49 protein-coding genes, 5 tRNA genes and 2 pseudogenes (1 of these 56 running past the window's edge) are annotated in these 57671 nt (G+C 58.6%); 25 read left to right on the top strand and 31 right to left on the bottom strand.

Going from position 1 to position 57671, the window contains the following annotated elements:
* A protein-coding gene (locus ACQRD3_RS04570; RefSeq protein ID WP_427780111.1) for a bifunctional metallophosphatase/5'-nucleotidase crosses the window boundary here: on the bottom strand, positions 1-1496 show its 5' portion. Its footprint begins 679 nt before the window's first position; 1496 of the gene's 2175 nt are visible here — the first part of the coding sequence; its start codon is at positions 1494-1496; the stop codon falls past the left edge of the window.
* Positions 1497-1630: 134 nt separating this feature from the next.
* Positions 1631-4183 carry a selenium-dependent xanthine dehydrogenase gene (xdh, locus tag ACQRD3_RS04565; RefSeq protein ID WP_427780109.1) on the bottom strand — a complete coding sequence of 851 codons (2553 nt, stop codon included), beginning with the start codon at positions 4181-4183 and terminating at the stop codon, positions 1631-1633.
* A gap of 209 nt (positions 4184-4392) precedes the next feature.
* Between xdh and dpaL the strand changes: the two genes are divergently transcribed.
* The 4 genes from dpaL (at position 4393) to arcC (ending at position 9432) form a co-directional block, all read left to right on the top strand.
* Positions 4393-5604: a diaminopropionate ammonia-lyase gene (dpaL, locus tag ACQRD3_RS04560; RefSeq protein WP_427780107.1), complete on the top strand. Its 1212-nt coding sequence runs from the start codon at positions 4393-4395 to the stop codon at positions 5602-5604.
* A gap of 56 nt (positions 5605-5660) precedes the next feature.
* Entirely contained in the window at positions 5661-7043 is a 1383-nt protein-coding gene (locus ACQRD3_RS04555; RefSeq protein WP_080906354.1) for a YgeY family selenium metabolism-linked hydrolase, read from the top strand.
* Positions 7044-7180: 137 nt separating this feature from the next.
* Positions 7181-8380 (top strand): knotted carbamoyltransferase YgeW, encoded by a 1200-nt coding sequence (ygeW, locus tag ACQRD3_RS04550; RefSeq protein ID WP_427780105.1) that lies wholly within the window; start codon positions 7181-7183, stop codon positions 8378-8380.
* Positions 8381-8490: 110 nt separating this feature from the next.
* On the top strand, positions 8491-9432 hold the full coding sequence (arcC, locus tag ACQRD3_RS04545) for a carbamate kinase (protein WP_080906352.1): 942 nt from the start codon (positions 8491-8493) through the stop codon (positions 9430-9432).
* 81 nt (positions 9433-9513) lie between these two features.
* Here the strand turns inward: arcC and ACQRD3_RS04540 are convergent, their stop codons facing one another.
* The 5 genes from ACQRD3_RS04540 to ACQRD3_RS04520 form a co-directional block, all read right to left on the bottom strand.
* Positions 9514-10059 (bottom strand): peroxiredoxin-like family protein, encoded by a 546-nt coding sequence (locus ACQRD3_RS04540; RefSeq protein ID WP_080906452.1) that lies wholly within the window; start codon positions 10057-10059, stop codon positions 9514-9516.
* Between the two features lie 109 nt (positions 10060-10168).
* Entirely contained in the window at positions 10169-11368 is a 1200-nt protein-coding gene (locus ACQRD3_RS04535) for an aminotransferase class I/II-fold pyridoxal phosphate-dependent enzyme (RefSeq protein ID WP_080906453.1), read from the bottom strand.
* A 102-nt stretch (positions 11369-11470) separates the two neighbouring features.
* Entirely contained in the window at positions 11471-12688 is a 1218-nt protein-coding gene (locus tag ACQRD3_RS04530) for a DUF401 family protein (protein WP_080906454.1), read from the bottom strand.
* 174 nt (positions 12689-12862) lie between these two features.
* Entirely contained in the window at positions 12863-14197 is a 1335-nt protein-coding gene (locus ACQRD3_RS04525) for an APC family permease (RefSeq protein ID WP_427780102.1), read from the bottom strand.
* 329 nt (positions 14198-14526) lie between these two features.
* Entirely contained in the window at positions 14527-15027 is a 501-nt protein-coding gene (locus tag ACQRD3_RS04520) for a MarR family transcriptional regulator (protein WP_080906456.1), read from the bottom strand.
* Positions 15028-15171: 144 nt separating this feature from the next.
* Between ACQRD3_RS04520 and ACQRD3_RS04515 the strand changes: the two genes are divergently transcribed.
* The 12 genes and pseudogenes from ACQRD3_RS04515 (at position 15172) to ACQRD3_RS04460 (ending at position 26348) form a co-directional block, all read left to right on the top strand.
* Positions 15172-15975 carry an RsiV family protein gene (locus tag ACQRD3_RS04515; RefSeq protein WP_080906457.1) on the top strand — a complete coding sequence of 268 codons (804 nt, stop codon included), beginning with the start codon at positions 15172-15174 and terminating at the stop codon, positions 15973-15975.
* Positions 15966-17345 (top strand): 23S rRNA (uracil(1939)-C(5))-methyltransferase RlmD, encoded by a 1380-nt coding sequence (gene rlmD / locus ACQRD3_RS04510; protein WP_427780099.1) that lies wholly within the window; start codon positions 15966-15968, stop codon positions 17343-17345. The genes ACQRD3_RS04515 and rlmD overlap by 10 nt, the downstream gene beginning before the upstream one ends.
* Positions 17346-17579, top strand: a complete 234-nt coding sequence (locus ACQRD3_RS04505; protein ID WP_198933189.1) for a hypothetical protein — start codon at positions 17346-17348, stop codon at positions 17577-17579.
* A gap of 415 nt (positions 17580-17994) precedes the next feature.
* Positions 17995-19161, top strand: coding sequence for an ABC transporter substrate-binding protein (locus ACQRD3_RS04500; protein WP_080906458.1), 1167 nt, complete (start codon positions 17995-17997; stop codon positions 19159-19161).
* Positions 19162-19165: 4 nt separating this feature from the next.
* On the top strand, positions 19166-20254 hold the full coding sequence (locus tag ACQRD3_RS04495; RefSeq protein ID WP_427780143.1) for a FecCD family ABC transporter permease: 1089 nt from the start codon (positions 19166-19168) through the stop codon (positions 20252-20254).
* Positions 20242-20991 (top strand): ABC transporter ATP-binding protein, encoded by a 750-nt coding sequence (locus tag ACQRD3_RS04490; RefSeq protein WP_080906460.1) that lies wholly within the window; start codon positions 20242-20244, stop codon positions 20989-20991. Before ACQRD3_RS04495 ends, ACQRD3_RS04490 begins: the two co-directional genes overlap by 13 nt.
* 15 nt (positions 20992-21006) lie before the next feature.
* Complete coding sequence (locus ACQRD3_RS04485; protein WP_427780097.1) at positions 21007-21537, top strand: FmdE family protein; 531 nt, start codon at positions 21007-21009, stop codon at positions 21535-21537.
* A gap of 234 nt (positions 21538-21771) precedes the next feature.
* Positions 21772-22521, top strand: a complete 750-nt coding sequence (gene larE / locus ACQRD3_RS04480; RefSeq protein ID WP_080906462.1) for an ATP-dependent sacrificial sulfur transferase LarE — start codon at positions 21772-21774, stop codon at positions 22519-22521.
* Positions 22514-23275, top strand: a complete 762-nt coding sequence (gene larB, locus ACQRD3_RS04475) for a nickel pincer cofactor biosynthesis protein LarB (protein WP_427780096.1) — start codon at positions 22514-22516, stop codon at positions 23273-23275. The genes larE and larB overlap by 8 nt, the downstream gene beginning before the upstream one ends.
* Before the next feature lie 3 nt (positions 23276-23278).
* Entirely contained in the window at positions 23279-24493 is a 1215-nt protein-coding gene (gene larC, locus ACQRD3_RS04470) for a nickel pincer cofactor biosynthesis protein LarC (protein WP_080906464.1), read from the top strand.
* 262 nt (positions 24494-24755) lie between these two features.
* Positions 24756-25416 (top strand): annotated as a pseudogene (tsaA, locus tag ACQRD3_RS04465) (tRNA (N6-threonylcarbamoyladenosine(37)-N6)-methyltransferase TrmO).
* Positions 25417-25643: 227 nt separating this feature from the next.
* Positions 25644-26348 (top strand): GntR family transcriptional regulator, encoded by a 705-nt coding sequence (locus tag ACQRD3_RS04460; RefSeq protein ID WP_158082900.1) that lies wholly within the window; start codon positions 25644-25646, stop codon positions 26346-26348.
* Positions 26349-26439: 91 nt separating this feature from the next.
* Here ACQRD3_RS04460 and ACQRD3_RS04455 read toward each other — a convergent pair whose 3' ends face one another.
* The 5 genes from ACQRD3_RS04455 to ACQRD3_RS04435 form a co-directional block, all read right to left on the bottom strand.
* The gene (locus tag ACQRD3_RS04455) at positions 26440-27897 is read right to left on the bottom strand and encodes a GntP family permease (protein ID WP_080906466.1); all 1458 of its coding nucleotides are present in this window, start codon (positions 27895-27897) and stop codon (positions 26440-26442) included.
* Between the two features lie 98 nt (positions 27898-27995).
* Positions 27996-29159, bottom strand: a complete 1164-nt coding sequence (locus ACQRD3_RS04450) for a UxaA family hydrolase (protein ID WP_080906467.1) — start codon at positions 29157-29159, stop codon at positions 27996-27998.
* 15 nt (positions 29160-29174) lie between these two features.
* Positions 29175-29477, bottom strand: a complete 303-nt coding sequence (locus tag ACQRD3_RS04445) for a UxaA family hydrolase (RefSeq protein ID WP_080906468.1) — start codon at positions 29475-29477, stop codon at positions 29175-29177.
* A gap of 32 nt (positions 29478-29509) precedes the next feature.
* The gene (larA, locus tag ACQRD3_RS04440) at positions 29510-30787 is read right to left on the bottom strand and encodes a nickel-dependent lactate racemase (RefSeq protein WP_080906469.1); all 1278 of its coding nucleotides are present in this window, start codon (positions 30785-30787) and stop codon (positions 29510-29512) included.
* A 383-nt stretch (positions 30788-31170) separates the two neighbouring features.
* Positions 31171-32406: a glycerate kinase type-2 family protein gene (locus tag ACQRD3_RS04435; RefSeq protein WP_080906470.1), complete on the bottom strand. Its 1236-nt coding sequence runs from the start codon at positions 32404-32406 to the stop codon at positions 31171-31173.
* Between the two features lie 278 nt (positions 32407-32684).
* Between ACQRD3_RS04435 and ACQRD3_RS04430 the strand changes: the two are divergent.
* The 6 genes and pseudogenes from ACQRD3_RS04430 to obgE form a co-directional block, all read left to right on the top strand.
* A pseudogene (locus tag ACQRD3_RS04430) lies at positions 32685-33101 on the top strand (CorA family divalent cation transporter); the annotation flags it as partial.
* Positions 32986-33531, top strand: a complete 546-nt coding sequence (locus ACQRD3_RS04425) for a CorA family divalent cation transporter (protein ID WP_427780141.1) — start codon at positions 32986-32988, stop codon at positions 33529-33531. The pseudogene ACQRD3_RS04430 and the gene ACQRD3_RS04425, both read left to right, overlap by 116 nt.
* Before the next feature lie 109 nt (positions 33532-33640).
* Complete coding sequence (rplU, locus tag ACQRD3_RS04420; RefSeq protein ID WP_080906472.1) at positions 33641-33952, top strand: 50S ribosomal protein L21; 312 nt, start codon at positions 33641-33643, stop codon at positions 33950-33952.
* Complete coding sequence (locus ACQRD3_RS04415; protein ID WP_080906473.1) at positions 33952-34281, top strand: ribosomal-processing cysteine protease Prp; 330 nt, start codon at positions 33952-33954, stop codon at positions 34279-34281. The genes rplU and ACQRD3_RS04415 overlap by 1 nt, the downstream gene beginning before the upstream one ends.
* 4 nt (positions 34282-34285) lie before the next feature.
* Positions 34286-34570 (top strand): 50S ribosomal protein L27, encoded by a 285-nt coding sequence (gene rpmA, locus ACQRD3_RS04410; RefSeq protein ID WP_080906474.1) that lies wholly within the window; start codon positions 34286-34288, stop codon positions 34568-34570.
* 78 nt (positions 34571-34648) lie between these two features.
* Complete coding sequence (gene obgE / locus ACQRD3_RS04405) at positions 34649-35932, top strand: GTPase ObgE (protein ID WP_080906475.1); 1284 nt, start codon at positions 34649-34651, stop codon at positions 35930-35932.
* 186 nt (positions 35933-36118) lie between these two features.
* On the opposite strand, the gene ACQRD3_RS04400 is transcribed toward obgE, so the two are convergent.
* From ACQRD3_RS04400 to ACQRD3_RS04350, 11 genes are all read right to left on the bottom strand, one after another.
* The gene (locus ACQRD3_RS04400; RefSeq protein ID WP_080906476.1) at positions 36119-36574 is read right to left on the bottom strand and encodes a DUF4358 domain-containing protein; all 456 of its coding nucleotides are present in this window, start codon (positions 36572-36574) and stop codon (positions 36119-36121) included.
* Between the two features lie 19 nt (positions 36575-36593).
* Positions 36594-37445 carry a GDSL-type esterase/lipase family protein gene (locus ACQRD3_RS04395; RefSeq protein ID WP_427780090.1) on the bottom strand — a complete coding sequence of 284 codons (852 nt, stop codon included), beginning with the start codon at positions 37443-37445 and terminating at the stop codon, positions 36594-36596.
* 80 nt (positions 37446-37525) lie between these two features.
* On the bottom strand, positions 37526-38218 hold the full coding sequence (locus tag ACQRD3_RS04390; protein ID WP_427780088.1) for a YjjG family noncanonical pyrimidine nucleotidase: 693 nt from the start codon (positions 38216-38218) through the stop codon (positions 37526-37528).
* The gene (locus tag ACQRD3_RS04385) at positions 38215-38694 is read right to left on the bottom strand and encodes a threonine/serine exporter family protein (protein ID WP_080906479.1); all 480 of its coding nucleotides are present in this window, start codon (positions 38692-38694) and stop codon (positions 38215-38217) included. The genes ACQRD3_RS04390 and ACQRD3_RS04385 overlap by 4 nt, the downstream gene beginning before the upstream one ends.
* A gap of 5 nt (positions 38695-38699) precedes the next feature.
* The gene (locus tag ACQRD3_RS04380) at positions 38700-39467 is read right to left on the bottom strand and encodes a threonine/serine exporter family protein (RefSeq protein WP_080906480.1); all 768 of its coding nucleotides are present in this window, start codon (positions 39465-39467) and stop codon (positions 38700-38702) included.
* A gap of 81 nt (positions 39468-39548) precedes the next feature.
* Positions 39549-39926, bottom strand: a complete 378-nt coding sequence (locus ACQRD3_RS04375; protein ID WP_080906481.1) for a DUF3783 domain-containing protein — start codon at positions 39924-39926, stop codon at positions 39549-39551.
* A gap of 111 nt (positions 39927-40037) precedes the next feature.
* The gene (locus tag ACQRD3_RS04370; protein ID WP_427780087.1) at positions 40038-41219 is read right to left on the bottom strand and encodes an iron-containing alcohol dehydrogenase; all 1182 of its coding nucleotides are present in this window, start codon (positions 41217-41219) and stop codon (positions 40038-40040) included.
* 145 nt (positions 41220-41364) lie between these two features.
* On the bottom strand, positions 41365-42489 hold the full coding sequence (locus ACQRD3_RS04365; RefSeq protein WP_427780086.1) for a metallophosphoesterase: 1125 nt from the start codon (positions 42487-42489) through the stop codon (positions 41365-41367).
* Between the two features lie 4 nt (positions 42490-42493).
* On the bottom strand, positions 42494-43453 hold the full coding sequence (gene prmA, locus ACQRD3_RS04360; RefSeq protein WP_427780084.1) for a 50S ribosomal protein L11 methyltransferase: 960 nt from the start codon (positions 43451-43453) through the stop codon (positions 42494-42496).
* Between the two features lie 147 nt (positions 43454-43600).
* A complete protein-coding gene (locus ACQRD3_RS04355; protein ID WP_080906485.1) occupies positions 43601-44476 on the bottom strand; it encodes a DegV family protein in 876 nt (291 codons plus the stop codon).
* Complete coding sequence (locus ACQRD3_RS04350; RefSeq protein ID WP_080906486.1) at positions 44469-45020, bottom strand: DUF1836 domain-containing protein; 552 nt, start codon at positions 45018-45020, stop codon at positions 44469-44471. The genes ACQRD3_RS04355 and ACQRD3_RS04350 overlap by 8 nt, the downstream gene beginning before the upstream one ends.
* A 976-nt stretch (positions 45021-45996) precedes the next feature.
* On the opposite strand from ACQRD3_RS04350, the gene ACQRD3_RS04345 reads away from it, so the two are divergent.
* From ACQRD3_RS04345 to ACQRD3_RS04335, 3 genes are all read left to right on the top strand, one after another.
* Positions 45997-46443, top strand: a complete 447-nt coding sequence (locus ACQRD3_RS04345) for a MarR family transcriptional regulator (protein ID WP_080906487.1) — start codon at positions 45997-45999, stop codon at positions 46441-46443.
* Complete coding sequence (locus tag ACQRD3_RS04340) at positions 46430-47494, top strand: FUSC family protein (protein WP_427780082.1); 1065 nt, start codon at positions 46430-46432, stop codon at positions 47492-47494. Before ACQRD3_RS04345 ends, ACQRD3_RS04340 begins: the two co-directional genes overlap by 14 nt.
* Before the next feature lie 654 nt (positions 47495-48148).
* Positions 48149-52708 (top strand): glycerophosphodiester phosphodiesterase family protein, encoded by a 4560-nt coding sequence (locus tag ACQRD3_RS04335; RefSeq protein WP_427780080.1) that lies wholly within the window; start codon positions 48149-48151, stop codon positions 52706-52708.
* A gap of 370 nt (positions 52709-53078) precedes the next feature.
* Here the strand turns inward: ACQRD3_RS04335 and ppdK are convergent, their stop codons facing one another.
* The 8 genes from ppdK to ACQRD3_RS04295 all read right to left on the bottom strand — a co-directional run bounded on the left by ppdK (position 53079) and on the right by ACQRD3_RS04295 (position 57625).
* Entirely contained in the window at positions 53079-55712 is a 2634-nt protein-coding gene (ppdK, locus tag ACQRD3_RS04330) for a pyruvate, phosphate dikinase (RefSeq protein ID WP_427780078.1), read from the bottom strand.
* Positions 55713-56095: 383 nt separating this feature from the next.
* On the bottom strand, positions 56096-56344 hold the full coding sequence (locus tag ACQRD3_RS04325; RefSeq protein ID WP_427780076.1) for a nitroreductase family protein: 249 nt from the start codon (positions 56342-56344) through the stop codon (positions 56096-56098).
* A complete protein-coding gene (tsaA, locus tag ACQRD3_RS04320; protein WP_427780075.1) occupies positions 56341-57030 on the bottom strand; it encodes a tRNA (N6-threonylcarbamoyladenosine(37)-N6)-methyltransferase TrmO in 690 nt (229 codons plus the stop codon). The genes ACQRD3_RS04325 and tsaA (ACQRD3_RS04320) overlap by 4 nt, the downstream gene beginning before the upstream one ends.
* Positions 57031-57101: 71 nt before the next feature.
* Positions 57102-57177 (bottom strand) — tRNA-Thr (locus tag ACQRD3_RS04315).
* A 27-nt stretch (positions 57178-57204) separates the two neighbouring features.
* Positions 57205-57281: transfer RNA gene (locus ACQRD3_RS04310), tRNA-Asp, on the bottom strand.
* Between the two features lie 38 nt (positions 57282-57319).
* A tRNA-Trp gene (locus ACQRD3_RS04305) sits at positions 57320-57395 on the bottom strand.
* A gap of 3 nt (positions 57396-57398) precedes the next feature.
* A tRNA-Ile gene (locus tag ACQRD3_RS04300) sits at positions 57399-57475 on the bottom strand.
* Between the two features lie 74 nt (positions 57476-57549).
* Positions 57550-57625: transfer RNA gene (locus ACQRD3_RS04295), tRNA-Asn, on the bottom strand.
* Between the last annotated feature and the right edge of the window lie 46 nt (positions 57626-57671).

The following is a 57671-nucleotide window of genomic DNA, read 5'->3' as shown; positions in this document are numbered from 1 at the left end:
GCCAGCGTGAGAATCTGGTCATCGGTGAGGGCCTTGCCCTTGAACATGACGTTCTCAATGCGCTCGCCCTTGGGTTTGGAGAGGTTGATCTCATAGTCCACACCGGCAAACATGTCGTAGAGGTAGTCTGGGTACTCAGGATCCAGGCTGATGTTGATGTCCCCCTCCACCCACTGGTTGTAGCACTCGGCGGACCACTCCATGTAGGCCTTGAGCTCCTTGCCGGTGACGGTGACCCGGTAGAGGGTGTTGTCAAACTTGTAGATGTCGAAGATGTTGCCGTAGTTGATGCTGCCCGCGGGCAGGTCGCTGGTGTCCTTGAAAAGGGCGGCGGCGGAGACGTCGGCGCCGGAGGCCTCCAGCTGGATCTTGTTGATGAGATCCATGACGGCAGTGTCCTGGATCTTGCCCTGGGGCAGACCGGCGAACTCATTCTCCGGCTGGAACTTGGCGGTGGTGGTGCCCAGCGCCTTCCCCTGCTCGCCGTCGGTGCCGGTGCCGCCCTTGATGAAGTCGATGGTCTTCTGCTGGGCCTCCTTCACCAGGGGGATGTCCCGGATCTCCTGGCTGGGGGCGGTGTCCTTCATGTCCACGATCTCCACCTTGGAGTCGACGACCTTGTTGTCCTTGTCCAGGGTCAGGTCGAAGCGGGCGATGTCCCGGCCGGAATTGCGCACACCGCCGATGACCACGCCGCCCTGCTTTTCGTTGACCACCACGTGGTTGTGGGCCACCTGGAGCACGTCGATCTCGGGGTTGTCGTCCAGGATCTTCTGGGCGGAGTCGGAGCCGTTGTCCTCGTCGAACTCGGCGTACAGGCCCATGTGGGCGGAGACCACGATGAGGTCGGCCTGATTGCCGATCTCGGCGATGGCGCTCTTCACGGCCGTGTTGGCTGCCTCAAAGGTGCAGCTTTCGATGCCGTCCTTACCGCCGTCCCAGATGGGCACGTCGGGGGTGACCACGCCGATGACGGCCACCTTCACGCCGCCCTTGTCCACGATGGTCCAGCCCGCCCCGGTGACGTACTTGCCGTCGGTGCCCTTCACGTTGGCCGCCAGAACGGGGAACTCAGCCTGCCCGGTGATCTTCTGCATGGTCTCGATGCCCCAGTTGAACTCGTGGTTGCCCAGGGTCATGGCGTCATAGCCCATGTAGTTCATGGCGGCGATGACGGGGTGGGCCTCGTCGGGAGTCTTGTTGTAGAGGTCGTCGGTCATGATGGTGCCCTGGATGTCATCACCGGCGTCAATCAGGATGGCGTTCGGGTTCTCGGCCCGGACCTGCTGGATATAGGTGTAAAGACGGGACATGCCGTTGTTGGCGGATTCCTTGTTATCCTCATAGGAATAACCCCAGATATTCCCGTGCATATCTGAAGTACCCAGGATGGTCACATGCTTCTCTCCTTCGGCAGCGAAGGCGGCCGGGATGGTTCCGGCCAGCATGGTCGCGGCCAGCGCGCCGGCCAGCAGCTTGCGGAGACGGATGTTCATACGGATGTTCGCTCCTTTCATTTTCCCCTTTCCTTGCGGGTCTTTGCATTTAGTGTACTCCTTTTTCCATAAAAAAGCAATTCCAAGCATCGTAAATTTTAGGAAAAGTGTTTGCGCAAAGCGGCCGTATTCTGTCACTTTCGGCTGTATGGAGTCTCCTCCAGAGGCAGCGAGGTGCGGAACTTTCCGTCCCGGTTGTAATAGGCGTTCTGCACGGCGGGAGCGGTCGGGATAGAGCAGATCTCCCCGATGCCCTTGGCCCCGCAGGCGAGCTCCTCCCGGCTCTTTTCCACGATGACCGAGACCACGTCGGGCGTCTGGTCGGCCCGGAAAAGCCCAAGCGAGGCATACATCCCCTTGGGGGCCCCGTCCACCATAGGCAGCTTTTCCGTGAGGGCGTAGCCCAGGCTCATCACCACGCCGCCCTCGATCTGTCCTTCCACATTGACCGGGTTGACCGCCTTCCCCACATCGTGGGCGGCGATGACCCGGCTGACCCGGCCGTCTTCCCCCAGCTCCACCAGATGGGTGGCATAGCCGTAGGCGATGTGGCTGACGGGATTCTCCCGCTCAGAGCCCAGCTTGTCGGTGATGCCGGTGTACTCCTGGTGAAAATCCACCCCTTCCACCGCATCCAGCGTGCGGCCCTCCAGCGCCCACCTGAGCTCGGTGGCCGCCCTGCGGGCGGCCTCGCCGGTGAACAGGGTCTGGCGGGAGGCCGTGGTATTGCCCGAGTTGGGGGCAACTGAGGTGTCCGGCGCGTCCCAGACCACCTGATCGGGGGTGAGTCCGGCCGTCTGGCAGACGATCTGGCAGAGGATGGTGCCCAGCCCCTGGCCGATGCAGGCCGCAGAGGTCCGGATGTGGACGATCCCTCCCTCGATGTGCAGCGTCACCCGCCCGGTGTCGGGGATGCCCACCCCAAGTCCGGCGTTTTTCATGGCGCAGGCGATACCCGCCTTGGGATTGGCCTCATAATAGGGCCGCACGGCGTCCAGCGTCTCCACCAGGGCGGTGTCCGCCCCGGCGATCTGTCCGTTGGGCAGCACCTGCCCCGGGCGGATGGCGTTGCGGTAGCGGATCTCAAAGGCGGAGATCCCCACCTTTTCCGCCAGCAGATCCAGGTTGCACTCGGCGGCAAAGCAGCTCTGGGTGACGCCGAAGCCCCGGAAGGCCCCGCAGGGCGGGTTGTTGGTGTAATAGGCCTTGCCGTCGATATCGATGTCCTGGAAGTTGTAGGGCCCGGCGGCGTGGGTGCAGGCCCGCTGGAGCACCGGCCCGCCCAGGGAGGCGAAAGCTCCGGAATCCGAGACCAGCGTGGCCCGGAAGGCGGTGAGATAGCCGTTTTCGTCACAGCCGGTGGTGACCTCCATGGAGAAGGGGTGGCGCTTGGGGTGGCAGAGCATGGACTCGGCCCGGGACATGGCCACCTTGACCGGAGCCTGGGTCAGCAGCGCCAGAATGGCGGCGTGGTGCTGGACCGACATGTCCTCCTTGCCGCCGAAGCCGCCGCCCACGCACTTGGCCACCACCCGCACCAGCGCCTGGTCCAGGCCGGTGGCGTCGGCGCACTCCCGGCGGGTCTGATAGATGCCCTGGTCGGAGGACCAGATCACCACGCCGCTCCCCTCGGGGGCGGCCACGGCGCACTCGGGCTCCAGGAAGGCGTGCTCGGTGACCGGGGTCTCATACCGGGTGGTCACCACATATTTGCTGGCGGCCAGCTTGGCCGCCGCATCTCCCCGGACCAGGTGCTCGTGGGAGAGGAGATTTCCCCCCTCCTGGAGCTGGGGCGCGCCGGGGGCGGCCGCCTCCTCCGCCGAGAGAACGGGCTTTAGCACGTCGTACTCCACCTTCACCATCGTCTTGGCCTGGGCCAGGATCTCCGGCGTCTCCGCGGCGATGAGGACGATGGGATCTCCCCGAAAGTGGACCTCTCCCCCCACCGGCACCAGCACCCACTGATCCCGTTTGAGGTGGCCCACCTTTATCTGTCCGGGAAGGTCGGCGGCGGTGACCACCCGGACCACCCCGGGCAGAGCCGCAGCTTCGGAGACGTCAACGGACTTCACGACCGCTCTGGGATAGGCCGAGCGCACCGCGCCGCCATGGAGCATCCCGGGCAGACGGATATCGTCGGTATACTCCGCCGTGCCGATGGTCTTGGCGGGGGCGTCCACCCGGGGGAGATTCTCCCCCACAGCGCCGGTAAACGTCTCCTGGGGCACAGGGGCGTTCTCCCGGAAGAGCTTTCCCGCCAGAAGCACCGCGTCCACGATCTTCCGATAGCCGGTGCACCGGCAGATGTTATTGCGGATGGCCGTCTTGACCGCCTGCCGGTCCGGGTCCGGATCGACATCCAGCAGCGCTTTGGCGCTCATGACCATGCCCGGCGTGCAGAAACCGCACTGCACGGCCCCGCAGTGGGTAAAGGCGTAGGCGTACACCTCCTTCTCCCGCTGGGTGAGCCCCTCGCAGGTGACCACCTGCTTCCCCTCCATCCGGGAGGTTTTCTGCACACAGGACTTTGCCGCTTTTCCGTCGATGATCACCGTGCAGGTGCCGCAGCCGCCCTCGGAGCAGCCGTTCTTCACAGAGGTCAGCCCCAGATCCTCCCGGAGAAAGGTCATCAGTTTGACATCCTTCTCGGTGGATATCTGTGCGCCATTCACAGTAAAAGTGTACATATGCGCCTCTCCTTTATCACGCTTGATTTGTAAGTTCAGTCTATCACGAAAATTTTCCGATGACAACGGCAATCGCACCGTCAAATTTCACAAAATTCTAAAAAAATTTTAGGTACTAGAAAAATTTTTTAGAAAAAATCTTGACTTGCGCCGCAAGGATGATTATGATAAGGGCATAATCAAACAGAAACGATTTTGGGAGGGGTTTCATGGAAACGATCAAATGGGCGGCAAACCGGCTGCCGAAGAGCGAGGACAAGGATCTGGCGGTGATGTCTCTGGAGAACGTGGCCAAGGCCCGGGCCTTCCACCGCAGCTTCCCCCAGTACTCGGTCACTCCGCTGGCGGAGCTGAGCGGGATGGCGCGGGAGCTGGGCCTGGCGGGGCTGTACGTCAAGGACGAGAGCTACCGCTTCGGCCTCAACGCCTTCAAGGTCCTGGGCGGCTCCTTCGCCATGGCCCGCTACATCGCCCAGAAAACGGGCAAGGACGTGTCCGAGATGAGCTATGACTACCTCACCAGCGACAAGCTGAAGGAGGAGTTCGGTCAGGCCACCTTCTTCACCGCCACCGACGGCAACCACGGCCGGGGCGTGGCATGGGCGGCCAACAAGCTGGGTCAGAAGGCCGTGGTCCACATGCCCAAGGGCAGCGTCAAGACCCGCTTCGACAACATCGCCCGGGAGGGCGCCCAGGTGACCATCGAGGAGGTCAACTACGACGACTGCGTCCGCATGGCCGCCGCCGAGGCCGCCGCCACCCCCAACGGCGTGGTGGTCCAGGACACCGCCTGGGAGGGCTATGAGGAGATCCCCGCCTGGATCATGCAGGGCTACGGCACCATGGCCTCCGAGGCCGCCGATCAGCTCCGGGAGATCGGCGCGGGCCGGCCCACCCACGTGTTCGTGCAGGCGGGCGTGGGCTCCCTGGCGGGGGCCATCCAGGGCTTCTTCGTCAACCGCTACCCCGACTGCCCCCCCGCCGTGGTGGTGATGGAGGCCGGGGCCGCCGACTGCCTCTACCAGGGCGCGGTGGCCGGGGACGGCAAGCCCCGGTTCGTCACCGGCGATCTCCGGACCATCATGGCCGGGCTGGCCTGCGGTGAGCCCAACACCATCGGCTGGGACATCCTGAAGAACCACACCGCCGCCTTCCTCTCCTGCCCCGACTGGGTGGCCGCCAAGGGCATGCGGATGCTCTCCGCCCCCGTCAAGGGCGATCCCCGCGTCATCTCCGGCGAGTCGGGCGCCGTGGGCATGGGCGTCATCTCCACCGTGATGACCGACGACGCCTACGCCGATTTCCGCGCCGCCGTGGGCCTGGACGGCTCCAGCCGGGTGCTGCTGTTCTCCACCGAGGGAGACACCGACCCCGTCAACTACAAGAAAGTCGTCTGGGACGGCGGCTACCCCTGCTGCTGATCTTTCCCCTTCCCAAATAACAGAAATACAAATCAATTCTGGAGGTTGACAGTACTATGGATTTTGAAGCGATCAAGAAGGCAGCCGCCGGCTATCAGGCGGACATGACCGCGTTCCTGCGGGCCATGATCTCCCATCCCAGCGAGAGCTGCGAGGAGAAGGAAGTGGTGGCCTGCATCAAGGCCGAGATGGAGAAGCTGGGCTACGACAAGGTGGAAGTGGACGGCCTGGGCAACGTCATCGGCTGGATGGGCGAGGGCGACAAGATCATCGCCATCGACTCCCACATCGACACCGTGGGCATCGGCAACCTCAGCAACTGGACCCACGACCCCTACCAGGGCTACGAGGACGATGAGGTCATCTACGGCCGCGGCGGCTCCGACCAGGAGGGCGGCATGGCCTCCGCCACCTACGGCGTAAAGATCATGAAGGACCTGGGCCTCATCCCCGCCGGCTACAAGCTGATGGTGGTGGGCTCCGTGCAGGAAGAGGACTGCGACGGCATGTGCTGGCAGTACATCGTCAACAAGGGCCACCCCGAGCTGAAGGACAAGATCGAGTTCGTCATCTCCACCGAGCCCACCGACGGCGGCATCTACCGCGGCCACCGGGGCCGCATGGAGATCCGGGTGGACGTGAAGGGCGTCTCCTGCCACGGCTCCGCCCCCGAGCGCGGCGACAACGCCATCTACAAGATGGCCGACATCCTCCAGGACGTCCGCGCCCTCAACGAAAACCCCGCCGACGACTCTGTGGAGATCAAGGGCCTTGTGAAGATGCTCGATCCCAAATTCAACCCCGAGCACTACGAGGACGCCCGCTTCCTGGGCCGGGGCACCTGCACCACCAGCCAGATCTTCTACACCTCCCCCAGCCGCTGCGCCGTGGCCGACTCCTGCTCCATCTCCATCGACCGCCGCATGACCGCCGGCGAGACCTGGGATTCCTGCCTGGAGGAGATCCGCAGCCTGCCCAGCGTGAAGAAGTACGGCGGCGACGTGAAGGTGTCCATGTACATGTACGACCGCCCCTCCTGGACCGGCGAGGTCTATGAGACCGAGTCCTACTTCCCCACCTGGATCAACAAGGAGAACGCCGCCCACGTCCAGGCCCTGGTGGACGCCCACCACGCCCTGTTCGGCGAGGAGCGCATCGGGCCCGACGGCGCCATGCACCTGCGTCACCGCCCCCTCATCGACAAGTGGACCTTCTCCACCAACGGCGTGGCCATCCAGGGCCGCTACGGCATCCCCTGCGTCGGCTTCGGCCCCGGCGCCGAGAGCCAGGCCCACGCCCCCAACGAGATCACCTGGAAGCAGGATCTCGTCACCTGCGCCGCCCTCTACGCCGCCGTCCCCGGCCTCTACAAGGCCGAGAACAAGACGTCCGACGTCTCCCAGTTCCGCGCCGGGAAGACCGACAACGACATCAAATAATCTGCTTTTTCTTTCCGGAAAAAGCAGGCAAAAAGAACTTCCACAGTTTCCTCCTCTTCCGGGGGAAGAGGGCCAAACTCCCTGTACGACGCTGAACCGATCCACCCATCATTTATTATTTTTAAGGAGTGCTGACCATGGATAAGACTTTGCAGATGTACATCGACAAGCTCAACAAGCTCAACTTCAAGGAGATGTACGAGGGCGACTTCTTCCTCACCTGGGAAAAGACCGACGACGAGCTGGAGGCCGTCTTTACCGTCGCCGACGCCCTGCGCTACATGCGCGAGAACAACATCTCCACCAAGATCTTCGAGTCCGGCCTGGGCATCTCCCTCTTCCGCGACAACTCCACCCGCACCCGTTTCTCCTTCGCCTCCGCCTGCAACCTGCTGGGCCTGGAGGTCCAGGACCTGGACGAGGGCAAGAGCCAGATCGCCCACGGCGAGACCGTCCGTGAGACCGCCAACATGATCTCCTTCATGGCAGACGTCATCGGCATCCGGGACGACATGTACATCGGCAAGGGCAACGCCTACATGCACGAAGTGGTCAACTCCGTCACCCAGGGCCACAAGGACGGCGTCCTGGAGCAGAAGCCCACTCTGGTCAACCTCCAGTGCGACATCGACCACCCCACCCAGTGCATGGCCGATATGCTCCACATCATCCACACCTTCGGCGGCGTGGAGAACCTCAAGGGCAAGAAGGTCGCCATGTCCTGGGCCTACTCCCCCTCCTACGGCAAGCCCCTCTCCGTGCCCCAGGGCGTCATCGGCCTGATGACCCGCTTCGGCATGGACGTGGTCCTGGCCCATCCCGAGGGCTACGAGGTCATGCCCGAGGTGGAGGAGGTCGCCAGGGCCAACGCCGCCAAGACCGGCGGCAGCTTCACCAAGACCAACTCCATGGCCGAGGCCTTCCGGGACGCCGACATCGTCTATCCCAAGAGCTGGGCCCCCTTCGCCGCCATGGAGAAGCGCACCGACCTCTACGCCAAGGGCGACAGCGACGGCATCAAGGCTCTGGAGAAGGAGCTGCTGGCCCAGAACGCCCAGCACAAGGACTGGTGCTGCACCGAGGAGCTGATGAAGACCACCCGGGACGGCAAGGCCCTCTACCTGCACTGCCTGCCCGCCGACATCAACGGCGTCTCCTGCGTGGACGGCGAGGTGGAGGCCTCCGTGTTTGACCGCTACCGCGATCCGCTCTACAAAGAGGCTTCCTTCAAGCCCTACGTCATCGCCGCCATGATCTTCCTGGCCAAGTGCCGGGATCCCCAGGCCGTGCTCAAGGCTCTGGAAGAGCGCGGCGTGAAGCGCCAGTTCTCCAAATAAGAGTTCCCCCCTCACCTCTGGCCCGTCTCGGATACGACATACTGTGTGCGGGGCGGGCCGTCTTTTCTCAAGATACAGGATACAGGTTATACAGGAGGTATTGTTTGAATATGGGTAAACGAATCGTGATCGCTCTGGGCGGCAACGCCCTGGGCAGCAACCTGCCCGAGCAGATGGTGGCCGTGAAGCAGACCTCCAGGGCCATCGCCGATCTCATCCAGGCGGGCAACCAGGTGGTCATCGCCCACGGCAACGGCCCCCAGGTGGGCATGATCCAGAAGGCCATGGCCGAGCTCACCCGCACCGATCCGGAGAAGTACATCCCCTGCCCCCTCTCCGTCTGCGTGGCCATGAGCCAGGGCTACATCGGCTACGACCTGCAGAACGGCCTGCGGGAGGAGCTGCTGGACCGGGGCATCCAAAAGGGGGTCTCCACCGTGCTCACCCAGGTGGAGGTGGACCCCGCCGACCCCGCCTTCCAGCATCCCACCAAGCCCATCGGCGCCTTCATGAGCAAGGAAGAGGCCGACAGGCTGGTGGCCGAGCGCGGCTATGACGTCATCGAGGACGCCGGCCGGGGCTACCGCCGGGTAGTCGCCTCCCCCAAGCCCGTCTCCATCGTGGAGATCGAGTCCATCCGGGACATGGTGGACGCCGGGCTGGTGGTGGTTGCCTGCGGCGGCGGCGGCATCCCCGTGTTCCAGACCGAGGGGCATCACCTCAAGGGCGCGGCCGCCGTCATCGACAAGGACTTCGCCTCCTGCACCCTGGCCCAGCAGCTGGACGCCGACATGCTCATCATCCTCACCGCGGTGGAGAAGGTCGCTGTGAACTTCGGCAAGCCCGACCAGAAGTGGCTGGACGCCCTCACCCCGGAGCAGGCCCGGGCCTATATGGACGAGGGGCAGTTCGCCCCCGGCTCCATGCTCCCCAAGGTCCAGGCCGCCGTGGCCTTCGCCGAGAGCAAGCCCGGCCGCTCCGCCCTCATCACTCTGCTGGAGAAGGCCAAGGACGGCATCGAAGGCAAGACCGGCACCGTCATCCGCCGGTAAAACAGCAGACCCCCCGGCCGCATTTGCGGCCGGGGGGTCTTTGTGAGAAAGGGTGGGACAGGTCCCGCCGCTGACTGCCGCTTATCCCAGCAACGCCGCCAGCTCGGAGGGGCTCGGCACGTCGCCGACAGTCTTTCCGTAATGGGCGTAAGTAATGGTCAGCGCCTGATCCACCACGAACACGGCGGGGAGCTGGAGCTCATCCCCCTCGTAGTCTCCGTGCTGAAATCCGTTGGCCTTTGCCTTGGCAATCTTCCCCATAGTCTTCAGATCGACCATCTTCTCCTTGGAGGGGGCGGGCAGAATCTCAAATTGCCGGTAGAGCTTCTGCTCCGGGTCACAGATGATGGAGAAGGGCAGGTCCCCCTCCTTCATCTGCCCGGCCAGCTTGGCGGGATCGGACTGGAGCACCACCAGCATCTGTCCGCCGGCACCGGCGATCTTATCGTGCTGGAGGGCGAACTCATGGATATCATACTGGCAGAGCGTACAGCCGTAGTAGCGCAGAAAAACCAGAGCGGTCTTTCCCGCTGTCTTTTTCACCGTCTCAGAGAGCACGCATCCAGCGGAAAATGGGGTATCATAGGTAAAATCGGGCATCTTTTCGCCCTGATTCAGCTTTGCCATTCCAAAGGACTCCTTTCGATCCGGGTTTGTCCGGTCATTTTCAAATATTATGGTATTTTAAATATTTGAATTCTGTCAACTATTTCCTGCTGCCGCGGCAAAGGAAAAATCAAGCGTTGAACACATATTTGTCCAGCCGCTCAAAAGCCTCCTGGACACGGCTGAGGGGCAGGGCCAGATTCATACGAATGTGGCAGGGCCCGTGGAACGGACGCCCATCCTGCCAGATGACGCCCACGGCTACGCCGGCTTTCTGGAGCTCGTCAATGGTCTTGCCGTGCTTTTCACACCACTTGGTACAGTCAAGGAAGAGCATATAGGTGCCCTCTGGTTTGGACACCTCTACTCCCTCAAAATGTTTGGCAATATAGTCACAGGCAAAATTTACATTTCCGGTAATGGTCTCCCGCAATTCATCCACCCATTCATAGCCCTCAGGTTTGTAAGCTCCGATCAGCGCATGGATAGACAGCACATTTAAAGAGTCATAATGAGACAGGGAAGACTCTTTCTCCATTCTGTCCTGGAGCCACTTATTGTAGACGATACGATAGCTGCCCACCAGTCCGGCCAGGTTAAAGGTCTTGGAAGGCGCGTAGATCGCTACTGTGCGGTTGCGGGCATCTTCAGACACAGACTGGGTGGGGATATGCTTGTGTCCGGAGAGAATAATGTCAGACCAGATCTCATCGGAAACCACAAATACATCGTGCTTCTTATAGATCTCCATCGCTTTCTCAATTTCCCAGCGTTCCCATACACGGCCACAGGGATTGTGGGGGGAGCAGAACACCGTAGCATGGATCTTGTTTTCCACAATCTTCTTTTCCATGTCCTCAAAATCCATGCGCCAAACGCCATCCGCGTCTTTCACCAGCGGCGAATGAACAATGCGATAGCCGTTGTTGGTAATGCAGTTGGTAAAGCCGATGTAGGTGGGAGAGTGCAGCAGCACGTTATCGCCCTTGGAGCAATAGATGTTCAAGGCGCTGACTACACCGCCCAAAACACCGTTTTCGTAGCCAATGCACTCTTTCGTCAGGCCGGTCACCCCGTTGCGGATCTCATGCCACTTGATGATGGAGTTAAAGTACTCGTCTGTAGGACGGAAATAGCCATAAGCGGGGTGCTTGGCCCGCTCAATGATGGCCTCCGGGATTGTAGGTACTGTAGGGAAATTCATATCGGCCACCCACATGGGAATTTTGTCAAAACCCTCCCGAACTGCGGCACCCGGAATGGGGATGTTCTCCACAGCAATGGCATCCTTCCCCTGCCGATTCATGATAGACGTAAAATCGTATTTCATATTTTTCTTTCCTTTCTTTCGCTATGTTTGCTATGATTGTTTAATACGTTCATAGTTAAGCTGATTATATCATTATATGCTTTCATATGATACCCCTTTTAATCACAACCCGAAGGCTGAGAGTAAAAAATAATAGCCGAATGAGAGAATTGCGAATGTAACAATCATAGGCATGGTCTTAACGGCCATGGCTCCCAGTGACACGTGAAAATCTTCCGCGCAGAGCGTCAGGCAGATGTGGACCGGGGAAATCTGCATGGCGGCATAGTTCATACACATCAGTAGAATAAAGAGGGACAGCGCTGGGCCACCATTGAGGGAGGCCATAGCCATCGGCATGCACAATACAATGATCCCCTGGCTTCCCGCCACAATTGCCCCGAAAAAGAAGATCAGGGCAAAGACCAGAAAGGTGGGGATGGGAAGATGGGAGAAAAACTCCGGAAACTTGCTGATTACGCCAGTGGCGGCCAGCACTTCCTTAAAAATCATGACCAGCCAGGTGCTCAGCATCAGCTTGCCTTCAAAGGCCGTCCGGAAAAAGGGAATCAATTCCCCAAAGGAAAATTTGTTGACAAATACATTGATAATGATGCAGACCAACACTGCCACTTCCACCGGCAACTTAAAAACCAGGATGAGTGCAATGGCCAGTCCAATAGCCCAAATGCTTTTTGCCAGAAGTTTCCAGTAATAGCTTTTGGGCTGGTCGGGAACCATACCGGTATCCTTGGGAATCCGGCGCAGATATACTACATAACCAGCAATAAAGAGAGCCACAACCATGGGAAGCATAGCCAGCACAAAGCTGCTGACGCTTACCGCGCCATTGGTCAGACCTACGGCTATGAAAATAGTGGTATAGGTAGGCAGAAAGCTCTCTGAAATATGTCGAAAATAAGAAGTGACTGCCGCCTTCTCCGGCGTGGTGAGCTCATCTCCAACGCTCTCCCGGACAATGGGCCCGCAGATTAGCACAGTGCTGGCCGCCGGTAGGCAACCCAGCAGGAATGGTGCTACCGAAACATTGACCCGGCGATTGTTGAACAGGCCGTTCAGCGCCACTTGGGAGTTGCTTAGATTTTTGCGTTTTTCCATCATACGCTGCAGAAACGTGATGGCGTAGAACACCAAAAGAGCCTCAATGGTAGTCCAGCTGGTGGCTCCCTTTACAACCGCAGTCCACGTCACGTTTGCCGGCAGCCGATACAACAGGATCGCACCAATGGTGGCCACCGCCATTGCCACCGACAGCGGTTTTTTTAGCCACATGACGATGATGATAATGGCGAATACCGCCAGAAGTTTTGCAATATCCACAGGAAATATCCTCCTTTGGGAGTTGCCGGATCGCCTGGTCCGCCCTCTCCAATCGGTCAAATCAGGTTCGCACATAAGTCTCGGACAGGCGGCGGAGAGCCGGACCCTGTCCGGCCCTCCGCTGACACAAATGTCCGTATTATTTCAACTTGCTTTGGGATGTTTTTGGCAAATTTAAGCCTTCTCGTAGCTAATTTCCATGTGCGCATGCTTGCTGCGAACGGCACCAAACACCAGCGCCACCGCAATGACGACAAAGTTGACGATCTGCAGGGTCCGGGTTAAGCGGGTAAAATTGAGATAGACATTAAACGCGCAAGCCAGTGTTCCAATGGCAGAGACCGCTTTCAGCATGCCATTGCTGACTTTAAATTTAGACGTTGCCCACTCTTCAGGGCAGACCCGTGGCAGTTTCCAGGTAAAGGCGCAAATCATCATGACGGTCACATTGGAGGCCACTAGGCACATATTGCCCAGCGCAGAGACGCTCAGTCCAGTTGCAATGCAGATAAAGGCAATCACATAAAGGACCCCCAAAATGATCACAGGGGTATTGTGCTTGTTCAGCTTCGCCAAGCCCGCAGGTAGCCATCCATCGTCGCAGGCCTGCATGGTGGGCTTAGGTGCCCATGCCATCTGGGAGTTCAACGTGGAAACCAGTGCGAAGCCTGCACCGCAAACCATGAAGAACACATACAGAGGCTTGGAGAGAATTGTCTTAGCTACCAGAGACAGGTTCTGGCCCGCCACCTGATCCAGCGGCAGGACTCCGCCAGCCACAACGCCAATCACGGCGTACAATGCCGCCACGACCAGGGTAGAAATAATGATGGTCAGAGGAATATCGCGGGTGGGGTTCTTGGCTTCAGCGGAGAGATCAATAACACAGGTCGCGCCGCCGGTGGCAAAGGTCAGCAGTCCGCCGGCCTGGAGCAGGCCTAACAGCCCGTCTGTCATAAATGTAGACTCCTCATAGTAATTGGGAGCCAGCTTCGTCACTCCGATAGCCGCAAACATGCCCAGCGCCACAATTAGACAACCCACGATAATGTTCTGGGCCTTAGCAAATTTGTCAATTCCCATACAGTTCAAAATCATAAACAGTGTCAGCAAAACCAGGGCAACTACCTTTTCGTCGCCAACACCAAACAGGGACACAAAGTAGCTTGCAAAAGATAAGGCATACATAGAGAGTGACAAATTGGAAAAAATGTAAATAATGCTATAAGCGCCTGCCAGTTTCTCCCCGCCCAGCATTGCCACCATGGTATATCGGCCTCCGCGGAGTCGCACGGTCCCAGAGATAAACAGCATGGGTAAGAATTGACAAATTGTGATGATTGCCGCAATGCCGAGGGCAATGGGGATAGAACGGCCTGTCATGGCCAACGCTGCTCCCAGCAGGGTCATAATACCCGCGCCAATAATCTGGCCAACCGCCGCCCCCATTAAATCCCAAAAGCCCAACACCTGTTTAAGTTGCTTGGTGGATCCTCCATTCATTGCCATGTCGGATTTCCTCCTTTAATTTTTCCCTAGTTTCCTATCATAAAAGCGGGCCCGCTTTTATTTCTCCCTCACCTGTTTCTTTTCCATAGCCGCGTCATTCAAGCGCTTTAATATTAAAGTATATTAATCATTAAGTGTATTCATAATACCATATTTCAGGTAATCGTCAAGTCTATTTTTGTGCTTTTTCAACGGTTCTGCACTTCCTACAAATCTTCTTTCCCCTCTTTGTAAAAAATACACAGAAATTTGGCCTAAAACAGAAAAAGGCCGGACAGCAAAAGCTGTCCGGCCCATTTGCCGTTGGGGATCCGTTTGCGGCACCGCGGTCAGTCCTTCTCCCCCTGCTGCATGAACTTCTCCCGGCTCCTTCGCACGTCTCCCCGGTATGCCTCGTTGACTCTTTCCTGCACCCGGATGTGGTGCTCCAGCTCCTCGTCCGTAAAATTCTTCAGCAGCAGGAAGGTCTCCTTCTGGCACTCCCGGTTAAACTTCTGGTGATCTTCATAGACCCGCATTCCGCCTTCTGTGAGCTTCAGGTTGTACTGCCGGTTGTTGTTCCGGTTCCGGGTCTGCTCCACCCACCCCTTTTCCTTCAGCTTGCGCACGATCTGCGAACAGGCGCTGGCCGTCTTTTTCAGAATGTTTCCCAGGTCGGTAATGGTGATGCCCGGGTAGACCGCGATGAGGTCAATAATATGACCCTCCGCCTGATACAGAATGTTGTCTCCGTAGTGGTGGGGCAGGGAATCATACTCGCACATCAGGTCATATGCCTCGTCCTGTGCTTCCCAGAGCCGCCGAAGCAGCTTTTCTCGCTTCTCTCCCATTGCCGGACCCTCCTTTTTCTTTCTTCTTATTATAGCAGGTTCATGATCCCTCGCAAGCGGAAGTTCCCAAAATTTCTTTACCCTGGACCGTTTGCGTGGTAAACTGGGAAAAGAAATTCTTCCCACTTCAGAAAGGAGGCCCTTATGACTCGTAAATTTTTGCTTTCTCTGGCCCTGTGCCTTCTGCTTTCCGGATGCTCCACCGTGGCGGAACACACTTCCTCCGCTCCCGTCTCCCCCATTCCTTCGGCCGAACCCACGCCCCCTGCCGCCACCGCCCGCACCGCGCCCGAGTGGGGAGAGCAGGTCTACATGACCGCCTATGTGGCCGAGGGCCGGGAGGCCCCCGTCTTTTCCCCCGAATATCGCTTGCCCGAGATCAAGAATGCCGCGGGCGACCCCGCCTACGAGGCGATCAACACCTTTTATGCCGGGGCCCTGTCCGACCTGGCCGCTTCGGCCGCCGAGGTGTCCGGCTGGGCGGTGGACGACTACAAGACCGCCCAGGCCGCCGGGTATCCCTTCTATGAATATGTGGACACCGAATCCTACGAGCTGACGCTGGAGACCGCCGCCCGGGTCAGCTTCCTGCGCAGCCATTACAGCAACTCCGGCGGCCCGTCCCCCGTCCTCTACCCCATCGGGGACACCTTTGACCTGACCACCGGTGCCCGCCTCTCCTTCGCCGACCTTTTCTCCTGCCCGGCAGAAGAGGCCCGGAGCGCCGTGCTGGAGCGGGTCCTGTCCCTCAATGAGCTGGGCGCCTACGCCGGAACGGTGCTGGATGCCGATCTGCTCCGAAACGCCTATGATCCCGAGCACTTCTATCTCACCGAGGACAGCCTGGTGTGCTACTTTCCGGAGGGTGACCTTCCACACGCGGCGGGGTCCCCCACGTTTGCCATTCCCTATCCAGAATTAAAGGAGATCATGCGCCCATGGGAGTAACCAAAAAAACGCCCCCCGCAAACCCCGTCCCGCTCACCATTGACGGCTACGGTGCCTCCGGCGAGGGGGTTGCCCGCCTGCCCGACGGGATGGCCTGCTTCGTCACCGGCGCTCTGCGGGGGGAGTCCTGCGCGGTCCGCCTGGACAAGGTGGGCAGATCCGCCGCCTGGGGCCATGCCGAACGGATCCTCACCCCCTCCCCCGCCCGGCTTGCGTCCGACTGCCCCTGGGACTCCCACTGCGGCGGCTGCGCCCTCCGGCACATGACCTATGCCGAGGAGCTGGCTTTCAAGCGGCAGAAGGTTGATGACTGCCTCCGTCGCATCGGCGGCTGTGAGGTTCCCGTCTCAGAGATCTATGGAGCAAAGGAGACCGCGCGTTACCGAAATAAGGTCCAGTTCCCCGTCTCCCAAACCGCCATCGGCTTCTACGCCTCCGGCACACACTCGGTCACCGACGTCTCCGACTGCCTGCTCCAGCCCGAGAGCGCCGCCCGCATCCGGCAGGCGGTCAAGGACTTTATGGCGGCCAACAGCATCCCCGCCTATGACGAGCGGACCGGGACCGGCCTGCTCCGCCACCTCTATGTCCGCACCAATCGCGCCGGGGAGAGCCTGTGCTGTCTGCTGGTCAACGGAAAAGCCCTCCCCCGGGAGGCCGAGCTGGCGGCGGCGCTCCGCGCCGCGGAACCCGGTCTGCGGGGGATCGTGCTGGGGGTAAACGAGAAGCGGGGCAACGTCATCCTGGGAGACTCCTACCGCACCCTCTGGGGGGACGACTTCCTTATGGACACCCTCTGCGGCCTCTCCTTCCGGCTGTCAGTGCCCTCCTTTTATCAGGTGAATGCCGACCAGGCCGAGGTCCTTTACGGCCTGGCCCTGGACTACGCCGCCCTCGCAGGGACGGAGACCGTGCTGGACCTCTACTGCGGCATCGGCACCATCACGCTCTGTCTGGCCCGCCGGGCGGGGCGTGTGCTCGGAGCGGAGGTGGTGCCCCAGGCCATCGATGACGCCCGGGAGAACGCCCGGCGCAACGGCATTGAAAACGCAGAATTTTTCTGCGGAGACGCCGCCGATCTGGCCGCCCGCTTCGCCGCCGAAGGCACCCGCCCCGACGTGGTGACGGTGGACCCGCCCCGAAAGGGCCTGGCCCCCCAGGTGGTGGAATCCATCGCCGAGATGGCCCCCCGGCGGGTGGTCTACGTCTCCTGCGACCCCGCCACCCTGGCCCGGGACGTCAAGCGCTTTGCACAGCTGGGATATCTCGTCCAAAAGGCCGCCGCCGTGGATCTTTTCCCCAGAACGGCCCATGTGGAGACGGTGGCCCTTTTGTCCAAACGCAATCCCAAGCAGCCCATCGACGCATAGTTGAATCTGGACGAACTGGATTTGATCGTAGCTGAGCACAAAGCCACCTATGGCAAGATCAAAGCGCATATGCTGAAAAAGCATGGTTTGACGGTGTTCAGACGGTATATCTCCCGAGTCAAACGGAAGTGCGGGCTGGATGTAGGGCAGAACTATAATCTGTCAAAGAAGAAAAATGCCAAAGTGCCGCCGTGTTCCTCGAAAAAGGGAGCTGCGATTGATTTGCTAAAATAATAACGCTATCAAAAGACGCCACTTTTAGGCGGCGGCTTTTGATAGGTAATTTTCTTCAAGATATAGAGATATCATAGATACAATGTGTCCAGCTAAATCCCATATTGTCGTCCAATTAAGTTTCATATAATCTCTAAAATCTCCCCCAATATATCGAATTTTACAAAAGGCAATGATTACGGCAGATTCTTATATGTAGAATCTTGACAAAAGGCAAAATGCCATGTATACTGTATAAAACAATTTGCACGAAGCAAATTGGGGAGGCTGAAGTCTCCTGGTTTCCGGCACATCTGATTAGCTGCTGAAATGTATGCTATAAGGCATATGACTTCTCTGAAGGGAAGCCATATGCCTTTTTATTGTTTTTTACAATATTGTAGATGGATACGATGAGAAAGGATTTGAAATTATCATGAAAAAGTTTCTGCCACTGCTGCTGGCACTGACAATGGTATTTAGCCTTGTGGCCTGCGGCAACTCCAACAGCACCAAAAACGATCAGAGCGGCGCAGATCAAAGCAACACCCCGACTCAGACCCCGGATGCCGGCAATGCTGAGCAGTCGGAGACCCGTATCATCACCGATATGCTGGGGCGTGAAGTCGAGATTCCTGCCAAGATCAATACAATCATCTGTAATGGCAGCAATGCCCTGCGTATGGTTTCTTACCTGCAGGCTACCGGCATGATAGTAGGTGTGGAGGAAACCGACAAGGGTTATGAGACATCGACCAAGCGGGATTATGCTCATGCCTATTATGATATCTTCAAGGATATGCATGTTATCGGCAAGGGCGGTGGCACTGCCTACACCGCTTATCCTGAAGAGATTTTAAAGGTTCATCCCGACGTGATCCTGACCTGTTTCGTACAGGAGGCTGCCGAACAGCTGCAGAACGAGACTGGTGTTCCCGTGGTCAGCATTCGTTGCCCAAGCGCCAACTTTATTGACGAAAACTGGTATGCAGCATTGCGCCTGACCGCTGAGCTGACCGGCACTGAGGAGCGTTGTGAGGAACTTCTGAGCTACATCGACGAATGCAAGGCTGACCTGAAGGAGCGGTCCTCTACCGTTGCGGATGAGGACAAGCCCACGGTTTATACCGGCGCTGTTACTTTCTCTGGCGGTCACGGTTTTGCCGGCACCTATGCCAATTTCGGCCCCTTCCTGGCCATTGACGCCAAGAACGTTGCTGATGAGACTGGCGAAAAAGCCGCTTTCGAAGTCGATCTGGAGAGGGTCCTCGTCTGGGATCCCGATGTTATTTTCCTCGATCCTGGAAACATGAATTTGGTCAATGATGAGTACAAATCCAACCCTGATTTTTTCCATTCCCTGAGTGCTGTTCAGAACGGTGAAGTATACACCATGCCCTCTTTCAATAATTACTCCACCAATATCACCTACTGCATCATGAATGCCTACCACGCTGGCAAGGTGCTGTATCCAGATCAATTTGCAGATATTGATCTGGAGGCTAAGAGCACCGAGATCATGAATGAGTTCCTGGGCACGTCTTTCTTTGATGACATGGAAGCAGATGGTCTGTACTACGGAAAACTGACACTAGGTGAGTAAATATATGCAGAAAACCCAAACCGCACTGAAGAATTCATATCGGCGCTATATCCGGCGCAAATGGCTGGTGTTGTTTGTCCTGGTAGCTATTCTTTGCACCTGTGTTGTAGTCTCTATCTCTGTCGGATCATCAGGCCTGACGATTTCTGAGATTGTGACCGCATTGCTGGGGAAAGGAACCGCGCAGACCAGTGCGATCATCTGGAACATACGTATGCCCCGAATTGTTACCGGCATCATGGTGGGTATCGCATTGGCCTTGGCCGGCTGTATCATGCAGAATGTGCTGCGCAATCCGCTGGCCTCCGCCTCTACCCTTGGCGTTTCCCAAGGTGCCTCCTTTGGTGCAGCATTTGCCATCGTCTGTCTAGATGCCGGTGCTCAAGTTAATGCCAGCACTTCCGCAGCGGCTGCCGTTTCCATCACCAACCCTTATCTGGTAACATTGTGCGCTTTTATTGGCGGCTTTCTGACAACGGTGATAATCCTTGGTCTGTCGAGAATTGCCAGAGTTTCTCCGGCTACCATGGTCCTGGCCGGCGTGGCTCTCAGTTCCCTGTTCAGCGGCGGTACCACTATTGTACAGTACTTTGCTGATGATGTGAAGGTAGCCTCCGTCGTCTATTGGACCTTCGGTGACTTGGGCCGCGCAAACTGGCAGGAAATTGCTTCGATTTTTGCTGTTACAGTCATTGCTCTGCTGTACTTCCTCGCCAACCGCTGGAATTTCAATGCAATGGAAAGCGGCGCTGACACCGCCAAGAGTTTGGGTGTTGCCGTCGATCGGCTTATTTTGATCAGCATGACCTTGTGTTCCCTGATGGCTGCAGTTTCCACTGCCTTTGTGGGCTGTATCAGCTTCATTGGTTTGATTTCTCCTCATATGGTGCGGAAATTCGTGGGAAATGATTACCGTTTTCTGATTCCTGCCTCGGCATTGATGGGAGCAATCGTCCTGGTCCTTTCAGAGTTGGTCTCCCGTATGATCGTTGCACCAAGCATTCTGCCCATCGGTGCCCTTACATCCTTCCTGGGTGCCCCCATGTTCCTCTACATGATTTTCAAAAGGGAGGGCATCAAATGGTCGAAGTAAAAGACATTACTTTTTCCTACGGAAAGCATTCCATCTTAAAAGGCATTTCTTTTTCAGCAGAACCCGGTGACTGTGTCGGAATCCTCGGTAACAACGGCGTGGGGAAATCCACTCTTATCACTTGTATGAACAGCATCCGAAAGCCTGACGACGGGTCGGTTTTGATCAATGGTAAAAGCATTTTTGAAATGAGCCGTCTGGAGTTGGCCAGAAACGTTGCCTATGTGGCGCAAAAAAACGAGTTGAGCCAAACAACGGTTTATGACGCTATTCTGCTGGGCCGAAAGCCCTATATGACATGGAGCATGAACTGCGCTGACTATGCTCTTTGTGATGAAATGATGGAACGCATTGGCATGACAGATTTCAAACTTCGCAACATCAATGAACTCAGCGGGGGCGAAGTGCAAAAGGTCATGCTGGCCCGCGCCTTTGTACAGCAGCCTAAGCTGCTGCTTCTGGACGAGCCCACCAGCAATCTGGATCCTAGAAACCAGTACGAGATGATGAAGCTGGTCCGTCAGATGGCGCTGGAACAGGGTATCTCCGTGCTGGTGGTCATCCATGACCTGAATTTGGCTCTGCGCTACTGCAACCGTTTCCTTTTTATAAAAGATGGTAGTGTGTACGATTACGGCGATGGGTCTGTTGTAACGGAAAAGGCGCTTCGGGATGTCTATGGGATTAATGCTTCCTTGGTCATCCATGATAATAAAAAATTTGCAATTATCAAATAAAAAGGAGAATCAACCATGGATAAGAGAGCGCTTTGGGAAAAATGCGTTGCATTTCATGGACATGAGTGCCCCGGCCTGACGATTGGATATCGTGCGGCTCTATACGCCATTGACCTGTTGGAATTGACCTTTTCTAATGATGAGCAGGTGGTCTGTATCACAGAGAATGATGCCTGTGGTGTGGATGCGATCCAGGTATTGCTGGGGTGCAGTGTAGGCAAGGGGAACCTGCTCTTCCATATGACGGGCAAGCAGGCATTTTCTTTCTACAACCGTAAGACCGGAAAATCTGTTCGTTTGGTCCTGAACAAGCCCCTTGGAGAGTTGACCAGAGAAGAGTCCTTTCACTATTATCACGCATGCAAGCAGGAAGATCTGTTTACAGTCAAAGAAACGAAAATCGAAGTCCCTGAGCGTGCACGGCTGTTTGATTCTTATGCTTGTGAATGCTGCGGTGAAACTACGGGCTCAAACTGGATCCGTCTCTCCGGCGGCAAAAAGCTCTGCATAGACTGCTATCAGAGATATGATCGGTTCAACGTATGATTGACTCTTCGGTGAGAATCCTGACTCTGCGCAGGGTCTGGGCAAAACACATGATGGAGCCATTCGATACGCAGGGCCTGTATTCCGTATTGGATATAGGCCCTGCGGTTTCCAGTTTCTGTATGGGACACCGTTTCCTTTTCTTTCAAATACACGGTGACAATCACTTCTTGCTTTTGTATAATGTCGGTAATATGCCAAAAAGCACAAGTTTCTCCAAAGAAGGTATTTATTGTGACGCTCTATGAATTTTTTCAAAAGCACCCAAAAGTAGCCCTTGCGTTCTCCGGCGGCGTAGATTCTGCATATCTGCTTTATGCCGCGCTCAACTGCGGGGCACAGGTCCATGCCTACTATGTCAAGTCTGCGTTTCAACCTCGGTTCGAACTAGAGGACGCGATGCGGCTTGCGGCAGAACTGGGTGTGGACATGAAAGTGCTGGATGTAGATGTCTTGGACTGCCCGCAGATCGCAGCCAATACCGCAGAGCGCTGCTATTACTGCAAATATTCTATTTTTAAGGCTATTATCAACGCAGCGTCAGAAGATGGGATCTCTGTCCTGATAGATGGAACCAATGCGTCCGATGATGCAGGTGACCGTCCCGGTATGCTGGCACTGCGGGAATTGACGGTACGCTCCCCCTTGCGGGAGTGTGGACTCACAAAGACAGAGGTACGGCGTCTTTCTAAGGAGGCAGGCCTCTTTACTTGGGACAAACCCGCCTATGCTTGCCTTGCCACCAGAATCCCAACCGGAGAAGAGATCACCAAGGAAAAGCTTCAGAGAACTGAGCGGGCAGAAGATTATTTGTTCTCCGCTGGTTTTACCGACTTTCGGGTGAGAATGATGGGCAGTGCTGCAAGGATTCAACTTCCAGAGCGTCAGCTTCCTTTTTTGCTTAACAAGCGGAAGGAATTTTTGGGGGAATTGAAAAAATATTACAGCGCAGTTTTACTGGATCTGGAGGTGCGCGGTGAATAACGAGATTAAACAAATTTTAGAAGCAGTACATTCCAGAGAGTTGTCTGTGGATGATGCACTGTTGAGAATCAAGACAGAACCTTTTGAAGATATTGGCTTTGCCAAAGTAGACCTGCACCGAAAAATCCGGCAGGGCGTGGCGGAGGTGATTTACGGTGCCGGAAAAACGCCGGAGCAGATTATCGGGATTCTGGATGTCATGAAAGCGAATGGACAGGAAACCATTCTGATTACCCGCATGTCTGAAGAAACCGCTGCTGTTGTTGGTAAGCACCATGAGTTGGATTATCATAAAGATGCACGGGTGGGCATCGTTGGCAAGCTGCCAAGTGCCGATGGATTGGGTAAGATTGTAGTGGCCACCGGCGGGACCAGCGATATCCCAGTGGCGGAAGAGGCTGTGCTGACCGCACAGGTCCTTGGAAATGAAGTGGTTCGTCTATACGACGTTGGGGTTGCGGGGCTGCACCGAACTCTTGCACACTTGGACGATATCATGAGCGCCAGCGTGATTGTTGCTATTGCGGGAATGGAAGGTGCACTTGCCAGCGTGATTGGAGGCCTTGCAGATTGTCCGGTCATTGCTGTGCCGACCAGTGTTGGTTATGGTGCTTCCTTTAACGGCCTGTCTGCCTTGTTGTCCATGCTCAATTCCTGCGCCAGCGGAGTATCTGTGGTGAATATTGACAATGGCTTCGGTGCTGGATATCTTGCCAGCATGATTAACCACATGGATGTAAAAAAGGAGGTTTGAGCCATGAAAACGCTATATTTGGATTGTGGAATGGGTGCTGCGGGAGATATGCTCACTGCTGCGCTGCTTGAATTGCTCCCCGACCCCGATGCATTTATCCATGAAGTGAATGCGCTGGGCTTGTCCGGTGTCCATGTAAAAAAAGAGTCGGCGGTCAAGTGTGGTATCATGGGCACTCATATTTCTGTAACGGTGAATGGTGAAGAAGAGAAGAGCTGCGAGTACCACCATGACCATGAGCACCCTCATGATCACGAGGATCGTCACAGCCACGGACACCACCACAGCGGTCTGCATGATATCGAGCACATCGTCCGGGATCATCTCCCTGTTTCAGAAAAAGTGAAGCAGGATGTGATGGCAGTTTATGGACTGATCGCGGAAGCGGAAAGCTATGTACATGGTGTTCCGGTCTCTGAGATCCATTTTCATGAAGTCGGCACGATGGATGCGATCGCCGATATTACAGCGGTCTGTATGCTGATGGAAAAACTTTCGCCTGACGAGGTAGTCGTATCCCCGATCCATGTGGGCAGCGGCCAGGTCTGGTGTGCCCACGGTGTCCTGCCGGTCCCTGCCCCTGCCACCGCCCGCATCCTCAAAGATGTGCCCATTTACACAGGCCGGATCAAGGGCGAACTCTGCACACCCACCGGTGCCGCGCTGCTCAAGTATTTCGCGACCCGCTTTGGTGATATGCCGATCATGAAGACCCGCGGAATTGGTTACGGTATGGGCAAAAAGGATTTTGAGGCGGCAAACTGTGTCCGTGCCCTGTTTGGGGATACGGAAGATAAGACAGATGTCGTACTGGAACTCTCCTGCAACGTAGACGATATGACTGCCGAGCAGGTCGGCTATGCTATGGAGCGTCTGTTTGACGGCGGCGCACTGGAGGTCTACACCATTCCTGCCGGCATGAAAAAATCCCGTCCCGGCACGATGATCTGTGTGTTGTGCCAAGAACAAGACAAAGAAAAAACCGTTTCTTTGATTTTTAAATACACAACGACAATCGGTGTGCGGGAAGCAAAAATGCATCGTTACGTGCTTGACCGCAATGTGACAGCAAAAGAAACTCCCTACGGAATCGTTCGCCGCAAAGATTCTTCTGGGTATGGTGTGACCCGGTCAAAATATGAGTACGAAGATCTGACGCGTATTGCCAGAGAACGCGATATCCGCATTGAGGATGTTATTGCGGCAGTAAAGGATTAATAGGCAAAATTCGTGCAGTTTGCTTGTATTTAGATTCTACTTCGGCCCTACAATATTTTTTGTAATTCGGTGTAATTACCAGTTGACCGTGGCTCTCATATACGGTACACTGATTTTGCTTTTGGTTTTTCTTCATAAATTGACCTTAACGCAAAAAGACAGACGGGGCAACCCTTCCAGGCTTACCCCGTCTGTCCTTTTTACAGGCCCATTTTGCAACGCACCTGTTGTGATCTGAGGTTTCGGAAAAGGAACTGGGCGCATGGGGGAAGAAAGGACCGTTCGGGAAGCGGCCCGAATGTGGAGCGATTTTCCCGGCAAATTTGGAATTCCACGCCAAAGCGGGCCGGTGTCAGCGCTGCATAGTACGATCGTGTTTGAACCGGAGTTCCGGAACCCTGACGCACCGCGGGGGATTGCGGGCTTTTCACACCTGTGGCTGATCTGGGAATTCTCTGCCGCGGTGAGAAAGAGCTGGTCGCCTACTGTACGGCCGCCGCGGCTGGGAGGGAATACCCGCATCGGAGTGTTTGCCACGCAGTCCCCGTTTCGGCCCAATCCGTTGGGGCTGTCCTGCGTCCGGCTGGAGGGGGTGGACCTTGACACGCCGGAGGGGCCGGTGCTCCGCGTATCCGGCGCCGCCCTGATGGACGGGACGCCCACTTTTGATATAAAGCCCTATGTGCCTGCCCTATGCCGACTGCCATCCGGAAGCAACGGAGGGCTTTGCCCCGGCTCCCGCCAGGGAACTGGAGGTCTTTTTCCCTCCTGCGCTTCTGGATCAGTTCCCTGAGAACCGCCGGGAAGCCCTGCGGGGCGTTTGAGCCTGTGATCCCCCGCCATCCTACCAGGATGATCCCGCCAGAATCTACGGGATGCGCTTCGCAGGGCCGGAAGTGAGCTTTCGGGCAGAGGGGAGATAGTTGTCTGTACTCGCTGTGGCAAAAGCGCCCGGACGGGGCGTGGTGCCAATTTGCCTTGACATGAAGGCAAAAAAGAAGATTCTCAAAATTAGAAAAACCAGGGGCAAAAAAGGAAGCTTTCGGTCTGCCGCACTGGCATCGCAACAATTTTTGTGTTAAAATAAAAAATGGTATGCGTTAGCGCTCATGTGTCCCAATCAGGCAAAAACGGGGGGGGAGAAAACACCATGCAGCATCGTTCAGTTAGCACCATCCGCAACCAGGTATACCAGATTCTCAAGGAGGATATCTGCAATGGAAAATACCGGCCCGGCCAGTGGCTGCAGGAAAATGAGGTAGCCACACAGCTGTCTGTCAGCCGCAGCCCGGTGCGCGAGGCACTGCGCCAGCTGGCGGCGGATGGCCTTGTGGTGGAGATTCCCAACAAGGGCGTATTTGTAAAGGAGTTCACCTCCCGGGATATCGAGGAGGTGTTCGATCTGCGGGTGCTACTTGAAAACTACGCCATCGGCCGCCTGCGGGACAACCTGTCCACCGCGGGCATGGAACAGCTGATGGCCTGCCTGGCCGAGCTGGAGCGCGCCCACGCCCAAAACGACCTGCGACGCTACATCGACGAGGACGCCCGGCTGCACAGCCTGCTGGTGGAGCTCAGCGGCAACAGCCTGCTGCGCTCCATGTACGATAGGGTGCATTCCATGAACCAGCAGTTCCGCATCTATTCTCTCACCAGCAAGAAGCGCTTTGACGAATCCGTCGATGAGCACCGCGGCATGATCCACTGCCTGCTCACAGACAGCACGCAGGAGGCGCAGGCCATTAACCGGCAGCATCTGCAATTGGCGCGCGAAAAGATCATCGAGCATCTGGCGCAGCTTTCCGCGCAGGGGCCGGACGCCCCTCTGCCCGAGCCGCCCACCGAACCGCGCTGAAACGCGTCAGGCCCCCGGTTTTCACCGGGGGCCTTTTTTTGTGGAGCGGCTACACATTCCCTGCCACCGCACATTGCAGACTGCGGACAGTTTAATGAATGAAGATGCTCAGGATGCAGATGATGACCGAGCCGAACACCGGCACCAGGATGGAACCAATCGTCCAGGTTTTCAGGCTGGTCCTGATATCCATACCGCTGAAGTTCGTCACCACATGGAAGTAGCTGTCGTTGAGGAACGAGGGGCACATGGACGTGAGGCACACGCCCAAGCCCGCCAGATAGGGGTTGATGCCCAGCGTGGCCAGCATCGGGGCGATGATGGCGGAGCCGGTGATCATGGCCGTTGTGCCGGAACCCTGGGGAAAACGCATGATGGTACCGATCAGGAGCGGGACCAGGATCCCAGGGATGCCCACGGCAACGATGGCGCCCGCCATCATGCCGGCGGCACCGGTGGCCTTGACGACAGAACCCAGCGCACCACCTGCGGCGGTGATCATCACAATGGGGCCGGCGTCTTTCAGCGCATCGTTCATCATGTCCACGACCATCTTGTTATCCAGATCTTTTGCCAGCAGGAAGGCGCCTAGGCACAGCGAGATGAACAGTGCGATGACGGGATTTCCCAGGAAGGTGATGATCTGGCCAATCAAAACACCCTTGAGGGCAGTTTGGCTGACGAGTGTGTTGGCGAGGATCAGAAACACAGGCAAGAGCAGGATCGTAAAGGACAGGCCGGCGCTGGGTAACTTTTCGGTGCTGAGCAGCTCGGTGAAATCTGTATTTTCCAGTTCCTTGCCGGATTTGATCTTAGCGTCAATTTTATCCAGAACAGCCAACTGTGCTGCGGTGTATTTGGTGCGGTCGATTTCATAGGGGACCACCAAGTTGGGGTATTTTTTGCCGAACCAGCGGAACAGGAACACCGAGAAGATAAACAGAGGGATGGAGATCAGCAGGCCTGCGATGATAAACAGGCCCAGATCAATGATGATGCCCTCGTTTTGAAATGTACTGACCACAGCCAGAGGGCCGGGCGTGGGAGGGACCATGAAGTGCGTGAGATACAGGCCCATGCCCAAGATGCCGCCTAAGCCGACCATGGATTTTTTGGTCAGGCGGGAGAACTCCTTGGCCAGTGAGGACAGAATAACAAAGCCGGAATCGCAGAAAACAGGGATGGACACCACAAAACCCGTGAGGCCCAGAACAACGTCGGCCCGCTTGACGCCCACCAACTTTAGGATGGTGATTGCCATGCGCTTGGCGGCACCGCTCTTCTCCAGAAAGATGCCCATGATGCAACCGAAGCCGATCACGATGCCGATGCTGGCCATGGTGCTGCCGAAGCCGGATGTGACGGTGCTGATGGCAACACTCAGCAAATTGCCGCCTTCATTGCCGGTGCCTGCCAGCAGATAATTGCCCGATAAGACCGCAATCAAGATCGCAGAGATGATCAGGGAAGGGAACGCGTGCATTCTCGTACAGATGATCAAAAGCATCATTACGACAACACCGATCAGCATTGCTAATACTGGATTCATAAGATTCTCTCCTTCTCAAAGCAAGATTGGGCAGGCGGAATGTGTAGAAGCTTTCGCTTAAAGCCCCTGCACAGCGGGGCTGAAACGACGCATGGGTATCAGATCACAGGGCCCAGACAATGGATGTCGATTGCGCTGAAGTACTGAATAGCCTCGTTTTTGGTCATCTCGCCGCTGAGCACGCGCAGCATCTTGGTAAAGGCCTCCTCACCAACCTGCTCAATGGTCTTTTCGCCGGTAATGATTAGGCCGGCGTTGAGATCCATATCGTTCTCCATGTGCTCGTAGGTGTTGGGGTTCCCGCAAATCTTAATGACCGGCATGCTGGGGAAGCCCTGCGGCGCGCCCCGCCCAGTGGAAAACATCATGAACTGGGCGCCTGTGGCAGCCATACCGGTGAGAATTTCGGGTTCGCGGCCCGGGGTATCCTTGATCCACAGGCCTTTCTGCGTGGTGACGTGCTCAGGATATTCCAGTACGCCCTGGATGGGGCGAGTGCCGCTTTTGACAATGGCCCCCAGGCTTTTTTCCTCGATGCTGGACAGGCCCCCGGCGATATTGCCCGGAGTGGGCTGTCCCTTACGCATGTCGCAGCCGATGCTCTTGGCGCGGGCCTCCATGGCGTTGACAATTGCGAAGATCTTGTCGCCTACCTCCTTATTTACGGCGCGGCGCGCCAGAAGATGCTCGCCGCCCAAAAACTCGGTGGTCTCGCCGAAGATCACGGTCGCGCCCAGATCCACCAGCTTGTCGGCCACATAGCCGATCACGCAGTTGGACGCCATGCCGCTCGTCGTATCGGATGCGCCGCACTTGATAGCCATCACGATATTGGACACATCCACGCTCTGGCGCTGCAGGCCGGAAACCTCGACTACCAGCCTGCGGGCGATATCAGTACCCAACTGGATGGCCTTGCTCACGCCGCCCAGCTCCTGGATATGGATGATCTCCACATGTTTTCCGGTGGCGATCAGCTCCTGGTACATCCGCTCGTGGTCGGTACCCTCGCAGCCCAGGCTAACGATGAGGATGGCCGCTACATTGGGGCTGTGGCCCAGGCTGATGAGCGTGTCGGTCACTCGCTCAAGGTCGGGAGGCATCTGGCAGCAACCCTGATGGTGCAGATACGTGATTGTGCCCTGCACCTGGCGGCAGATGGCCTGGGCCACGTCGTTGGCACAGGTGACACTGGGAATCACCGCGACATAATTGCGTGCGCCGACCTTTCCGTCGGGCCTCACATATCCCATAAACTCCATTGTGTTTTATCCTCCTTATCCTTCCAGATCGCCGCGACCGCGCATGCTGTCGAGGTTGTGCACATGCACATATTCGCCCTTGGCGATATCTTTGCTTGCGATACCGATCTCCTCGCCGTACTTGGTGATCTGCTCGCCTTTTTTGATGCTGCACACCGCGATCTTGTGCCCATAGGGCACATCGCCCTTGACCGTAACGGTCTCGGCGCCGCCCTTTTTGTCGCGGATCTCCACCTCCATGCCGTCGGTGATGCCGTTGGCAAAAATGGTGGCCACATTGTCTTTGTCGTGTACTTTCAGGGCCAGTTTCAGTTCCATAAGGTTCCACTCCTTTTTATTGCGGCGGATATTTACTCTTTTACGGCCAGCACGCTCACGCCGTCTGGGATAACCACCACGCTGGCGTCGCGCCCCTTCATGCTGTAGGCGATCTGCAGTGCCTCGTCGGGCGTGGAGGCCGGGATCATGTTTGCCCTGCGCACCTCATCATGGTTAAGATATGTGGTAACCAGGATTACCGGATGCTTTTTCAGGATGCGGGCATAGATCTGCGGACACCACTGTTCAGGGATTGTCTCCTTGGGAGGGATCTTGGACAGATAGCTGTCAATCTCGTCCACACTGCCCATCGTGATGAGCTTTTCAAAATGTGTTCCACCCATACCATCGGCACAGCTGCAGCACATGATGATCACACCGTTCTCTCCGGCGCAGGCCTCTGCAGTAGCTACAGCCTTGGGGCTTTGGTAAAGGTTCTGATCCAGCGGATAGCCCCCGTTGCTGGTAACTACGATGTCCCCCGTGACGCTAGGGCACTGCGACCATTTACGGATGAACGCCACGCCTTCGGCGTGGGCCTGCTCCAAATCACCCGCCCAAGCGGCAATAATCTTTTTCTTGCCGTCCAGCGCCACATTGAAGATGAACTGCACGTTCACCTTGCGCGCCGCATACAGCATATCCTCGTGAATCGGGTTGTGCTCCAGGATGCCCGTGTTGGAATACGGGCTGGCAATGGCCTTGTAGCTGTGGTTCTCGTTCACCGTCTCCTGGGAACAGATCCCTGGCAGGATGCTTTTGCGTCCGCCCGAAAAGCCTGCGAAGAAGTGCGGCTCGATAAAGCCTTCTGTCACCAGAAGATCACATTCAGTTGCCAGCCGGTTAACATTGAAATCCGCCCCCGAGGGCAGTGTGCACATATGTACGAACTGGCTGGGGTCGAACGCATTGTTGATGGCAATCTTTTCATTGTCTACAATGACATCACCGAACATGAGGCGCTGCTCTTCCTCTGTGGTGGCCCTATGCAGGCCGGTCGCAATCAGGATCGTGATTTCCGCATCCGGGTTGCCTGCCCGGATCTCGGCCAGCAGAATGGGCAGCGTGATCTTACTGGGCACGGCACGAGTGTGGTCGCTGGTTACCAATACCACCTTCTTTTTCCCCTTTGCCAGCTCGCGCAGACGCGGCGTGCCGATGGGATGCTCCAAAGCGTCCAGCACTAGCTGCTCCTCGCTTTTGTCTGCCTTGTACTCGTGCATCTTGGCAGTTACTACGGCTTTCAGGTTTGCCTCATCTACATGCAGATCCAATGTGGAGGTATAATAGGGAATGGGAATGGTCTTCATCGTGATCCTCCTTTGGGCAGTGATACCGCGGCACGGCATCTTCTTGTATCATGTATACATAATACTTTCAACACGTTTAAGGTATCCCATTTTTCGTACAAAGTCAATATGTTTTCTCTTTTTTTACAATTAAACCCGCATTTTTGTCAGTTCTCACAAGATTTTTGTGAATAAAATATTGAAATTCACAACATACCCCGCGGTTCTCGGCCGATATGAGAACTGGCTTTTGACGTGTGCCGGCTATGCAGGGCAGGATACGCGCCCATTTTGCCCCGGGCCGTAGCCCCACTGACCTTTCCAAGCGCAAAAAAGCCGTCCCACCGGGCGGCTTATGCCCTGTGGGACGGCTTTTTTCTAATTGTGGCGCCCGGCTGCGGGCCTCAGCGTCGTATCAGTAACACCGCTACATCATTCACATTGGTGCCCGTTGGGCCTGTGACGATCAGCCCACCGCATTTCTGCAGCGCATGGTAGGCATCGTTTTCCGCCAACACATCGAACACAGAAATCCCCTGATCCGCCAACACCGCCTGCGTCATACTGTCCACATAGCCCCCGGCGGCGGCGGTCGGGCCGTCTGTTCCATCTGAACCCACCGAGAACACCGCAGCCCCGCAGATACCTGCGATGAGCGGGGCAGCCGCCAGGGCCAGTTCCTGATTTCGGCCGCCCTTGCCTTTGCCGGTGAGATGCACTACTGTTTCGCCGCCGGCAATGAAAGCCATCGAATGATCGGCGTCAGCATGGTATCGCGCAATGCTGCCCAAAACGGCCCCTGCCTCCCGTGCTTCGCAGGCGAGACAGTCCGTGAGCACCACCGGCTCATAACCGAGCTTACGGCAGGCGGCGCTGGCTGCTGTACACAGCTGGCGTACGCTGCCCGTGACCTGTGTCTCCACATTATTAAGGGCCTTGGGCGTCTCCTCCTCCAGCAACTGCTCCATAATGGGTGTGAGCCGCAAGCCGTATTTTTTCACGATTGCCCGCGCTTGGGCACAGGTGGAGCTGTCCGGGTAAGCGGGGCCCGACGCAATCATGTCGAGCGGATCTCCCAGTATATCCGACAGCACGATGGACACGACATGGGCCGGGGCACAGATCTGCGCGAAGCGCCCGCCCTTGACGGCCGAAAGGCGCTTGCGCAGCGTGTTGATCTCCACGATATCCGCACCACAGGCCAGCAGCTGTCGGGTGAGGTCCTCCAGATCCGCAGCGGGGACGAGAGGCTTTTCAAACAGGGCCGATCCACCGCCCGACAGCAAAAACAGTACAGTATCGTCAGCGGTGAGATCCCGCACGAGGTCCAGGGCGGCCTCGGTGGCGTCAAAGCTGTTTTGATCCGGCACGGGATGGCCAGCCTCGTAAATATCAAAATTGGAAATGGCCCCCTTGCTGTGGCCATATTTCGTCACCACCACCCCCGCCTCGATACGTTCTTTCAGGATATCGCTGGCCGTGAAGGCCATCTGCCAGGCGCCCTTGCCCACGGCTACAAGCCGCACCTTGCCGGGCCCAAACATGCGGCCTTCCAAGGCTTTTTTCACCGCTGCATCCGGCAACGCCGCCGTGATGGCGGCTTTGACGATGGTATCCGCATCCCTGCGCAGTTCCGTCATATCATTACCCCTTTTCCCCCTGTACGGTAGATTTTATTCCATTATTAGCACATATGTATACGTGATACAATTGACAAAATCTCCAATTTTTTTGCCCGAAAATCGACGGTGCGTGAACGGGAACCGCTTCGGAATACCTGTTTTTCAGTCGGTGCGTACCCGAGTCTACAAAGGAAGAGACCGCCCGGCGCAACGGCATTGAAAACGTGGATTTTTTCTGCGGAGACGCCGCCGATCTGGCCGCCCGCTCCGCCGGGGCCTATCCCCGGCACCGGGAGATGCTCCACAGCCTGGGCTCCATCCGCTACTGCCGCTCCGAGCTCTATCAGGACTGTGTCCCGGGCATTCTCCGCCTGCCCCGGAAAAGCACCGGGAACATCCCGCTAGCCACCTTCGGCTTCTATCTGGCGGAAGGTTGTCTCACCCTCATTGAAGCCAGCGGAAGCCTGAAATCTCTCATGGAAAAGGCCCGCGCCCGCCATTCAGGGCCCCTCTCCCCCGGCCAGTTGCTGCTCTTTCTTTTTGAATCCATGATGGAAGGGGACGTGCTCTACCTTCAGCACCTGGAGGAAAAAATGGATGCGCTGGAGGAACAGCTGCTCCACCGCACGCCCGACCGGTTTCAGGAGACCCTCATCGGTTTCCGCCGAAAGCTCTCCGAGCTCCATGCCTACTACAAGCCGCTCTCCGACATCGGAGACACCCTCGGCTCGGAGGAGTGTCAGGCCCTCCGGTGCCTCCTCCGGCAGCTGGCAGCGCTTCACCGGCCGGACGGGCCGCCTCCACAACTATGTGCATCTGCTGCGCGAATATGCCCTCCAGCTCCGGGAGCTCTATCAGTCCCAGCTGGACGCCCGCCAGAACAAGATCATGACCATTCTCACCGTGGTCACCACCCTCTTTCTCCCCCTCACCCTTCTCACCGGGTGGTACGGCATGAATTTTGCCAACATGCCCGAGCTGCGCTGGGAGTACGGCTACGGGGCGCGGTCATCGGACTGGCCCTGCTCATCGTGGTGCTGGAAATTGTCTATTTTAAGCGAAAAAAGATGCTCTGACCCCCAACTGCGCGAAAAGCTTACGATCTGTCCCGAAAAATTTGCAAAAGCAGGGACAAACCCTTGACTTTCCCGCTTTTCACTGATATACTATCAAAGCCGCTTTGAATGGGTCACAAGTGAGCGAAGCCGCTCCACCCCCGACAGCGAGCCCGTATTGAAGGAGTTGAAAGCACATGCACGCGATTATTGAGACCGGCGGCAAGCAGTACAAGGTAGCCGAGGGCGATACCCTCTTCATCGAGAAGCTTCCCACCGAAGCCGGTGAAACCGTGACCTTTGACAAGGTCCTGGCGATCCTGGACGAGGACAAGGCCACTTTCGGCGCTCCCGTTGTGGAGGGGGCCAAGGTGGAGGCCAGCGTCGTGAAGAACGGCAAGGGCAAGAAGGTCATCGTCTTCAAGTACAAGCCCAAGAAGAACTACCGCCGCAAGCAGGGCCATCGTCAGCCCTATACCAAGGTGACCATCGGCAAGATCTCTGTGTAATGATCACCGCAACGTTTCATATGGAGGGCGACCGTATTGTCAGCTTCCTTGTGGAAGGACACAGCGGATCGGCCCAATCGGGAGAGGACATCCTGTGTGCCGCGGTTACCAGCGCGGTCCGGCTGACCGAGTGCGCCGTCAACGACGTGCTGGGGCTGGAAGCATCGGTAAAGGTGCGTACGGATAGGGCCTCCATCTCCCTCAAGCTCCCCGGCGGCCTGGGACAGACCAACGAGAGTACCTGTCAGACCCTTCTGACCGCTCTCATGCTTTATCTCACTGGCCTGCACGAGGAATATCCAGAGAATATTATCGTTATGGAGGTGTAAGACTATGCTGAAGATCGGACTGCAGTATTTCGCTCATAAAAAGGGCGGCGGCTCCACCCGGAACGGCCGTGATTCCAATGCCCAGCGTCTGGGCGTGAAGCGGGGCGACGGCCAGTATGTTCTGGCCGGCAATATTCTGGTGCGGCAGCGCGGCACCCACATCCACGCCGGCGAGGGCGTGGGCAAGGGCAGCGACGACACTCTGTTCGCCCTGCGGGACGGCCAGGTGAAGTTCTCCCGTCTGGGCAAGGACCGCAAGCAGGTCTCCATCACGGAGATCGCCCGGTAATTTGCTGTAACGAGACGCCCCGGACACCGGTCCGGGGCGTCTTTGCCATTACACAGGCTGAATAAAGGAGGCGAGCGCATGGCAAGCAACGGATTTATCGACAAGGCCCGCATCACAGTGCGGGCCGGCACAGGCGGCGGCGGCGCGGTGGCATTCCACCGGGAAAAATATGTGGCCGCAGGCGGCCCTGACGGCGGCGACGGCGGCCGGGGCGGCAACATCATTCTCCGGGTGGACGAGCATATGTCCACCTTGATGGACTTCCGCTACAAGCGCAAGTACACCGCGGAGAACGGAATGCCCGGACAGACCAAACGCTGTTCCGGCAAGGACGGCGGCGACCTCTTCATCCGGGTGCCCCGGGGCACCGTGGTGCGGGACACCGCCACCGGCGAGATCATCTGCGATATGGCGGGGCTGGACACCTTCGTCCTGGCCCGGGGCGGAAAGGGCGGCTGGGGCAACCAGCATTTTGCCACCCCCACCCGTCAGGTGCCCCACTTTGCCAAGGCCGGCCTCCCCGGCCAGGAGCGGGACGTGACACTGGAGCTGAAGCTCCTGGCGGACGTGGGCCTGGTGGGCTTCCCCAACGTGGGCAAATCCACCCTTCTGTCGGTGGTCACCCGGGCCCAGCCCAAGATCGCCAACTACCACTTCACCACCCTCTTCCCCAACTTGGGCGTGGTGGCGCTGGAGGAGGGGGTCTCCTTCGTGCTGGCCGACATCCCCGGCATCATCGAGGGGGCCGCCGAGGGCGCGGGCCTGGGCCACGACTTTCTGCGGCACATCGACCGCTGCCGGCTGCTCATCCACGTGGTGGACGTCTCAGGCAGCGAGGGCCGGGACCCGGTGGCCGACTTTGAGGCCATCAACGCCGAACTGGCCGAGTACAGCCCGGAGCTGGCCAAGCGCCCCATGCTGGTGGCGGGCAACAAGGTGGACATCACGGAGGATCGTACGGGGCTGGAGGCCCTCAAGGCCCATGTGGAAGCCCTGGGGCTCCCCTTCTTCGAGCTCTCCGCCGCCGCCCACCAGGGCACCCGGGAGCTGATGTACGCCGCCGCCGAGCGGCTGCGGGACCTGCCGCCCATCACGGTGTACGAGCCTACCTATGTGGAGCGGCCCCCCGAGGTGGATCTGTCCGCTCCACCCACCATCGAGGTGGTGGACGGCACCTGGGTGGTGGACGGACCGTGGCTGCGGCAGCTCATGGCCAACGTCAACTTCAACGACTACGAGTCCAAGAGTTGGTTCGACCGCCAGCTTCGTGCCTCCGGGCTTTTCGCCCGCATGGAGGAAATGGGCATCCAGGACGGAGACATCGTGTGTCTCTACAACCTGGAATTCGAATATCAGCGCTGACCACAGGACGAAAGTTCCCCCCAGCGCTCTTATCCAAAAAAGGAAGGCTGCATCGTTTCACAAAAGATGCAGCCTTCCTTTTTGCTGTGTTGATCCACCCGCCCGGGCAAAAAGACGGCGGCCGCAATGCTTGCGGCTGCCGTCCTTCAGTCTGTCTCAATTTCCGGAAGGTATTTGGGCGGCCTGTCAGCCCTTTAAAAATGTCTCTACCGGTGTGTAATCGGCGGCGATGACCAGCAGGACGGAGTTCCCCCGGGCCTGGGTGACCGCCCCCTCCAGCTTGGTCACCTCGTCAGGCTGATAGCTGGCCAGGGCCTCCTTCCGGTCGGCCACCCGGTTTTGCAGGGCGGTCAGAGCCGTCCCGGCGTCGTCATGGTTGGAGAACGTGAAGATGGCCAGTTCCTCAGCGGTGGCTCCGGTGGAGCCGTACACCGCGCAGTCGGACACCGTGGTTTCATCGATCCCATACAGAGTGCAGGCGATGTCCCGGTCGATCTCCTCCAGCCCGTCGGTAAAGGCCCCGGAATCCAGCAGCGTTTTGGCGTCGGCGGCGGGGTCAAAGGGAGTCTCTTCCTTGCCGCCGCAGGCCGCCAGGGAGAGGCAAAGCACCGCCGCCAGCAGGCCGGAAAGTATTTTTTTCATCGAAAACGCCCCTTTGTTATCAATTTTGTACTCCGGTATGGGTGGTGAGATAGTCCAGCCACTTGATGTAGCCCGACTTCTGAAAATGGACGCCGTCGGCAGAATCCTCCCGGGGGACCTCCCCGGTCTCGTCCACCAGAGCCTCGGACACATTGAGGAAGTAAACCTTCTTCTCCGCCGCCAGCTGCGCCAAGGCGGCATTGTAGGCGGTGATCCCCTCATTGGTGACGTAGTATGGAATGCCGTTGGCCTTGCACTTGGCGGTATTCACCGGAATAATGGACTGGATGTACACGACGGCGTCCGGCTGAAGCTCCCGCACCGCGTCGATGATCTGCCCGTAGGTGGACGCGAACCGCTCGGCGCTGAAATATCCCAGCTCATTGACCCCCAGGGAGATGTATACCTTCCCGTACTGCTTCCGCCCCAGCGCATCCAGAACGGAGATCTTTCCATTTCCGTCCCGGATCACTTTTTTCCCCTTGGTGATATCAAATGTGGTGATCCCGGTATAGTCCAGGAAGTCGCCCCCTGAGATGCCGCTGTACAGCTTAAAGCCGTCGGTGCGGGAGTCTCCGATAAACACGGCGTCGGCAAACCAATCCATCTCCACCTTCTCCCCTAAGGGGACCGGCTGGGTATAGTCCGGCTCCGGGGCAGGGGTCGGCGTTGGAGCGGGCGTTGGAGTCGGCTCAGGGGTCGGGGTGGGCGCCGGTAAGGCAGACACGGTGGGCTCCGGCCCGGATTCCGCCGCCTGCCCGGCGTCTCCCCCTCCCCGGGTCAAAACAAATAACAGCAACAGTGCCACGCAGGCTGCCAGTACCACCAGCAGCCAGCGCGGCGGACGGCTGCGGGTGGGTTTCTGTTCCACGCGTTGGGACAAAACGATTCCTCCTTTAAAGCTGTGCAAGAGGGATCCTCTCCCTCCCATTCTACGGTTTTGGCAAAAAATCAGACCCCCAGCAGCTCGGCCAGCCGGTCGAACCCGGGGACCTCATAGGTCGGACGGGCGGTTCCGGGGATGTTCCTCTTTCCCCGGGGATTGTACCAAATGCTGTCCAGTCCGGCATTGGCGGCGCCCTGGATGTCGCTGGAGAGGCTGTCTCCGATGACCAGCGCCTCCCAGGGTTCCGCGCCCAGCCCGTCCAGAACTTTTTCAAAATAGATCCGCTCCGGCTTGCGGCAGCCAAGCTCCCCGGAGATGTACACCCGCTCGCCGAACAACGGGGCCAGCGGGGATGCCTCCAGCCGCCGCCGCTGAACATAGGGCACGCCGTTGGTCACCAGCGCCAGGTCATACCGCTCCGCCAGCGCCCGGCAGAGGGCCTCCGCCCCCGGAAGCAGGACGCTCCCCTCGGCCAGCCGGTCCAGATAGGCCCGGTTCCACTCGGCTGGATCTCCCTGCCGCCCCTCTCCCTCCAGAAATCGGGCAAAGCGTTCCACCACCAGCTTTTCCTGGTCGATCTCCCCGCGGTCGAAGGACGCCCACAAAGCGGCGTTGACCGCCCGGTAACGGCCCTTGCTCTCCTCGTCGGCGGGAAGTCCGTAATGGAGAAGCGTACGGGTGATGGCAAACTCCTCGGCGGCGTCAAAGTCGAACAGAGTGTTGTCCGCGTCAAATAAAAGCCAGCGGTATCCGGTCACTGCCGTTCCTCCCTCTTCCGGGTCAGGGCCCGGCGATGATGATAGTTCCCCCACATCCGCACCGCGGAGGACACCAGCAGCACCCCCACCGCCAGCGCGCCGGCGATCCCCAGCGTCTGAAGAAAGGAGGAGAGGAACAGGGAAATCTCCCCGTTGATGGCGTGTTCCATGGTGTAGTAGATCCCGCCGCCGGGGACGAGCGGAAAGAAGGCCACCAGAAGATAGCCGGTGACCGGGCACTTGCGCACCCGGGCCATCCACTCGGAGTAAGCGGAAATGACGATAGCCGCCACAAAGGACTGGCTGATCTCGCTTTGCAGGATGGGGGCGGAGGCCAGATAGGCCAGCCAGCCCAGCGCCCCGCCGAAGGCGCAGATCAGGATGCCGCTGCCGTGGATATTGTAGATGACGGCAAACCCGCCGCTGGCCACAAAGGCGAAGAGCACTGGAAGCAGATAGGTTTTGACAAGCTCCATCCCTCTCACACCCCCCACAGAAAACGGGTGATCCCCAGGGCAAAGGCGGTCCCCAGGGCCACCGACACCCCGGTGAGCAGCGCGTCGGCGATCTTGCTGATCCCCGCGACCATATCCCCCGCCATCACGTCCCGGATGGCATTGGTGAAGATGATCCCCGGCACCAGCGCCATCAGTGCGCCGATAATGATCTTCTCGCTGTGCTGGCCCAGGCCGACATGGGTCAGGCCCAGCGCCAGCAGGGCGGAGATGGCTGCGCCGATCATGGATTTGAAGAAAAGGTTGGTTTTCAGCCAGGTCATGGCGGTGAGGGCAACCCCGATGGCCAGTCCGCACAGGCCGCCGCACAGGGCGTCCCGCAGGGTCCCGCCGAAAAAGAGGGTAAAGGCGGCGGAGGCCACCACATAGGCGGCCATCAGCACCGGCATGGCGTATTCCCTCCGGTGCCGGCCGATCCAGCGCAGCCGCTCCTCCGCCTCCGCCAGGGGCGCCGGCTCCCGGCACAGAGCCCGGCAGAGGTCGTTGTAGCGCTCCAGCAGATCCACATCGGTCCCGTGGGAGGGCATCCGCCGCACCCGGGTCATGGGCTCCCCCTCCGGAGTCACCATGCTGACGATGATACAGTTGGGAATGACAAAGGGATCCGCCTGGACCACTCCATAAGCATGGAGAAGACGCTGGATGGATTCCTCCACCCGGTAGATCTCCGCCCCGCTCTCCAGCAGGCCGTACCCCAGGTCGGTGGCCAGGGAGAGCAGCCGATCATAGTCCATGGATCCTCCGCCTTTCGATGAATCAGTGTATCGTATTTCGGCCTGCGCCGCAAGGGAAATACAAGGAAATTCAGGAAATGTTTATTCCTTCCGGGACAGAGCGGAGCGCTCCCGGGTCAGCTCCTCATAGAGCTGGGAAAACGTCCATCCGGCGTTCTCTCCCGTGAGCACCGCTTTCAGGCAGGTCCGGGGCAGGCCCAGCTTCCGCAGTGCCTGGAGCAGCCGGTCCAGCTGGGCGCTCCCCACACCGCAGAAGACCAGCACCGGCTCGGGCAGCGCCGGGTGCTCCCCGGCTCCCTCCGGGGCCTTGCGGCCCTCCGCCAGCGCCCCCACGGTGCGGCTTAGGTCGGCACGCTCCACCGCCCGAAAGCGCAGCCCCTGGACAGCGCAGATTTTCCGCAGTCCGGCACCCCAGGGCTGCGCCACCGGTTCATAGCACAACAAAGCTTGTTTCGGCATCCAAATGCCCCCTTATTTCGATTGTATTTATGGTATCACGGAACCCCGCCGGTGTCCAGAGAAAACACAAAAGGGGCGGCAGTCCGTTTCCGGACCACCGCCCTGCTTCTCTTATCGAGCGGCCCGATAGATGGCCGCCATATCCCCCTTCCGGAGCGTTTTTACCGCCCCCATCCGGCCGTGGACGGTGACAGCGCACTTTTCCGCCAGCTCCTCGATCTGCGCCTCGGTGGGCTCCACCCCCAGCTCCCGGAGGCTGGTGGGCATCCCGATGGAGCGGTAGTACCCCTCCATGGCCGCCACGCCCCGGAGGGCGGTCTCGGTATCGTCGGCCCCCGGCTCCACGCCCAGCACCTTTTCCGCAAACCGGGCGAACCGGGCCGGGTCGGCGTCCAGGACATACCGGGCCCAGCTCCCCCAGACAGCCGCCAGGCCCGCGCCGTGAGCCACGTCGAACAGCCCGCCCAGCTCGTGCTCCAGCTTGTGGCAGGACCAGTCCCCGCCGCCGGTGCCGCACCCGGTGAGGCCGTTGTGGGACAGGCTCCCCGCCCACATCACCTCAGCCCGGGCCGCGTAGTTGTCCGGCTCCCGCACCAGCACATGGGAGGCGTCGATCACCGTGCGCATCAGTCCCTCCGCCAGGGCGTCGGTGAGGGCCATGGGTTCGGCCTGGCCGTTGAAGTACCGCTCCATGGTGTGCATCAGGATATCGACGCACCCGCTGGCGGTCTGATAGGGGGGCAGCGTCATGGTGAGCTCGGGGTCCATGACGGCGAACCGGGGACGGCACAGATCGCTGGAGATCCCCCGCTTGACCCAGCCATCCTCATTGGTGATGACCGAGGAGTCGCTCATCTCGCTGCCGGCGGCGGCAATGGTGAGCACCGCTCCCACAGGCAGGCAGGCCGCGGGGGTACGCTTGAAGTCATAGAAATCCCACACGTCCCCTCCGTTGGCCACTCCGTAGCCGATGGCCTTGGCCGAGTCGATGACGCTGCCGCCGCCCACGGGCAGGAGAAAATCCACCCCTTCCCGGCGGCACAGCTCCACGCCCTCCCGCACCAGGGACAGCCGCGGGTTGGGCACCACGCCCCCCAGCTCCGCATAGCCCACGCCGGCGGCGGCGAGAGACTCCTTCACCCGATCCAGCACACCGGAGCGCTTCGCACTGCCCCCGCCGTAGTGGATAAGCACCTTCTTCGCCCCCTGGGCCTTCACCAGCTCTCCCGTCTGATCCAGTGTCCCACGGCCAAAAACCACACGGGTGGGGGTGTAATAGTTAAAATTCATCATATAATTTCCCTCGTTTTCTCTATAGGATGGAACGATTGTACCATATTCCCCTTGTATGAACAAGAAATTTTTCAAATATCATTGGATCAATTTTTCTGGTTTTTCCCGCTGCCTTGTGTTTGCTTCCTTTTCATAAAGTTCTTCATCACACAGACGGGCTGCGGCCGTCTCCCGGCGCCGACAGCCGGCCGAAATACCAGCCGGTGGCCCCGTCCTTTTTGGCCAGCGTCCCCCGGCTGGTGCGGCGGACGATGCTCAGCCGCTCTCCCGCCGTCACAGGAAGTCGGTAATCGGTGGAATCCTCACAGTAGACCCCTCCCTCATCCTCCCGGAGATAGCTGGTGAGAATATCCAATTCCCTTCCGCTCTCCAAGTGCCGGCAGCGGCAGAATTCCGTCCCCCGCTCCAGCACCTCCAGCCGGCTGCGGCCCCAGCGGATGTTGATGGGATCGGCGGAGGGGGCCTGAGGGTCCAGGGCGGTCATCACTTCGTTCCCGTCGTACGCAAGGTAGGAGAATTGTCCCCCCGGTTCCTCCGGGAGGATCAGGGCGTTGAGCTGTCCGTCCACCTTCAGGGTACAGCCGCCGTCGATGCTGGCGATGTGCCGGTCGGAGAGCAGGATGGGCTTGGCAGAGGGGATGTCCGGGTGATACAGCGTCACTGGCCAGTGACCCACCACCACCCAGCGCCGGAAGGAATGACCCTGGCCCAGAAAGTCATCGTTTTTCATGCACCCGTGGGCCTCCAGCTCCTCCAGGCGCTCCTCCCGGGGCACACCGCCGTGGACAAACAGGTAGTCGTCGTTCCGGTAGATGTGGGGCAGGCCCCGCAGGAAGTCCAGCTCCTCGGGGAAGGCGGCGGCGATGGCCCGCCGGGCCGCCGGGTAGTCGGACGGATCCTCAATGGCCGCCCCGGCGGCATGGGCCAGCTTCACTGCGGCGCACTTTTCCCCCCACGCGGCAAAATACCGGGGATAAAAGGCGGCGGGGATATGCCGTCCCCCGTCCACGAAGGCGGGGGTGATGTCGTCGCAGTTGCCCCTCAGGGTGTAGACCGTATACCGCCGGGAGAGCTCCATCACATAGTGCAGCGCCTCCAGCCCGCCCTCGGACTTCTCCAGAATGTCCCCCAGCAGGATGAGGATGTCGTCGGCGGAAAAGGCCGCTTTTTTCAGCAGCCCTTTGAAAAAGGGGAGATTGCCGTGGATATCGCTGATCACCAGGACCCGCCGCCCCGCCGGAAGGCGGATGGGCCGAACCTTTGCCTTCACACTCTCACCCCTGGCCGGGGGCCGGATCCCGGCTGGCTGCCAGCGCGCACCAGCCGTCCCGCTCCAGGCGGCGGAGGATGTGCAGGCCGTTCTTTTTCAACGCGCTCTCCACCTCGTCGGCCCGGGTGTCGATGATGCCGGAGCAGAGGAACGCGCCCCCGGGAGCCAGATAGCGGTCCACCTGGCCGGAGAGGGGAATGATGACGTCGGAGACGATGTTGGCCAGCACCACGGGATAGGGCCCGCTCTCCTCCAACTCCCGGACCAGTGTGCCGTCGGAGAGCACATCTCCAGCCCGGACGGTGTACCGGTCCCGGCCGATCCCGTTGAGGGCGGCGTTTTCATAGGCCACATCCACCGCCTTTGGGTCGATGTCCACGCCCACGGCGGAGGCAGCCCCCAGATCCATGGCGGCGATGGAGAGGATCCCGCTGCCGCAGCCCAGATCCAGCACCCGTTCGCCTCCGGCGATCCGCTCTTCCAGAAGGCCCAGGCAGAGCTGGGTGGAAGCGTGGGAGCCGGTGCCGAAAGTGAGTCCGGGATTCAGATAGACGGGCACCCGCCCGGCGGGGACCGGCTTGCCCCGCTCCCACTCGGGCACGATATACAGCCGCTCCCCCACCGTCATGGGCTGGTAGTATTTCTGCCAGCCGTAGGCCCAGTCCTCCTCCTTGAGAGAAGCGATGGTCCGCGGATTGTCGATCCCCGTCAGGGCCCGGTCCATCTGCGCCCGGCCGTCGGCGTCGTCGGTAACGTAAAACTTGATCCGGGCCACGCCCCGCATCCGCTCCAGCAGCTCGTCGTCCACATAGTCCCAGTATTGCCGGTTCTCCTCCAAAAAGTTCTTGAACTCCGCCTCACCCTCCAGGACCAGGCCCTCCGCCCCGTTCATGGTGAGTCGGGCCGCCAGCTCCTCCATCTGGGCATCGCTGGTCTCCACAGTCACTTCCAGCCAGTTCTCCATGCTCTCCTCCTGATTCAAAAGCGGCGGGGTCTCCCCTGCCGCCCTGGTAGAAACTCTGTTTTGATTGTACTGTATCCGCCCTGCGGTGTCAACGCCGGAGCGGGTAAAAAACGGGCCCTCCCCGTGGGGAGAGAGCCCGAAATTCATTTATCGCTCGGTGCCGATGAAGAAGAGCGCCACGCATCCGGGGCCCGTGTGGGCGCCGATCACCGGCCCGATCCGGTTGAGGAGGACTTCCTTTACCCCGTACTGGTCCCTGATCTGGTCGGCGATATACCGGGCGTCCTCCTCGCAGGCGCTGTGGCTGATGAGCATCCGCTCCTGGCCTGCGGGATCGATTCCCCTCTCACCCACCTGCTTGACCATGGCGTCCAGAGAGGCCTTCCGCCCCCGGGCCTTGGACACGTTGACCAGGTGCCCCTCATTGTCCATGTGGAGCACCGGCTTGATCTGAAGCATGGTGCCCACCACCGCGGTGGCGGCGGAGATCCGTCCGCCCCGTTTCAGATAGTGGAGATCGTTGACGGTGAACCAGTGACAGATGTGGAGCTTGTTGGCCTCGCACCAATCCCGCACCTCTTCGATGCTTGCCCCCGCCTTCTGCTTCTCCGCCGCATACCAGACCAGCAGGCCCTGGCCCAGGGAGGCGCATAGGGTATCTACCACCAGGATCTTTCGCTCAGGGAATCTCTCCGCCAGCTCCCCCGCCGCCAGCCGGGCAGACTGGCAGGTGGCGGACAGGCCGGAAGAAAACGCCAGGATCAAAGCGTCCCGGCCGCTCTCCAGCACCGGAGTCAAGAACTCCTCATATTGATGCTCATTGACGGCAGCGGTGGTGACCATCTCGCCCTCCGACATCAGCTGATAGAATTCGTGGGCCCCCATGTCCCGGTCATCGGGGTAATTTTTCAGCGTGGTCCCCCGAATGGTAAAGGTAAGAGGCAAAACCTCCACGCCGATTTCCTCCACCATCTGCTGATTCAGATCACAGGAAGAATCTGTGACAATAACATACTCACTCATGTTTTGGCTCCTTTCGGCCTTTTTTTGATTTGTCCGGCGCCGCAGACTGATTTTGGCGGATCAGATCGATGACCCGCTGGCAGGCCAGCCGGTCCGCATAGCTCTGAAGGGCCAGCGACAGGGCCAGCCCGGGCAGATCCTCTTCCGTGCAGTCGGTATCCAGCCGTCCGGCCGTATCCCTTAGTGCCAGATCCAGCTGCTTCAAAAACCGCCCGTACATCTCGCCGGTCTGTCCGTCGGCGTGGTCGGAGGCCAACAAACCCGCGTCCTTGACCGAGATGACCTGCTTGAGGGCACAGATGGCGGTGAGGTAGGCCAAATGGGTCTTTCCGTACCGCTTTCCCTCCGCCCGGGGCAGAAGTCCATCCTTGATATAGTTGTTCACCATGGCGGAGGTCAGCCGCTCCTCTTCGCCGTACTGGATCAGCTGCCGGGGCATATAGCCGATGACCTGATCCATGTATAGGCTGATGTCGGGCAGCGACTCCCAGTCAGACGGGCGCTGCGTCTCCATGCGCTGTTTCAGCTCTTCCAGTTGCTTCAACGGGATATTCCTCCTTGTGGTTTTAATAACGATGTTACGAAGTATTTAGACCTCCCGCTAATAATACCACAAAGCAGCGCTCTCTGCAGTATTTCTAAGCCGTTTTTTCTTTCTTTTTTGTGAAAATTGTTTCATTCAAATTTGCAGTTGAAAGGATGTGGCAACAGTGTGATTATACCACGTTACATCCGTTCTCGTAAAGTCGGAAATTCCTTTTATCCCAGCTTTTTCTGTCACATAACAAAATTATGGAGCTTTTCCTCCCTCTTTTTTATTGTGCCGCCCGATCCTCCATCCGCGGCACAAAAAGGATGCGCCGGAACCCCGGTACCGGGGCCCCGGCGCATCCTGAATGAATGGAAAAATCGATCTCTCAACAGAGGTTCTTGATGGCGGCCTGCGCCGTACATACCTTGTGTGTATAACGATGTACATTTTGAATTAGAGCTGCCCGGGCAGTTCAGCGACGCCAGGCTGTCCGGAAATGTCCTTCCTCGTCAACAAGAGATCCGAAGTGTAATCTGCTGTCCCTGGAACAGGCCGTGTATTACTGCTGGCCGGTCAAACCCAGGAAGGATCGTCGTCTGCGGAAAAATCCAGATATCATGCGAAACGGGAGTCAGACAAGCGGGGTGCCTCGCGAAACAAAGAAATTGAAATCTTTATGCACGACCATGCTGCCCACCAACCTCTTTTTGAGCCGACCATGAAAGGGAACAAGTAAGATTTTCATAAAGGGTCAACTTCATTTCCGCCCCTGCCGTTTGCTGCGTGAGAAGCCGAGGTTCTTTGTGGAAAGGGGGTAGACGGCAAATAGACCAAGGGGCGCGAGGACCGGACTGGCTACGGCCGCACCTGGGTTTACCCGGGACCGGGTTGCAGCAATCAAAAGATCTTTTTACCCGGTACCTGTTGACACAAAAAAATTTTTGAAATATACTTAACAAAGTTAACTAAAGAAGGGACTGCAATCTACATGGAGTGGACAGATATGGTGCATTATCAACAGAATCTGCAAAAGATCATGCGGTCCCTGCTTCCCGTACGGAAATCTGCGCTGACCGCCAGTGAATGCGAGCTCTTGGCGCATCTGTATTTGCAGCCGGAGCAAAATACACCCGTTTTACTCAGTCAGGGCAGCGGTATGAAAAAAGAGGCGGTGAGCCGTTGTCTGAAGGCACTCTACGAAAAAAGCTGCATACGCAAACAGCGGCAGACAACGGATGAGCGGAGCTATCAGTTGTCTATCACAGAAACCGGTCTTGTCGAATTGAAGAAGGGATATGAAAGTATTTTACAACCCTTCTATGATCTGTGGCGCAGTTCCGGTGAAGATTTTGAGGCATTTATGCATTACGCGGATAAACTGGCCGCACATATTGAGAAAGGACAGGAAAATACCCGTGACTATGAAGTTTTATAACGCGCTGCAGATGGATCCCGCCGTACTGAAACGGGAAATTGCCGCTTGTGAGACAAGACGGGAAAAAATATTTTACAGGGTTGCCATGGCAGTGCGCTCTGTGCTGATCGTGGCTTTTGCCATCGTGTTTATCAGCCTGCTATCTGGTATGTTCGGCGCTGACAACACCCCCCTGGCGGTGGCATTATTTTGCATGATGCTGGGCATCCGCTTTGTCAACTTTGAGTACTGTATTGGCGACTCTCTCATAACCCTGGCGGCGGTGCTGGCCATTCTGGTGCTGGCTCCCAGCGCGGCGATGGTGATCCCGCCGTTTTTTTTGGTTCCGCTGCATTTTGCAGCCTTTTTTGCCCTGCTCTGCATGACCACCCAGCGGCCTGAAATGGGAAACGGCGGCTTATACAGCTTTGCCTACATCTATCTGACAGGCAACCCGGTGGTTGGAGAGGCTCTCATTCGCCGTGGGCTGTTGGCTCTGGTGGGCTATTTGATCTGCGGCACGATCCTGTTCGCCAAGCACCGAAATCAGCACAAAACAACTCGTTTTGTCCAAGTGATGCGGAAATTTGATCTTTCCACGCCGATCCACCTGTGGCAGCTGCGTATGGCGCTTGGGGTGAGCCTGGTATTGGCAGCCGGACAGGTGTTTGAAGTGGAGCGGTTTATGTGGATGGGATTTGCCTGTGCATCGCTGCTGTCAGAATATCCTTATTCCGGAAATACGACCGCACGCTTCCGGCAGCGGATTGTGGGGGCGGTCGCGGGCTCCTGCGCGTTTTTTGTTTTTTATCTGGTGATCCCAGAAGCTTTCCAGCCGTTGATGGGTCCGTTGGGAGGGCTTTGTTTGGGCTTTTGCACCGATTATCGGTATAAGACGGCAATGAACTGCTTTGGCGCACTGATGCTGGGCGCCTGGATCTATGGACTCCAGGGAGCGGTGATCCTGCGGATCGTGGATACCGTCCTGGGCGTGATATTTGGCCTGGTATTCGCTTCGCTTTTTCACCGGCTGGCAGCGGTTAGAATTTTGCCCAAGCCGGAAGATGAGTAACGGATCATGAGCGGGGCGCCGGGTGCGCTTCAAACCGCGCCGCGGCCAGAAGAGCGGCGAGTGCGGACAAACTGTGTTTTTGCCCCAGGCGCCATTGTCGCGTTTTCGTACATACAGGCAAACCGCCCCGAAATCCCAACAAAAAACCCCCGTACATTCTCCAAATGGGAATGTACGGGGGTTTTGGCGTTGAGAGATAACCCTCTGCGGCCAAATCCTGCCATGACGAAAAAGCCTCGCAGCGTTTCGCGCCCGCAGGCGCGAAAGAGGCGGGATCCCTTTTCTGCCGCGGCTCGGCGGCGGACAGGCAGCAGGTGCCGGCCATCCCCAAGAGCAGCCGGGAACGGACTGCCCTTCTTTCCGCTTCTCAGCAGTTTTGCGGAAACTTTACAAAACCGTGGTGACGGATTTTGAGGTTTTCTGCCTATAATAAATCGACAGGATTCAGGCATCCGGCCTCATCATGGGTGTTGTGCCGCTGATGGGGCCCCTCGCAAGATATTCCTTTACAGTAAAAGTAAACCTGTCCCAATCCCAAGAAGCGCATGGGTTGAAAGGGGAGATTACCGGGGAAACGGCATATATGCTCCGTTTCAAAACAAATTTCATGCAGCACACCAACCGCTTTACAAATTTTGTTTTAGGAGAAAGTTTATGCGAAGGATCTTGAAGCAAACTGCCAGCATGCTGTGTTCCATGGCGCTGGCCCTCTCCCTTCTGCCTGTCAGCGCGGCGGCAAAGGGCGCGGTCACCATCACCGGGAACAACAAGCTGATCCAGAACCTTGACAGCAACGTCACCATCGATTTGGGCGATCCCACGGTCAGCGGCGAAAAAACTGTCACCATTTCCGACTATATGGACACCCTCCCGGAAAACTATGTCTCCAATGGCTTGGTCCTCCGGCTGGACGGCATCGAAACCGGTGACAAGGCCAAAGACGGCCTGTGGCAGAACCTCGCCAAGAAGGATGAGTACATTACCCTGAACGACGAGAGACTCCCCCGGACCTCCGGCGACCATACCGTTGGCCCCAACGCCTTCAATGACAAATATATGCACCTGAACCACAGCAAGATCTACCTGCCCTCCCACATCGCCGATGTCCTGAATACCGGTGCCTACACGGTGGAGTACCTGATCGACGAGGACGGCTACAACGGCCTGAACGAGGCTTATGCCGCCCTGCTCACCGTAGATGAGGGCGCTGACAAATTCAGCATCTTCTCCCGCGGCAACGGCAAGCTGGAGGTCAAGGTGGCGGGCAACAGTGCCGCTGACCGCCTGACGCCCGCCGCCGCCAACGGCGTGGGTGTTCCGGCCGCCTTCGTGCATGAGTACAACGACACCACGAAGCGCAGCTCCTGGTATGCCAACGGCAAGCTGACCGACACCATCGCGGCCAATGCCCAGTCCTCCGGCGTGAAGCAGCCCATCTTGGGCGGCCGCTTGGGCGGCAACGACTACACCACCAACGCCAAGTTCTACTCCGTCCGCATCTATAACCGCGCCCTGACCGCGGCGGAGCTGAGCGCCAACGCCATCCTGGACAACAGCCGCTTCTTTGGGAACCCCCCCGCGGCCCCCTCCATCTCCGTCGGCGGCACCGATCTGGAAACGGACGGCTCCACTCAGATCACCCTGACCTTTGACAAGGGTGTGGCCACCCTGCCCGTCAAGAGCGCCGCCATCGGTGAGCAGAAGGTCACCGTCACTGTGGACGGCTATGATGCCCAGAACGTCACCCTGACCGCCAACACCCTGATGCACGCCATGGTGGACGAGATCCCCGCTGAGGTCACTGTGAACGTCTCCGCCAGCGCCAGCGACCATGTCATCTCCGGCGCTGTGGCCGAACAGGTCTACAAAGCCCTGGAGGGCACCCAGTTCGACAAGGGCAAAGGTGTTGTCCGCGTGCTGGGCAGCGAGAGTGCCGGCTTCCAGGTCCTCCTGATGATCGACGGCCAAAGCAGCCCCGCCAAGAAGATCTCCGTCAAAGTCAACCGCGCCGAAGCCACCGCGCGGGACACCCTCAAACCCTTCTTCCAGAAGGTCATGCACGGCACCTTCGACTTTGCTGCCAAGGCCGACGTCACCGCCGAGAACATCAAGACCCAGGTGGACGCCCTCATCGGCGACGAGACCGTCACCTCCGCCGTGGCCTGGAGCGATACCGACAAGGTCTGGAAGCTGACCCTCACCCAGGACGATGCCTCCCACACCGAGAACCTATACATCAACAGCGACGTCTCTATCAGCTTTGAAGACGGCGAATTCATGGAATACCTCAAGACGGAGCTGACCGATGACAACAGCGCCTACATCGGCAACGGCGGCCTCTTTATGGGCGGCACCGCGGACAGCACTTATGATCAGGTGCAGCTGCCCGTGTGGTACTACGGCGTGGATCAGATGGTCATTGAGACCGAACTCCAGCTCTCCGCCGCCTCCAGCAACGCGCGCTGGCTGGCCATCGGCTACGGCATGAAGCCAGACAGCGATTCCAGCAATACCCGCGGCGTCACCTACAACCATATGTGCCTCCGTCAGAACGCCGCCGCCTCCAACGGCGTGGAGTTTGCCAAGTGGCTGGGCTCCTGGACCACCCAGACCGCCGCTTACAAGGAGGCCCTGGATCCCGCCAAGACCTACAAGGCCACCATCCTGTACAAGAACGGCCGGATCTATGAGTACATCAACGACGAGCTGATCCTGACCTACCTCGGCATGTCCATGGAGGAATTCGCCGGCAAGATGATCTTCAACTTCCGTCAGTTGAACTTTGACGTGAAGAGCATCAAGGTCTCCAGCACCCTCCCCGACCTGCCCACCAAACCTGCTGAGCCGGAGATGAAGGCCAATGGCTATGACACCGCTGTCTACGAGCCTGTCACCGGTCTGAAAATGTCCCCTACCATCGTCTCCACGGAGAGCACCTCCGCCGCTGAGGTCGCCGCGGCCGGCCGCCGTCCCGCCACCCTGGTCCGTACCGTCAACGCCGACGGAACCATTACCGAGAACGGCAAAAATCTGTCCCCCAAGGCCTATAAGGAGCTGCTGAACAAGAAGGTCCTGGCCGGCTTCCGCGTGGAGGACGCCTCTGCCGCCGCCGCTTTCAGCACTTCTGTGACCACCGACGGCGTGGTGGATGTGAACGTCATCTCCTCCAGCCCCGAGGTGCTCAAGGCCGCCAAGGTCGGCGAGACCGCCGGCGTCCGCGGCGTGCTGGACTTCACCGCCAAGATGCCCGAAAAGGACATCACCGTTGTGCACGAGACCTGCAAGGCCAACTGCCGTATTGCTCTGCTGGATAAGAAGGACGCCGACCGCGTCACGGTCACCTACATCCAGGATCACGGCGTCACCGTCTGGGTGCAGTGCGATGCCGACGAGGTCTATGACGCCATTCTCTCCGGTGCGGACGGCATCGTGGTGAACGATTCCACCGCCGCCCTGGACGCCATCGAGTCCTTCTCCGAGGAGGACGCTGTCCTGACCCGCAAGACCGTGGTCGTCGCCCACCGCGGCTTCCACAGCAACGCGCCCGACCCCTACACCGCCGTGGAGAACACCGAGCGCTCCGTCGCCAACGCCGTGATCTTCGGCGCGGACGGCGCCGAGTGCGACGTTGACCTCACCAAAGACAAGGTCGTCGTTCTCAACCACGACAGCACCACCGGCCGTCTGATGGACAAGGATCTCTCCATCACCGGAAGCACCTTTGATCAGCTGCGCGCGCTGAAGTTCAAGGCGTCCTATGCCAAGGACACCGACCGCATCCCCACTCTGAAGGAGCTGTTCGACGCCGCGATCAACGCCCTCCCCGATGACGATAACGGCCTCAACCACGTCATCGAGATCAAGGGCTCCAGCTACGGCATTACTGAATACATGCGCAAGGACATTTTCGACAACGGCCTGGACGACCGCATCCTCTTCATTTCCTTCAACAACGAGCTGATCAAGGAGCTACGCCAGAACATCCCCGAGATGACCGTCGGTGAGCTCTCCTCCCAGAGCGCCAAGGCCGACGACAACGCCACCAACCTGGCGCAGATCTCCAGCGTTCTGGATCCCCTCAACGCCTGGTACAACCCCAACAGCGGCGTCGTCAACGATTCCCTGACCCGTGCCGCCCGCCATCGCGGATTGTATGTCCATCCGTGGACCGTCAACGGTAAGGGTGAATTTGAGGCTCTGTATTTCGAGGGTTATCACGGCATCACCACCGACCGCACCGACTACCCCGGCGACTACCTCATCGGCGTCAGCGCCAGCATGGCCGCTGACACCGCCCGGATCGGTGCGGAAAATGCCATTGCTCCCACCGTCACCACCGACACCCGTCTGACTGTGGGCGCAGCGCTGACCGGCACTCCCGTCCTGATGAACCTCAACGACGGCACCACCACCGCCAAGCTGACCAGTGACGGCAAGGTCTACGCTGAGACCGCCGGAACCGCCAGATTCGTTCTGGGCACCAGCTATACCCTGCCCCAGACCAAGCAGACCTACACCATGTACTCCGAGCCCCTGACCGTCACCTTCACCGGCGGCAGCAGTTCCGGCGGTTCTTCTTCCGGCAGTTCCTCTTCCAGCCGTCCCTCTTCCAGCCGTCCCTCTTCCAGCCGTCCCTCTTCCGGCAGTTCCAGCGATAAACCCGAGATGGGGTCTGCCGAAGCGATCAACCTGCCCTTCTACGATGTGCCCGCGAACGCATACTACGCCGATGCTGTCCGTTGGGCCTACCTGAACAACGTGACTGTCGGCACCAACGCTACCACCTTCAGCCCCGATGCTACCTGTACCCGCGCCGAGATGGTGACGTTCCTGTGGCGTGCCGCCGGCTCTCCCAAGCCTGCCGCTGCGACGTGTGCGTTCACTGACGTGAGCATGGACAGCTACTACGTCAATGCCGTTCTGTGGGCAGTTGAGAAGGGCATCACCAGCGGCACCGCCGCTGCTACCTTCAGCCCCAACGCTACCTGCACCCGCGCCCAGATGGCTACCTTCCTCTGCCGCATGGCGAATGGTACGCCTTCCGGCAGTGCCGCCTTCACTGACGTCCCTGCCGATGCTTATTACGCTGCGGCAGTCCAGTGGGCTGCGGAGAACGGCATTACCAACGGCATTGGTGCCACCTCTTTCGCCCCCAACGCCGCCTGCACCCGTGCGCAGATGGTCACCTTCTTGTATCGTTACCTGGGTAAATAACCCGGATTAAAGCGAACACAGCGGACATCTGGCCAGGAAACAAGGCGGGAGCATGGTTAAGATGCTCCCGCCTTGTACATTTTCATGCCCAAAATCACGGAACTGGCTGCTGTGAAAACGGCAGCGGGCATGGACAAAATGTATTTTTGAACCAGAATACATTTTTGCGTTTTCATACATACATGTAAAACAGCCCGAAATACCAACAAAAAACCCCCGCACATTGCCCAATTGGGAATGTACGGGGGTTTTGGCGTTTAGATCGTAACCGCCACGGCCAAATCATGCCATTTTGACGGCTTTAGGCCGTCTCCATGGGATTGATGGAAGGTTTGCGCCTCGTCAAATCCAATGGTGAATGACAGCAGCTTTACTTGCGGGGATTCTTGATCGCAGCCTGCGCGGCGGCCAGACGGGCGATGGGGACCCGGAAGGGGGAGCAGGACACGTAGTCCAGCCCGGCGTTGTGGCAGAACTCCACGCTGCTGGGGTCTCCTCCGTGCTCGCCGCAGATGCCCAGGTGAATGTTGGGCCGGGTCGCGCGACCGGCCTTCACCGCCATCTCCACCAGCTTGCCCACGCCGTTTTGATCCAGATGGGCAAAGGGATCGGACTCGTAGATCTTATTGTCGTAGTAATAGCCCAGGAATTTGCCCGCGTCGTCGCGGCTGAAGCCGAAGGTCATCTGGGTCAGGTCGTTGGTGCCGAAGGAGAAGAACTCGGCCTCCCTGGCGATCTCACCGGCGGTGAGGGCGGCCCGCGGTACCTCGATCATGGTGCCCACCTGATAATCCATCTGGATGCCGGCCGCGGCAATGAGCCGGTCGGCGGTGGCGGTGACCACGTTCTTGACATACTCCAGCTCCTTGACCTCACCCACCAGCGGGATCATAATGTTGGGCTCGATGTCGTACTGGCCCTTCTGAGTGATGCGGATGGCGGCCTTGATCACGGCCGTGGTCTGCATCTCGGCGATCTCCGGGTAGGAGACGGCCAGACGGCAGCCCCGGTGACCCATCATGGGGTTGGTCTCGTGGAGCCGTCTCAGGGCCTCACGGATGCGGTGCGTGCTGCAGCCCACGTCCTTGGCCAGGACCTCGATCTCCTCGGGCTTGGTGGGCAGGAACTCATGGAGGGGGGGATCCAGGAAACGGATGATGACCGGGCGGCCCTCCATGGCCTCGTAAATGCCCTCAAAGTCGCTCTGCTGATAGGGCAGCAGCTTGGCCAGGGCACGTTTCCGATCCTCTACCGTGTCGGAGAGGATCATCTCCCGGATGGCCATGATGCGCTCGCCCTCGAAGAACATATGCTCGGTACGGCAAAGGCCGATGCCCTGGGCGCCGAAGACCCGGCCCTGCTTGGCGTCTCTGGGGTTGTCGGCGTTGGTGTAGACCTCCATCTGGCGATACTTGTCGGCCCAGCTCATAAAGCGCCCGAAGTCGCCGGAGATGGCGGCGGGGGCGGTGGGAATGGAGCCCAGGTAGATGTTTCCGGTGGTGCCGTCGATGGAAATGTAGTCCCCCTCGCGGACCACGTTGTCCGCCAGCGTGAAGAAGCGCTTGTCATAGTCCACGGCGATCTCGCCGCAGCCGGAGACGCAGCAGGTGCCCATGCCGCGGGCCACCACGGCCGCGTGTGAGGTCATGCCGCCCCGGACGGTGAGGATGCCCTCGGAGACCTGCATGCCCTCGATGTCCTCAGGAGAGGTCTCCAGACGGACGAGGACCACCTTCTCGCCCCGTCCATGCCACTCCTTGGCATCCTCGGCGGAGAAGACCACCTTGCCGCAGGCGGCGCCGGGAGAGGCGGCCAGGCCCTTGCCCACCGGCTTGACCTTGGCCAGCGCAGCGGCGTCGAACTGGGGATGGAGCAGGGCATCCAGCTGCTTGGGCTCCACCCGCAGGACGGCCTCCTTCTGGTCGATCATGCCCTCGTCCACCAGGTCCACAGCCACCTTCAGGGCGGCGGCGGCGGTACGCTTTCCGTTGCGGGTCTGGAGCATGTAGAGCTTGCCGTTTTCGATGGTAAACTCCATGTCCTGCATGTCCCTGTAGTGCTTCTCCAGCCGGTCTGCGATCTGAGAGAACTCCTCGTAGACCTCGGGCATCTCCTTCTTCAGCCGGGAGATGGGGGAGGGGGTCCGGACACCAGCCACCACGTCTTCGCCCTGGGCGTTGATGAGGTACTCGCCGAACAGGGCCTTCTCGCCGGTGGCGGGGTTGCGGGTAAAGGCCACACCGGTGCCGGAGTGGTTGCCGGAGTTGCCGAACACCATGGACTGGACGTTGACGGCGGTGCCCCAGTCGTAGGGGATCTCGTTCATGCGGCGGTAGACGTTGGCGCGGGGGTTGTCCCAGGAGCGGAACACCGCGCGCACCGCCTCGATGAGCTGGGTCTTGGGGTCCTGGGGAAAGTCCACGCCCTTTTCGGACTCGTAAAAGACCTTGAACCGCCGGACCAGGTCCTTCATGTCCTCGGTGTCCAGCTCAATGTCCTGTTTGACGCCCTTTTCCGCCTTCTTGGCGTCGATGATCTCCTCAAAGCGCTTCTTGGGGAGCTCCATCACCACGTCGGAGAACATCTGGATGAACCGCCGGTAGGAGTCGTAAGCAAAACGGGGGTTCTGGGTAAATTCTGCAAAGCCCACCACCACCTCGTCGTTGAGGCCCAGGTTCAGGATGGTGTCCATCATGCCGGGCATGGAGGCCCGGGCGCCGGAGCGAACGGAGACCAGCAGGGGGTTAGAGGAATCACCGAATTTCTTTCCGGTCTCCTCCTCCAGCCAGCTCAGATACTCCATGATCTCTTCCCGAATCTCAGGGGCGATGGTGCGCCCGTCGTCGTAATAGCGGGTACACGCCTCGGTCGTTATGGTAAAGCCCTGTGGGACAGGCATGCCGGCCCTGGTCATTTCAGCCAGGTTGGCGCCCTTGCCTCCCAGCAACTCTCGCATATCCTTGTTGCCTTCGGAAAATTTGTAGACATACTTGGTCTTTGACATGGGACAGTCCTCCTTGTTTTTCAGTCGGCAGAAACCAGGCGAAGCTGTTTTTATTATAGCATTCCACCGAAGAAAAGCAAGTGACCTTCCCTCTCTTTTAGTAAACTTCTTGTTCCGGTTTTTTGTGCTGTTTTCACAATTTTTCCTTTTTATTCCGATGTCTGGAAAGGGTTCAGCCACTCGCGGGCAGACCGGTTCATCTCCAGAGAAAAGTCCGCGTGGTACTTACGGGTACAAAAGGCATCCATCCAAGCTTCAAAGCTCTGCTGCCCGGTCCTGCCCTCAAACATGGTCCGCAGCTCGTTCCCGTTTAAGCGGCGGTAACGGTCCCGGCTGACCAGATACTGCGCTGCGAACCGCTCCGGCTTTCTGCGCTCCCGCTGCTAAAGGGTGGGCCATCCCATCACCAGCATGGCGGCAGGCACGGCATATTCCGGCATCCCCAGCAGCTCCTTCACCCGTTCCCGGTGCTCCAGAACGTCCCCGATATAACAGGAACCCAGGCCCAGGCTCTCCGCGGCCACCACGGTATTCTGCGCGGCGATCACCGCGTCGGCCACCGCCAGCAGCAGATCCCCCGCGCCGGGCCTTCTGGGTGCGAGGCCGGCCTCCTCATAGGCATCCAGCGTCACGGCGTCTTGGTCACGGAGAGCACAAATAGCTGGTTCCCCTCAACCCGAAAGCTCACCTCCAGACCCGCAAAGCTCATTCCATAGATCCTGGCGGGATCGTCCTGATAGGATGGGCGGGGATCGCAGGCCAAAACCCCCTGCAAGGCCTCTCGGCGATTCTGTGGAACCAACTCCAGCAGTGGGGGCGGAAAGGAGACCTCCAGCTGTCTGATGGGTGCGGGGGCAAATCCCTCTTTTGCTTCCGGGTGGCAGTCAGCATAGGGCACATAAGGCTTTATGTCAAAAATGGGGGTCCCGTCCATCAGATCTGCTCCAGATACATGGAGCACCGGCCCTTCCGGTGTGTTAAGCTCCACCCCTTCCAGTTTTACGCAGGACAGGCCCAGAGGATTGGGCCGAAACGGGGACCGTGTGGCAAACACCCCGACCCGGGTATTTCCTCCCAGCCGCGGCGGCCGCACGGTCGGCGACCACTCTTTTCTGACTGCGGCGGAGAATTCCCAAATCAGCCACAGATGCGAAAACCCTTCGATCCCACGCAGAGCATCAGGGTTCCGAAATTCCGGTTCGAACACAATCGTGCTGTTTAACTCGGTCACCAGTCCGCTCTGACGGGGGATTCCAAATTTGCTGGGAAAATCGCTCCGCATCCGGGCCACCGTCCGAAATGCCATCTCTCCCCTCATGCTTCCATCTCCCTTCCCGAAAAGTCAGATAACAAAAAAACCTTGTAACCAAACGGTTACAAGGTTTTTCATGGAGCTGCTACCCAGATTCGAACTGGGGACCTCATCCTTACCAAGGATGCGCTCTACCAACTGAGCTATAGCAGCGCGTCAGGCGCGGTTGCGCCCAACAGATGGCGACGCGGATGGGACTTGAACCCACGACCTCCGGCGTGACAGGCCGGCGTTCTAACCAACTGAACTACCGCGCCATCTTTTCTATATGGCATGCGGAAAACCGCTTGTACCCTGGCAGGGGCAGAAGGACTCGAACCCTCGGCACGCGGTTTTGGAGACCGCTGCTCTACCAACTGAGCTATACCCCTATATGGTGGGCCTTCGGGGACTCGAACCCAGGACCGACCGGTTATGAGCCGGCTGCTCTAACCAACTGAGCTAAAGGCCCGTCTCGCCGCCTATCCTCTGGGAAATAAGGAGCACGGCCTGCCGTCGCAGCACAGCGGCGGCAAGCCGCGTTTTTGGCTCCCCAAGTTGGACTCGAACCAACGACCCTGCGATTAACAGTCGCATGCTCTACCGACTGAGCTATTGAGGAATATAGAAGAGGATCTGGCCTGGTCATAGGCCAGACCCTCTCTCTC

The sequence above is a fragment of the Candidatus Pseudoscillospira sp. SGI.172 genome (genome assembly GCF_050313575.1).
In the GTDB taxonomy this organism is placed as follows: domain Bacteria; phylum Bacillota; class Clostridia; order Oscillospirales; family Oscillospiraceae; genus Vermiculatibacterium.
The sequence above is the reverse complement of the archived record's forward strand: the minus strand, read 5'-3'. Positions and strand labels throughout refer to the sequence as shown.

What these genes read in the sequence shown, in the direction of transcription:
- ACQRD3_RS04485 (WP_427780097.1), top strand. Translation starts at nt 21,007, where the DNA reads ATGGATAAGAGAGCGCTTTGGGAAAAATGCGTTGCATTTCATGGACAT.
- ACQRD3_RS04540 (WP_080906452.1), bottom strand. Translation starts at nt 10,059, where the DNA reads ATGGCAAAGCTGAATCAGGGCGAAAAGATGCCCGATTTTACCTATGAT.
- larC (WP_080906464.1), top strand. Translation starts at nt 23,279, where the DNA reads ATGAAAACGCTATATTTGGATTGTGGAATGGGTGCTGCGGGAGATATG.
- ACQRD3_RS04555 (WP_080906354.1), top strand. Translation starts at nt 5,661, where the DNA reads ATGGATTTTGAAGCGATCAAGAAGGCAGCCGCCGGCTATCAGGCGGAC.
- prmA (WP_427780084.1), bottom strand. Translation starts at nt 43,453, where the DNA reads ATGGAGAACTGGCTGGAAGTGACTGTGGAGACCAGCGATGCCCAGATG.
- ACQRD3_RS04500 (WP_080906458.1), top strand. Translation starts at nt 17,995, where the DNA reads ATGAAAAAGTTTCTGCCACTGCTGCTGGCACTGACAATGGTATTTAGC.
- ACQRD3_RS04535 (WP_080906453.1), bottom strand. Translation starts at nt 11,368, where the DNA reads ATGAAATACGATTTTACGTCTATCATGAATCGGCAGGGGAAGGATGCC.
- ACQRD3_RS04425 (WP_427780141.1), top strand. Translation starts at nt 32,986, where the DNA reads ATGCGCTGGAGGAACAGCTGCTCCACCGCACGCCCGACCGGTTTCAGG.
- tsaA (WP_427780075.1), bottom strand. Translation starts at nt 57,030, where the DNA reads ATGAGGGGAGAGATGGCATTTCGGACGGTGGCCCGGATGCGGAGCGAT.
- ACQRD3_RS04435 (WP_080906470.1), bottom strand. Translation starts at nt 32,406, where the DNA reads ATGACGGAACTGCGCAGGGATGCGGATACCATCGTCAAAGCCGCCATC.
- obgE (WP_080906475.1), top strand. Translation starts at nt 34,649, where the DNA reads ATGGCAAGCAACGGATTTATCGACAAGGCCCGCATCACAGTGCGGGCC.
- rpmA (WP_080906474.1), top strand. Translation starts at nt 34,286, where the DNA reads ATGCTGAAGATCGGACTGCAGTATTTCGCTCATAAAAAGGGCGGCGGC.
- ACQRD3_RS04445 (WP_080906468.1), bottom strand. Translation starts at nt 29,477, where the DNA reads ATGGAACTGAAACTGGCCCTGAAAGTACACGACAAAGACAATGTGGCC.
- ACQRD3_RS04455 (WP_080906466.1), bottom strand. Translation starts at nt 27,897, where the DNA reads ATGAATCCAGTATTAGCAATGCTGATCGGTGTTGTCGTAATGATGCTT.
- xdh (WP_427780109.1), bottom strand. Translation starts at nt 4,183, where the DNA reads ATGTACACTTTTACTGTGAATGGCGCACAGATATCCACCGAGAAGGAT.
- rplU (WP_080906472.1), top strand. Translation starts at nt 33,641, where the DNA reads ATGCACGCGATTATTGAGACCGGCGGCAAGCAGTACAAGGTAGCCGAG.
- ACQRD3_RS04355 (WP_080906485.1), bottom strand. Translation starts at nt 44,476, where the DNA reads ATGAGTGAGTATGTTATTGTCACAGATTCTTCCTGTGATCTGAATCAG.
- ACQRD3_RS04385 (WP_080906479.1), bottom strand. Translation starts at nt 38,694, where the DNA reads ATGGAGCTTGTCAAAACCTATCTGCTTCCAGTGCTCTTCGCCTTTGTG.
- ACQRD3_RS04525 (WP_427780102.1), bottom strand. Translation starts at nt 14,197, where the DNA reads ATGGCAATGAATGGAGGATCCACCAAGCAACTTAAACAGGTGTTGGGC.
- ACQRD3_RS04345 (WP_080906487.1), top strand. Translation starts at nt 45,997, where the DNA reads ATGGAGTGGACAGATATGGTGCATTATCAACAGAATCTGCAAAAGATC.
- ACQRD3_RS04415 (WP_080906473.1), top strand. Translation starts at nt 33,952, where the DNA reads ATGATCACCGCAACGTTTCATATGGAGGGCGACCGTATTGTCAGCTTC.
- dpaL (WP_427780107.1), top strand. Translation starts at nt 4,393, where the DNA reads ATGGAAACGATCAAATGGGCGGCAAACCGGCTGCCGAAGAGCGAGGAC.
- ACQRD3_RS04380 (WP_080906480.1), bottom strand. Translation starts at nt 39,467, where the DNA reads ATGGACTATGATCGGCTGCTCTCCCTGGCCACCGACCTGGGGTACGGC.
- arcC (WP_080906352.1), top strand. Translation starts at nt 8,491, where the DNA reads ATGGGTAAACGAATCGTGATCGCTCTGGGCGGCAACGCCCTGGGCAGC.
- ACQRD3_RS04515 (WP_080906457.1), top strand. Translation starts at nt 15,172, where the DNA reads ATGACTCGTAAATTTTTGCTTTCTCTGGCCCTGTGCCTTCTGCTTTCC.
- ACQRD3_RS04400 (WP_080906476.1), bottom strand. Translation starts at nt 36,574, where the DNA reads ATGAAAAAAATACTTTCCGGCCTGCTGGCGGCGGTGCTTTGCCTCTCC.
- ACQRD3_RS04520 (WP_080906456.1), bottom strand. Translation starts at nt 15,027, where the DNA reads ATGGGAGAGAAGCGAGAAAAGCTGCTTCGGCGGCTCTGGGAAGCACAG.
- ACQRD3_RS04370 (WP_427780087.1), bottom strand. Translation starts at nt 41,219, where the DNA reads ATGATGAATTTTAACTATTACACCCCCACCCGTGTGGTTTTTGGCCGT.
- rlmD (WP_427780099.1), top strand. Translation starts at nt 15,966, where the DNA reads ATGGGAGTAACCAAAAAAACGCCCCCCGCAAACCCCGTCCCGCTCACC.
- ACQRD3_RS04450 (WP_080906467.1), bottom strand. Translation starts at nt 29,159, where the DNA reads ATGGAGTTTATGGGATATGTGAGGCCCGACGGAAAGGTCGGCGCACGC.
- ACQRD3_RS04335 (WP_427780080.1), top strand. Translation starts at nt 48,149, where the DNA reads ATGCGAAGGATCTTGAAGCAAACTGCCAGCATGCTGTGTTCCATGGCG.
- ACQRD3_RS04495 (WP_427780143.1), top strand. Translation starts at nt 19,166, where the DNA reads ATGCAGAAAACCCAAACCGCACTGAAGAATTCATATCGGCGCTATATC.
- larA (WP_080906469.1), bottom strand. Translation starts at nt 30,787, where the DNA reads ATGAAGACCATTCCCATTCCCTATTATACCTCCACATTGGATCTGCAT.
- ACQRD3_RS04375 (WP_080906481.1), bottom strand. Translation starts at nt 39,926, where the DNA reads ATGCCGAAACAAGCTTTGTTGTGCTATGAACCGGTGGCGCAGCCCTGG.
- ACQRD3_RS04340 (WP_427780082.1), top strand. Translation starts at nt 46,430, where the DNA reads ATGAAGTTTTATAACGCGCTGCAGATGGATCCCGCCGTACTGAAACGG.
- ppdK (WP_427780078.1), bottom strand. Translation starts at nt 55,712, where the DNA reads ATGTCAAAGACCAAGTATGTCTACAAATTTTCCGAAGGCAACAAGGAT.
- ACQRD3_RS04460 (WP_158082900.1), top strand. Translation starts at nt 25,644, where the DNA reads ATGCAGCATCGTTCAGTTAGCACCATCCGCAACCAGGTATACCAGATT.
- ACQRD3_RS04490 (WP_080906460.1), top strand. Translation starts at nt 20,242, where the DNA reads ATGGTCGAAGTAAAAGACATTACTTTTTCCTACGGAAAGCATTCCATC.
- ygeW (WP_427780105.1), top strand. Translation starts at nt 7,181, where the DNA reads ATGGATAAGACTTTGCAGATGTACATCGACAAGCTCAACAAGCTCAAC.